51 protein-coding genes and 1 pseudogene (2 of these 52 only partly in view) are annotated in these 57671 nt (G+C 45.5%); 11 read left to right on the forward strand and 41 right to left on the reverse strand.

Annotated elements, in window-relative coordinates; translation table 11 throughout:
* The 13 genes from MB380_RS12150 to MB380_RS12210 form a co-directional block, all read right to left on the reverse strand.
* Nucleotides 1-1871 carry the 5' portion of a glutaminase family protein gene (locus MB380_RS12150; RefSeq protein WP_253522691.1) on the reverse strand. It extends 583 nt beyond the left edge of the window, so the window shows 1871 of its 2454 coding nt (coding positions 1-1871); the start codon lies at nt 1869-1871; the stop codon falls past the left edge of the window.
* Nucleotides 1872-2061: 190 nt separating this feature from the next.
* Complete coding sequence (locus MB380_RS12155; protein WP_101726286.1) at nt 2062-3300, reverse strand: MFS transporter; 1239 nt, start codon at nt 3298-3300, stop codon at nt 2062-2064.
* A 293-nt stretch (nt 3301-3593) separates the two neighbouring features.
* Complete coding sequence (locus MB380_RS12160) at nt 3594-4892, reverse strand: Gfo/Idh/MocA family protein (RefSeq protein ID WP_253522694.1); 1299 nt, start codon at nt 4890-4892, stop codon at nt 3594-3596.
* Between the two features lie 305 nt (nt 4893-5197).
* Complete coding sequence (locus MB380_RS12165) at nt 5198-5968, reverse strand: 3-ketoacyl-ACP reductase (RefSeq protein ID WP_253522696.1); 771 nt, start codon at nt 5966-5968, stop codon at nt 5198-5200.
* On the reverse strand, nt 5965-7416 hold the full coding sequence (locus MB380_RS12170) for an NADH:flavin oxidoreductase (protein WP_253522699.1): 1452 nt from the start codon (nt 7414-7416) through the stop codon (nt 5965-5967). The genes MB380_RS12165 and MB380_RS12170 overlap by 4 nt, the downstream gene beginning before the upstream one ends.
* Nucleotides 7417-7432: 16 nt before the next feature.
* Complete coding sequence (locus tag MB380_RS12175; protein WP_253522702.1) at nt 7433-8818, reverse strand: glycosyl hydrolase; 1386 nt, start codon at nt 8816-8818, stop codon at nt 7433-7435.
* Nucleotides 8818-9687 carry a sugar phosphate isomerase/epimerase gene (locus MB380_RS12180; protein ID WP_253522705.1) on the reverse strand — a complete coding sequence of 290 codons (870 nt, stop codon included), beginning with the start codon at nt 9685-9687 and terminating at the stop codon, nt 8818-8820. Before MB380_RS12180 ends, MB380_RS12175 begins: the two co-directional genes overlap by 1 nt.
* 16 nt (nt 9688-9703) lie before the next feature.
* Nucleotides 9704-10633, reverse strand: coding sequence for a sugar phosphate isomerase/epimerase (locus MB380_RS12185; protein ID WP_253522708.1), 930 nt, complete (start codon nt 10631-10633; stop codon nt 9704-9706).
* A gap of 257 nt (nt 10634-10890) precedes the next feature.
* The gene (locus MB380_RS12190) at nt 10891-11373 is read right to left on the reverse strand and encodes a CAP domain-containing protein (protein WP_253522711.1); all 483 of its coding nucleotides are present in this window, start codon (nt 11371-11373) and stop codon (nt 10891-10893) included.
* Nucleotides 11374-11539: 166 nt separating this feature from the next.
* The gene (locus MB380_RS12195) at nt 11540-12367 is read right to left on the reverse strand and encodes a DUF4097 family beta strand repeat-containing protein (protein ID WP_253522714.1); all 828 of its coding nucleotides are present in this window, start codon (nt 12365-12367) and stop codon (nt 11540-11542) included.
* 1 nt (nt 12368) lies between these two features.
* Nucleotides 12369-13235, reverse strand: a complete 867-nt coding sequence (locus MB380_RS12200) for a hypothetical protein (protein WP_253522717.1) — start codon at nt 13233-13235, stop codon at nt 12369-12371.
* Between the two features lie 26 nt (nt 13236-13261).
* Complete coding sequence (locus MB380_RS12205; protein WP_253522719.1) at nt 13262-14083, reverse strand: HEAT repeat domain-containing protein; 822 nt, start codon at nt 14081-14083, stop codon at nt 13262-13264.
* Nucleotides 14073-14618, reverse strand: coding sequence for an RNA polymerase sigma factor (locus tag MB380_RS12210; RefSeq protein ID WP_253535574.1), 546 nt, complete (start codon nt 14616-14618; stop codon nt 14073-14075). The genes MB380_RS12205 and MB380_RS12210 overlap by 11 nt, the downstream gene beginning before the upstream one ends.
* A 373-nt stretch (nt 14619-14991) precedes the next feature.
* Between MB380_RS12210 and MB380_RS12215 the strand changes: the two are divergent.
* A pseudogene (locus MB380_RS12215) lies at nt 14992-15912 on the forward strand (aldo/keto reductase).
* Nucleotides 15913-15915: 3 nt separating this feature from the next.
* Here the strand turns inward: MB380_RS12215 and MB380_RS12220 are convergent.
* The 6 genes from MB380_RS12220 to MB380_RS12245 form a co-directional block, all read right to left on the reverse strand.
* Nucleotides 15916-16215: a hypothetical protein gene (locus MB380_RS12220; protein ID WP_253522722.1), complete on the reverse strand. Its 300-nt coding sequence runs from the start codon at nt 16213-16215 to the stop codon at nt 15916-15918.
* Nucleotides 16216-16539: 324 nt separating this feature from the next.
* Nucleotides 16540-17862 (reverse strand): acyclic terpene utilization AtuA family protein, encoded by a 1323-nt coding sequence (locus tag MB380_RS12225; RefSeq protein ID WP_253522725.1) that lies wholly within the window; start codon nt 17860-17862, stop codon nt 16540-16542.
* Between the two features lie 515 nt (nt 17863-18377).
* Complete coding sequence (locus MB380_RS12230) at nt 18378-19673, reverse strand: CitMHS family transporter (RefSeq protein ID WP_253522728.1); 1296 nt, start codon at nt 19671-19673, stop codon at nt 18378-18380.
* Between the two features lie 88 nt (nt 19674-19761).
* Nucleotides 19762-21738 carry an alpha/beta hydrolase domain-containing protein gene (locus MB380_RS12235; protein ID WP_253522731.1) on the reverse strand — a complete coding sequence of 659 codons (1977 nt, stop codon included), beginning with the start codon at nt 21736-21738 and terminating at the stop codon, nt 19762-19764.
* A 303-nt stretch (nt 21739-22041) separates the two neighbouring features.
* On the reverse strand, nt 22042-23643 hold the full coding sequence (locus MB380_RS12240) for a carboxylesterase/lipase family protein (RefSeq protein ID WP_253522734.1): 1602 nt from the start codon (nt 23641-23643) through the stop codon (nt 22042-22044).
* A gap of 337 nt (nt 23644-23980) precedes the next feature.
* Nucleotides 23981-25618, reverse strand: a complete 1638-nt coding sequence (locus tag MB380_RS12245; RefSeq protein WP_253522736.1) for a carboxylesterase/lipase family protein — start codon at nt 25616-25618, stop codon at nt 23981-23983.
* Between the two features lie 118 nt (nt 25619-25736).
* Here MB380_RS12245 and MB380_RS12250 point away from each other — a divergent pair, with 118 nt between their 5' ends.
* Complete coding sequence (locus MB380_RS12250) at nt 25737-26435, forward strand: NrtR DNA-binding winged helix domain-containing protein (RefSeq protein WP_253522739.1); 699 nt, start codon at nt 25737-25739, stop codon at nt 26433-26435.
* A gap of 258 nt (nt 26436-26693) precedes the next feature.
* Here the strand turns inward: MB380_RS12250 and MB380_RS12255 are convergent, their stop codons facing one another.
* The 3 genes from MB380_RS12255 to MB380_RS12265 all read right to left on the reverse strand — a co-directional run bounded on the left by MB380_RS12255 (nt 26694) and on the right by MB380_RS12265 (nt 28666).
* Nucleotides 26694-26990, reverse strand: coding sequence for a hypothetical protein (locus tag MB380_RS12255; RefSeq protein WP_253522741.1), 297 nt, complete (start codon nt 26988-26990; stop codon nt 26694-26696).
* 366 nt (nt 26991-27356) lie between these two features.
* Entirely contained in the window at nt 27357-28226 is an 870-nt protein-coding gene (locus tag MB380_RS12260) for a hypothetical protein (protein ID WP_253522743.1), read from the reverse strand.
* A 74-nt stretch (nt 28227-28300) separates the two neighbouring features.
* The gene (locus MB380_RS12265; RefSeq protein ID WP_253522745.1) at nt 28301-28666 is read right to left on the reverse strand and encodes a hypothetical protein; all 366 of its coding nucleotides are present in this window, start codon (nt 28664-28666) and stop codon (nt 28301-28303) included.
* A gap of 140 nt (nt 28667-28806) precedes the next feature.
* On the opposite strand from MB380_RS12265, the gene MB380_RS12270 reads away from it, so the two are divergent.
* Nucleotides 28807-29274: a VCBS repeat-containing protein gene (locus MB380_RS12270; RefSeq protein WP_253522748.1), complete on the forward strand. Its 468-nt coding sequence runs from the start codon at nt 28807-28809 to the stop codon at nt 29272-29274.
* 287 nt (nt 29275-29561) lie between these two features.
* Here MB380_RS12270 and MB380_RS12275 read toward each other — a convergent pair whose 3' ends face one another.
* From MB380_RS12275 to MB380_RS12290, 4 genes are all read right to left on the reverse strand, one after another.
* Nucleotides 29562-29993 carry a DUF4265 domain-containing protein gene (locus tag MB380_RS12275; protein ID WP_253522751.1) on the reverse strand — a complete coding sequence of 144 codons (432 nt, stop codon included), beginning with the start codon at nt 29991-29993 and terminating at the stop codon, nt 29562-29564.
* A 303-nt stretch (nt 29994-30296) separates the two neighbouring features.
* Complete coding sequence (locus tag MB380_RS12280; protein ID WP_253535575.1) at nt 30297-31283, reverse strand: aldo/keto reductase; 987 nt, start codon at nt 31281-31283, stop codon at nt 30297-30299.
* Nucleotides 31284-31553: 270 nt separating this feature from the next.
* Nucleotides 31554-32546: an aldo/keto reductase gene (locus MB380_RS12285; protein WP_253522753.1), complete on the reverse strand. Its 993-nt coding sequence runs from the start codon at nt 32544-32546 to the stop codon at nt 31554-31556.
* Nucleotides 32547-32633: 87 nt separating this feature from the next.
* Nucleotides 32634-33533, reverse strand: a complete 900-nt coding sequence (locus tag MB380_RS12290; RefSeq protein WP_253522756.1) for an AraC family transcriptional regulator — start codon at nt 33531-33533, stop codon at nt 32634-32636.
* A gap of 363 nt (nt 33534-33896) precedes the next feature.
* Here MB380_RS12290 and MB380_RS12295 point away from each other — a divergent pair, with 363 nt between their 5' ends.
* The 4 genes from MB380_RS12295 to MB380_RS12310 all read left to right on the forward strand — a co-directional run bounded on the left by MB380_RS12295 (nt 33897) and on the right by MB380_RS12310 (nt 39579).
* Nucleotides 33897-34346 carry a hypothetical protein gene (locus tag MB380_RS12295; protein WP_253522757.1) on the forward strand — a complete coding sequence of 150 codons (450 nt, stop codon included), beginning with the start codon at nt 33897-33899 and terminating at the stop codon, nt 34344-34346.
* A gap of 249 nt (nt 34347-34595) precedes the next feature.
* The gene (locus tag MB380_RS12300; RefSeq protein ID WP_253522760.1) at nt 34596-36971 is read left to right on the forward strand and encodes a TonB-dependent receptor; all 2376 of its coding nucleotides are present in this window, start codon (nt 34596-34598) and stop codon (nt 36969-36971) included.
* 23 nt (nt 36972-36994) lie between these two features.
* A complete protein-coding gene (locus tag MB380_RS12305; protein WP_253522762.1) occupies nt 36995-38281 on the forward strand; it encodes a DUF4249 domain-containing protein in 1287 nt (428 codons plus the stop codon).
* A complete protein-coding gene (locus tag MB380_RS12310) occupies nt 38278-39579 on the forward strand; it encodes a DUF4249 domain-containing protein (RefSeq protein ID WP_253522765.1) in 1302 nt (433 codons plus the stop codon). Before MB380_RS12305 ends, MB380_RS12310 begins: the two co-directional genes overlap by 4 nt.
* Nucleotides 39580-39591: 12 nt before the next feature.
* Here the strand turns inward: MB380_RS12310 and lepB are convergent, their stop codons facing one another.
* Entirely contained in the window at nt 39592-40752 is a 1161-nt protein-coding gene (gene lepB / locus MB380_RS12315; protein ID WP_253522768.1) for a signal peptidase I, read from the reverse strand.
* Between the two features lie 216 nt (nt 40753-40968).
* Here lepB and MB380_RS21900 point away from each other — a divergent pair, with 216 nt between their 5' ends.
* The 3 genes from MB380_RS21900 (at nt 40969) to MB380_RS12335 (ending at nt 43466) form a co-directional block, all read left to right on the forward strand.
* The gene (locus MB380_RS21900; RefSeq protein WP_309600834.1) at nt 40969-41871 is read left to right on the forward strand and encodes a redoxin domain-containing protein; all 903 of its coding nucleotides are present in this window, start codon (nt 40969-40971) and stop codon (nt 41869-41871) included.
* Complete coding sequence (locus MB380_RS12330) at nt 41868-42335, forward strand: MarR family winged helix-turn-helix transcriptional regulator (protein WP_253522771.1); 468 nt, start codon at nt 41868-41870, stop codon at nt 42333-42335. The genes MB380_RS21900 and MB380_RS12330 overlap by 4 nt, the downstream gene beginning before the upstream one ends.
* Before the next feature lie 267 nt (nt 42336-42602).
* The gene (locus tag MB380_RS12335; protein WP_253522774.1) at nt 42603-43466 is read left to right on the forward strand and encodes a DUF5780 domain-containing protein; all 864 of its coding nucleotides are present in this window, start codon (nt 42603-42605) and stop codon (nt 43464-43466) included.
* 246 nt (nt 43467-43712) lie between these two features.
* Here MB380_RS12335 and MB380_RS12340 read toward each other — a convergent pair whose 3' ends face one another.
* The 13 genes from MB380_RS12340 to MB380_RS12400 form a co-directional block, all read right to left on the reverse strand.
* The gene (locus MB380_RS12340) at nt 43713-45062 is read right to left on the reverse strand and encodes a TolC family protein (protein ID WP_253522777.1); all 1350 of its coding nucleotides are present in this window, start codon (nt 45060-45062) and stop codon (nt 43713-43715) included.
* Between the two features lie 11 nt (nt 45063-45073).
* A complete protein-coding gene (locus MB380_RS12345) occupies nt 45074-48145 on the reverse strand; it encodes an efflux RND transporter permease subunit (protein WP_253522780.1) in 3072 nt (1023 codons plus the stop codon).
* 2 nt (nt 48146-48147) lie between these two features.
* Complete coding sequence (locus MB380_RS12350) at nt 48148-49179, reverse strand: efflux RND transporter periplasmic adaptor subunit (RefSeq protein WP_253522783.1); 1032 nt, start codon at nt 49177-49179, stop codon at nt 48148-48150.
* Between the two features lie 92 nt (nt 49180-49271).
* Nucleotides 49272-49865 carry a TetR/AcrR family transcriptional regulator gene (locus MB380_RS12355; protein ID WP_253522786.1) on the reverse strand — a complete coding sequence of 198 codons (594 nt, stop codon included), beginning with the start codon at nt 49863-49865 and terminating at the stop codon, nt 49272-49274.
* A 91-nt stretch (nt 49866-49956) separates the two neighbouring features.
* Nucleotides 49957-50445: a DinB family protein gene (locus tag MB380_RS12360; RefSeq protein WP_253522789.1), complete on the reverse strand. Its 489-nt coding sequence runs from the start codon at nt 50443-50445 to the stop codon at nt 49957-49959.
* A 190-nt stretch (nt 50446-50635) separates the two neighbouring features.
* Nucleotides 50636-51187, reverse strand: coding sequence for a DNA-3-methyladenine glycosylase I (locus MB380_RS12365; RefSeq protein WP_253522792.1), 552 nt, complete (start codon nt 51185-51187; stop codon nt 50636-50638).
* Between the two features lie 139 nt (nt 51188-51326).
* A complete protein-coding gene (locus MB380_RS12370; RefSeq protein ID WP_253522795.1) occupies nt 51327-51890 on the reverse strand; it encodes a DUF4256 domain-containing protein in 564 nt (187 codons plus the stop codon).
* 31 nt (nt 51891-51921) lie between these two features.
* Nucleotides 51922-52380: an RES family NAD+ phosphorylase gene (locus MB380_RS12375; protein ID WP_253522798.1), complete on the reverse strand. Its 459-nt coding sequence runs from the start codon at nt 52378-52380 to the stop codon at nt 51922-51924.
* Between the two features lies 1 nt (nt 52381).
* Nucleotides 52382-52867, reverse strand: coding sequence for an antitoxin Xre/MbcA/ParS toxin-binding domain-containing protein (locus MB380_RS12380; RefSeq protein ID WP_253522801.1), 486 nt, complete (start codon nt 52865-52867; stop codon nt 52382-52384).
* 65 nt (nt 52868-52932) lie between these two features.
* The gene (locus MB380_RS12385) at nt 52933-53337 is read right to left on the reverse strand and encodes a DoxX family protein (RefSeq protein WP_253522803.1); all 405 of its coding nucleotides are present in this window, start codon (nt 53335-53337) and stop codon (nt 52933-52935) included.
* A 139-nt stretch (nt 53338-53476) separates the two neighbouring features.
* A complete protein-coding gene (locus MB380_RS12390; protein WP_253522806.1) occupies nt 53477-54070 on the reverse strand; it encodes a YdeI family protein in 594 nt (197 codons plus the stop codon).
* Nucleotides 54057-54539, reverse strand: a complete 483-nt coding sequence (locus tag MB380_RS12395) for an SRPBCC domain-containing protein (RefSeq protein ID WP_253522809.1) — start codon at nt 54537-54539, stop codon at nt 54057-54059. The genes MB380_RS12390 and MB380_RS12395 overlap by 14 nt, the downstream gene beginning before the upstream one ends.
* Nucleotides 54539-54868: a helix-turn-helix transcriptional regulator gene (locus MB380_RS12400; protein WP_253522812.1), complete on the reverse strand. Its 330-nt coding sequence runs from the start codon at nt 54866-54868 to the stop codon at nt 54539-54541. The genes MB380_RS12395 and MB380_RS12400 overlap by 1 nt, the downstream gene beginning before the upstream one ends.
* A gap of 393 nt (nt 54869-55261) precedes the next feature.
* On the opposite strand from MB380_RS12400, the gene katG reads away from it, so the two are divergent.
* Nucleotides 55262-57529, forward strand: a complete 2268-nt coding sequence (gene katG / locus MB380_RS12405) for a catalase/peroxidase HPI (RefSeq protein WP_253522815.1) — start codon at nt 55262-55264, stop codon at nt 57527-57529.
* A gap of 115 nt (nt 57530-57644) precedes the next feature.
* Here the strand turns inward: katG and MB380_RS12410 are convergent, their stop codons facing one another.
* Nucleotides 57645-57671: the end of a hypothetical protein gene (locus MB380_RS12410; RefSeq protein WP_253522818.1), read on the reverse strand. The gene runs 2394 nt beyond the window's last position; 27 of the gene's 2421 nt are visible here — the last part of the coding sequence; its start codon lies beyond the right edge, outside the window; it ends in the stop codon at nt 57645-57647.

Below are 57671 nucleotides of genomic sequence, written 5' to 3' on the forward strand. Positions count from 1 at the left end.
AGTTGCAAAGCGGGGTCAAGGCCTTCTTTGCTCAGGTATTCGGCCCAAATTGACAGGGTTTTCCAGTGTTTTTTGGCATATAAGGCGTTGCCTTCCACACGGGCAATGGCGGCCGTCAGTATTATCATATTACCGCACTCTTCCACAGGCATATCTTCTCCGTAGGTTTGTCCGTTAGCCAGTGGGTATGTGCCGAGGTCGTGGGCTGCAAAAGGTTTGGCCCACTTGCCGCTTTCGCTGTAATAAAAAATGCCGTTCAGCATACCTTTCATCAAATCGGGGTTATAGGCCAGAAACAAAGGCGCCGACGGGTAGGTAACATCCACTGTATTAATAGACCCGTTACTGAAATTTTCTTTCGATAAGAAAAGAATATCGCCTGTCGGGCTTTTTACCAGCTTATGAGCCGCAATACTCTGCCGATAAGCCAGTTCACACAGGCGGGCGTATTGTTCGCCACCTGCTTTCAGGGCATCGTTATAAATTTTATTATTTAATGCTTTACATTTACCTATAACTGCCGAATAGCTGCTCCATGCCTGTTGCAATTGGCCTTCAATGGTTGCACCTTTGGTTAATCGCCACCAGGGAGAAAGGTTGGTTTGAAAATATTGGATTGACTGGATGTCGTCATAACCAATCATAAAAACCTGCTCTTTGGCAGTGCTGCCTACTTTACCTACGTTTAATACTGTGTTGAGCATCAGGTTTTTGCCGCCCAGGTTATTGTTAGGCGTAGCGCTGAAAACGTTGCCCATATCGGTGTTTTTGGTGATAGACTGCACCACATTGCCCGTTCTAGGAACAGCAACATACAGGTATCCCCAGTCGATGCGTACATCGTCGCCTTTCAGTTTCAGTACCTGCTGGCTGGTGGTACCGGCTTTCAGAATGGCCAGACCATTGGCACTGTATTGCTGGGCCTGCACTGCCTGTGCCGGAGTATTAACGGCAATATCAGTTGATGCCCCCAGATACAGGCGCACGTCGTGCAGCAGGTTATCGGTAGCTTTTACGCTGGCCGAAATATAAGAAACCGGACGCGCCAGCAGATTTAAATCGTTTATTAATAACGGAGAAGTAAAAGTAAGTGTAAGATTTACCTTACCGCAGCTAAATTCATAAATGGTTTGTGTGGCATTTACGGTTACCTTTTTTTGTTCGGCAGTAAAAACTTTTGGGTCTGGCGTTTCTACTATTTTTTCAACAATGCCGGCATCCAGCATAGAGCCGCCTCTGTTGTTGGTTACATGCACAGCCAGCAGGTTTTTGCCCACTTGCAGCCTGCTTTTAACGGTTTCGCTCAACGGAATATAAATGTATTTGTGTGTCCAGCCTTTAACGCTGTAAACTGCCTCGCCGTTGATGAACACCTCTACATCGTCATCATGGTTCAGTTTCAGGTAAAGAGCATCAGAGTTACGGTCTTTCAGGGTAAATGTACGCCTTGCCCAGATATCGCGGGTTTTCCATTCGGTTTTACAAATGCCCGGATTATCGCCAAACGGAGCCAGTCCTTTCTTCCAATCGGTATCGTTAAAAGACGCGTTCATCCAGTTGGCACCGGGGTCTTTTTCTGTATACAGGGCTTCATAATTCTGCTCGTCTCCGGCAGGCACAAGGGTTTCGTAAGCGTCTCCCTTTTTACCCAGAAAACGGTATTGGTTGCCATCTACCTCTATTATACCCAGCAAAGAGTGGTTGGCGCCTGTCCAGTGTCTGGTAGTAGAAGCCGTGAGGTCGTCGGTGTTTGACCAGATGCTAAAGTTGGGGTCATGTGTGATAAGCGGAAAAGCCGGGGCTTTGGTGCTTTGCGCCTGTATAAACTGCCAATTGTAAAACAGCAACAGGCTTAGAAGTAATGTTCTCATGCTAAGATTTTAAATATCAGGTGAATAGGAATAGAAAAAGCCTATAGTATTAAACAACGCAAAGGTATTGGAGGTAGAGCCGGAATGCATTCCGGCTCATCTGCGAATCTGTTTTTACGGCCATACAATAACCGTTTTAACGACTGATTATAATTTTACCGATAAACCAATGCCCGGAGCCTGAATTACATTATTCAATGTAATCTAGATCTCTGTTAAAAGTTTCATCTATGTTCCAGAGTGCAAAGAGCGCAATGGCCGAGGTGCTAACGCCTATAATGAGTGCGGCTGTCATAATGCCCATGTCGGGTTTCAGCCATTTAAAAACTGCCAGTAGCGGAATGGTGGCTCCGCGCACAAAATTAGGCACAGTGGTGGCCACGGTGGCACGCAGGTTGGTACCAAAAAGCTCGGCAGCAATGGTGATGAAGAGTGTCCAGTAACCATTGCAGAAACCCAGAAACGCACAGGTTATGTAAAACACTGAGGCACTGCCGGCAGGAATAAGTAAATAAACCAGCACAAAGGCCAGCGACATAAGAATAAAAAGTAATATCACTTTTTTGCGGCTTTGCATAAACTGGCTCAGGAAACCACTTACAATGTCTCCGAACACCTGCCCTGTAAAGGTAAGCATTACGGCTTTGCCTGCATTGACAGGCTCGGTGATTCCGGCTGCTTTGGCAAATTCTGGCGAGAAAGTAATTAGAATACCCACCACAAACCAGATTGGCAAGCCTACCAGAATAGACATCAGGTATTTTACAAATCGGGTGCGGTTATTGAACAGCATGAGCAGGTTACCCCGTTTGATGTGCTTGTTTTTGGCTTCGGTAAATATCTTCGACTCAAAAATATTGATACGCAATAAAAGTAAAAGCAGGCCCATGCCGCCCCCTACATAATAAGATATGCGCCACTCAAAAAGCTCGGCTACAAAATAGGCACCTATGGCGCCCACCAGCCCCAGCGTTGCCACAATGGTGGTACCATAGCCCCGTATTTTTTTAGGCAGAATTTCGGTTACCAGTGTTACCCCGGCGCCCAGCTCTCCGGCCAGCCCTACACCGGCAATAAACCGACAGGCAGCGTATTGAGGCACTGTAGTTACCAGCCCGTTGGCAATATTAGCCAGTGAATAAATGATGATAGACCCAAACAACACCGACAAGCGGCCGCGTTTGTCGCCCATTACTCCCCACACAATACCACCAATGAGCATTCCGGCCATCTGATAGTTAAGCAGCGAGGCGCCGTGTTCAAACAATTGGTCGCCCTCAAAGCCCAGTTCTTTCAGGCTGGGTACACGCACCACATTGAACAGGAAGAGGTCGTACATATCAACCAGATAGCCCAGCGCGGCCACCAGTACAGGTAATTGCAGCAATTGCCTCAGTGTATTTTGGTTGTCAGTATCTGAATGTGTCATGAAACAGTTTTTAAGGGTTGAATCAGGTTTGTGCAATCTCAGCAAACCCCAATATTCTGAAGTTCGTGATAGAGGGATTTTAAGTATTAAATATATCATCCCTACGGGATATCAGAGCTTTGGAAAAGCTGAGCACTCTACTGATACATCGTCCCTCCGGGACTTCAATATTAGCACATAGACTGCACCAGAGATTTTAAATCCCTTAGGGATGATATATCTTTAGCAGAATAATCCAAAACCTGTGAAAAGTCCCATCTGGACGATATATTAAATCATTTTTTCAATATTAATTAAACCTTGGCCGGTACGGTAAATGGCGCGCGGTATTTACGGGTAAGCATGGCATTGGCCTCTTTGTCACCCGGGAAAGTTTCTGTTTTAGGGTCAAACTTCAGGGTTCTGCCCAGGCGATAGGCAATATTGCCCAGATGCGCAATGCTGGCCGAAAGGTGGCCGGTTTCAATAGGGCCGTTCAGCAAGGCTTTGTTTTTGGCTCTTACGGCATCTACAAAGTTTTTGTAGTGGTCGCCGCCTGCGTTTCGGGCTGGGCCCGGCTCACGGTTACGGCCCAGATAGGTTTTGTAATCGTTATAACCGTTGATAACCATATAGCCTTTGTCTCCATAAAAAATATTGCCTACCTCAACGCCGTCTTCTTTGTTGGTCATCCAGGGGCGCACTTCAAATTCTATGATTTTCCCCTCTTTGGGGTACTGATAGGTTGAAGTAAGCACTTCGGGGGTTTCTTTGCAGTCGTTCCAGAGGTATTTACCACCTGCCGAGGTTATTACTTCGGGCAAGCCGACATCCAGCCCCCACATGGCCAGGTCGGTTTCATGCACGCCCTGATTCCCGATGTCGCCATTGCCGTAGTCCCAGAACCAGTGCCAGTTATAATGCACATAGTTTTTGCTGAAATCACGTGCCTGAGCCGGGCCCTGCCATAAGTCCCAGTCGAGACCTTCCGGCACCGGCGATTTACCCAGATTACCAATATCAGGTCTCCATTTATAGACAGTTCCGCGTGCCATGTACACTTTGCCAATCAGCCCATCTCTGAGGTGCTGAATAGCCTCCTGAATAGCTGCCGAGCTACGCAACTGCACCCCATGCTGCACAATGCGGTTGTATTTTTTGGCTGCCTCTACCAATTGCCGACCTTCAAACAGGTTGTGGCAGGCGGGTTTTTCAACATATACATCTTTACCTGCCTGGCAGGCCCATATAGCCGCCAGCGCATGCCAGTGGTTAGGGGTGGCAATGCTTACGGCATCAATAGATTTGTCTTCATACACCCGGCGTAAGTCTTGCTCGATGTGTACTTTTTTTGCGTATTTTTTTTCAAAATCTGCCGCTCGTTCATTCAGCACCACTTTGTCGACATCACAAAGGGTGGCTACTTCAACGTTATCTAGCTTTGAGAAGCCCGAAATGTGGTCTTTCCCACGGCCATTTACGCCTATTACTGCCACCCGCAGCCTGTCGTTGGCTCCGAAAGCAGTAGACGGAATAAGAGTAGGAATAGACATAACAGCCAAAGAGCCGGGAACGGCCGTTTTAAGCATGTCTCGTCTGGTAAATTTCTTCATTGTTTTTTTTATAGTTAAAAGGTTGAAAGACGTTAAAAAATTAGTGAATGGTGAATGGTGAATTAGTGAATGAGTGGTTGAGTGATTTAGTGGTTGAGTGAATGAGTGATTTAGTGGTTGAGTGATTGGTAATCGAATGGTTTGAATTAGTGATTAACCATTGTCGATTGCAGATTAACAAATCTGGGAGAGTTTCAACCCAAATAACCACTAATCCCCCGCAACGCCGCACGCTAATTCACTAATTCGCTCAATCACTCAATCGCTAATTCACTAAATCACTAATTCACTAAATCACTAATTGATTAAAGCCTCCCCAAAGTCAGGCCGCCGTCTACCATCAGTACCTGGCCAGTTGAGTAGGGAAAATCTCCTTTGGCAAGGGCGGCAACGGCTTTGCCGATGTCGTCGGGGAAGCCCCAGCGTTTTTGTACGCAAAGGCCGTTTTCTATCAGTTCATCATATTTGGCGGTAACTCCGGCCGTCATGTCTGTTTTGATAATGCCCGGCCTTACCTCATAAACAGGTATGTTATATTCGCCCAATCTGACGGCAAATAATTGCGTTGCCATGCTCAGCCCTGCTTTTGATACACAGTATTCGCCTCTGTTGACAGAAGCAATAGTGGCCGAAATTGACGACACATTGATGATACAACTGCTGAAACCTTCGGTACTGGTTTTTTGCGCTATCATCCAGTTGGCAACTGCCTGCGTCAAAAAAAAGGTACCTTTCAGATTAGTTGATAGCACGTAGTCGAAACTTTCTTCGGTTGCCTGCAAAATATCGTTTCGCTCTTTGGGCGCTACTCCGGCGTTGTTGACCAGCACATGCAGGCAGCCGAAATGCTCTTTTATATGGGCCAGCATCAATTGCCTGTGCTGAGCAGAGGCAATGTCTCCGCGGCAGTAAATAACCTCTGCCCCCAGCCCGGTTAATTCATCAAGCACCTCCTGCACGGCTGCTTCCGGCCGCATACCATTAATGGCCAGATTAAAACCAGCCTTTGCCAGATGCACGGCAATACCCAAACCTATACCCCGGCTTCCGCCTGTTATGAATGCTACCTTTTTCACTTTTCTCCTTTTAATTGTTTCAGTTGGTTGGCAATGTCCATGCTTTTATAGTAAGGGTCAAGCGGGAAACAACCCGAAATAAGCCCGTTACGTGGTGCGGTGGTGCAGTCGGAGAACGTGCGGCAAATCAGCTTGCGTTGCAGCGGCTGGTTGCTCAGGATGTCGGCAGGCATGGTTGGATACGACAACACCATCCGACCCAGCCCTACAAAATCGGCCATGTTGTGGCGCAACACATATTGCCCGAAATTAGGCAGCCAGTCTTGCAGGTAAGAATACCCCGACCCCACAATCACCATATCCGGAAAGGCCTCTTTCAGCTCCTGCGTAACGGCCAGATGCCGGGCTACACCTAATAATGGCTCCTCTGGCGGCTGATAACCATCGGAAGGCGGAAAAATAGCAGGCCTGGTAAGATGCGGGTTATAATAAGGGCTACCGGCAGTAATGCATATCAACTGAATACCCAGCGACTGCGCCAATGCCAGAAAAGCCTTGGGTTCGTCGAGGTCAATGGTGGTTCCATTGCCAGCACCGCCAAAAGCATATCCGTAGCTTTCAGCAGACAGGTAATCCGGTTCGCCCTGGCCATCCTCTCCTTTTTTGAACGGCACGAAATCAAAAGCGCTGAGGCGGATGCCCATTTCAAGGCCGGGGGCCTCGCGTTTAATGCCTTCTACAATATTGCGGAGGAAACGCGTGCGGTTTTCGAAACTGCCACCGTATTTGCCCTCACGGTTAAAAGAACTCAGAAACTCATGCCCCAGATACCCGTGGCAGTGTTTTAAATCAACAAAATGATAGCCCGCCTTTTGTGCCATTACGGCCGCTTTTACGAAATCGCCTACCAGTGCATCAATATCTTCGTCGGTCATTAACGGGTAATCTTCTCCGATGCCGAATTTTTTATCAAGTAATGGATGATGATATAATATTTTAGACTCAAATTTTTTATGGCTATGAGGTTTGCAGAAACGGCCGGAATGTGTAAGCTGCAGCCCTACCATCAGATCATCGGTATTGCCAAATTTTTCGGCGTGCTTGTTCATTACCAGATTAAACAAGTCAACAAAATCCTGAAAGTTGGCTTCGTTCATACAAAGCTGGTTGGGGTTTGCCCTGCCTTCATGCCTTACGGCTACGGCCTCGCAGCCCCACAAAAGTTTGGCGCCGCTTATGGCAAAGTTCTCCCAGCGACGTTTGGTAAATTCGGTAGGCCGGCCGTCTTCGGTGCCGTCCCAGCCTTCCATGGGTAAGATGCAGAATCGGTTGCCGATATACCTGCCCGACTGCAAAGAAATTCCCTGAGCAAAGGGCGATTCGGCCGCATCTACCAGTTCATCATCAAAATCAAGATCAACCTGGTTGTCTGCCAGATACTTACGTAAATCGGCGGTGGTTTTTAACTGGGCAACTCTTGAATATTTCGGTTTACTTTTGGTACTCATAATGGGGTGGTCGGGTTTAGCTGTTCAGACAGTTATAAAAAGTGTAGTAAGTGCCATTATCAATCAGCTTCTGCACATACAAAGCCACTTCTCTGATATGATAATCGCCCCACATACTTGATTCGCCGCAGGCAATTTTGCTTCCTTCCGGCACGTAGTCCCAGCCATTAGGTTGGTGATAAATTGAATGCAACAAAATGCCCTGATGCGCGTGGCTGGTGCTCAGGTAGGGTTCTTCCAGCAAACGGTTCAGTACAGTCAGGCCTGTCTGCCAGTATTTTTCCCCGGCGTCGGTTTCTCCTTTGTTGCTCAGGTATTTACCCAAACGTAATAAACCCTGAGCCGCAATGGCCGCCGCCGAGCTGTCGACAGGCTCGTAATCATTAAACGGATTAGCGGGCTGGTCAAGGTAATTGCCCAGTTTATGCAGGTTGGGTGCGCCGGTATCCCAGTAAGGTATGCCGTCAACGGGGGTATGTTCTATGTAAAAATCGCAGGTAGCGCGGGCGGCTCTCAGCATATAATTTTCTATTACGTGGCGCCCACCGAAAGGGTCCAGCTCGGCATCGTGCAGGGTACTGATAAACTCAAGCTCTTCGGCAAAGCCGCAGATAGCCCAGGCGAGTCCGCGGGTCCAGGTTGTGAAGCCTGTATAGCCCTGTTGAGAATTAGGACAGCGGAAATTGCCGTCGGTAGTATTAAAAACACTTTCGTGCGCTGTGCGCCCCCAGATATCGTAGGTATCGCGGCCTTCGCCGTAAAACACCGAGTAATCGGCGGTGGCTTTTATATGAGATAAGGCCCTGCCCAGTAAACTTATTTTTATATCGTTTTCTGCCTGAAAAACATGTCCCAGCTTGTAGCTGAGCATGAGCGCACGGCACGAGCGGATGGTATCTACAAACAAAGAATGAGGCCCGTTGAATGAGTGAATAAAGCCCCCGTTTTTAATGGGTGTCCAGCGGCTGGCCTGCACGGCGCCTGATATTTTAAGTGCCAGTTCGTAAAAGTTTTTCTCCCAGGGGTTGTGCTCAATTTTGCCTTCCTGCATCAGCCGTAACAGGTTGCCGTAGGTACTTACGTTATTGAAGCCGTGGTCGTGCACACCAATATGGCTGATGTGCGGCGCCATTAAATCAATGGTTTTCTGGCGGCCCATTTCCAGAAAACGGGTGTCGCCCGTTGCATCAAACTGTAAAATGGCCGAACCGAACTGAAAGCCCTGTGTCCACTCTGTCCAGCCACGGGTGGTGTATTTACCGGCGGCAGTAAAAACAGGCGAACCCTTTGAAACATCATAATTATACTCAATAGAAGAGATTTTTTCGCCTGAGAGCTCCCAGAACTTTTTTAGTTTATTGCTTAAATCAGTTGGTTGAAGATGGTAATCAATGCGAATCATTAGCGGTGGGTTTTATTTTTTTTCAGATTTTTTAAATAGGTTATGGTTTGTGGTACCTGTATGGCAATGTTTGCGCTTTCGTCTTCTATATAATAATGTTCTACACCGGCTTTGCGGGCGGCAGTTAACACGGCCGGAATGTCTATCTGGCCTGTGCCCAGCGCCACATCGTTTTCAGGAGAAGTACCGCCCGACAGATTACCCGCCACGCCTTTTTTCAGGTCTTTGAGGTGCATCAGTTTAAAACGGTTGCCGTATTTGTTAAGCAATGCGGCCGGGTCCTGACCGGGGAAGAATGTCCAGAGGATATCCATTTCAAAACTTACGTATTTTGGGTCAGTGTTTTGCATGATGTAGTCGAACAAGGTTCCGTTTTCATGCGGTTGAAATTCGTAGCCATGATTATGGTAGCAGAAGCTTAGCCCGTACTTATCTTTCAGAATTTTGCCGAAACGGTTGAAATCCTCTACCGTTTTTTGGGCAGTTGCCAAGGTAAAAGGCGCCTGATGTGGTATCCAGGCTACGCGTACAAAACTGGCGCCGAGGGTTTGTGCATTTTTGGCTACTTCGTCAATTTTATTGGTCAGGTCGGGGTAGCCTACACCGAATGACGAGCATTTTATACCACGGGCATCCAACAAGTTGCGTAGTTCCTGCGCTGTTTTACCAAACAGGCTCGAAAACTCCATATCGGTTATGCCCAGAGCCTTGATGGTGTCCAGCGTTGCGGCCACATCTTTACCCAGACTTTTGCGATAAGTATAAGACACCATGCCCGGTTTGTCAGGAAAAAGCGCTTTGCCTTTCTGCGCCATCAGCGGCGCAATGCCTGCCAGTAATAATACTAAAGGGTAGAATAGTTTCTTCATTTTTGATTTTGGGGTTTTACAAACCATTATCTTTCATCCAGCCTTTCAAAACCATCAGGTCTTTTTTCATGGCTGAGGTAACAACGCCAGGTTCTACAGTGATGGTTTTAGCGCCGTTTTCTGCACCACCGAGCTTGTACTCAAAGTGCATGGTAACAGGTACAGAAACATTGTATTGTTTCAGTAAAGACAGGTATTTGCCGTAGTTGACAACTCCCTGCCCCAGCGGACAGCCCTCTTTTACTATCTTGTCGGCATTAGGCACACGTCTGAAATCTTTGATGGCTATTGACTTGATATAGGGCCGGATGATTCTGAAACCTACCTCCCACGATGTCTCGCTTTCGTGCGTGGCATGATGCACATCATATTGGCAGCCCAGAAAAGGCGAGTTGATTTTTTTGAGTATCGGTTCAAAGTCCCATACGGCAGCGCCCAGAAAAAGCCCGGCGTGGTTCTGGTATTCGGCAGAGATATTATACTTTTTGCTCATTTGTGCCACGCCCCTCATTTTTTCTTCAAAGGTTGCCACTTGCGCCAGGATATCCTTTTTCATATCGAACTGATACCAGCCCATACGGAAGTGCTTAATACCCAGTGCCGATGCCGTGCGCAATACATGCTCGGTAAGGGGGGTGGCTTCCAGAATATTGGTAACAATCATGGGCATACCAATACCGGCCTTTTTGCAGGCTTCAACTGCTTTGGGCAGGTCTTCTTCCACGCGTTCGGGTATTACGTGGCCATCGGGGCGAACGGTTAAGTCAATGCCATCAAAACCAATGGCAGCCACGGTTTCGGCTAATTTGTTGTAGTCGGGTATCCAGTGGAGCGTCTTTGAAAACACGTTGATTTTCGGCTCGGGTGTGGGCTGTGCAAAAACTATATTACTTTTTGCAAAAATACTACCAGTAATGGCAGTGCCTATAAAATGTCGTCTGTCCATGCTTAAAATTAGTAAAATAATTCTAACAGAAGTACAATTTATGAGGTGAAAAATTATGATTAGGAAGATAAAATTTTGGTAGACCCGCAAGCAGTGCACCTAAGCGAAGAATTGGGATATCGATGAACTTCGAATATCAACGATAGGTAGAAATTTATTATATTGAGAGGCAATCCAAACTTTAAATCAATCATTTCACTTTTCGGATACGCCTCTGAAGCCGCTCTGCTTGCGGCTCTGCGAGAAAATATAAGACATTACCCACCCCGCTGATTAATAAATATTTGGGTAAAATACAGATTGCCGTTTCTGGCCCGTGCTATGCCAACACCTGTGAGGTTATAATTACCTTCAATATTGGTGCGATGACCAGGGCTTTTTATCCATTCTTTTACCACTTCTTTGGCTGAAAGCTGCCCGTAGGCTACGTTTTCGGCGCTGGCATTGGCATTACTGATAGTTTTCATGAGCCTGGCTACGCGTTTATCGAATCCGCCATGCCCAAACCTTACCTTGCCCATTGCCATATTGAGGCTGTGTGTGGTGGCTTCATCGGTTATCTGCGGCATAAGGCGAAGGGGTTTCAGGTGCCGGGTGGCTCGGTAAGTATTTACTTCGTTATTGATGGCAAGCTGCATACTTTCAAGGTCATTTGCTGTATGGCTGTTTTGCGCGGGTACATTTGTGCGGCAGCTGAGCCAGAGCATGGCGGCCACACCAATCAAGAGCATCCGTTTCATTTTGTATTTTTTCAAACATTAACGTATGCAACCGGGTAGTATATTGTTCTGGTGCCTGATGTAGAAAAAGAAGTTGTGCAGAAATAAACCAATAAAAGCTTTTAAAAGAGTGGCCTCCGGCAAGTGCCGGAGGAACATCTAATTTATAATTCTGTATGGGAACAATTTATTTGGCGCGACGGATATAAATATTGCCGTGCATGTTTTTCATCATTATTTCGCTGCCTCCGGCGTTTACTTTACCCTGAATCCAGTCATCAATGTTTACTTTATACATTCCGTTCTGAGCAGTTTTATTAGACTTAGGAGCCGTTTTATCTACGTCGATATCAAAATCGCTGTACACTTCTCCCCGGTCTGACTTCACCTTTACGTTGAACTTGGCCGTTGCCGGAAACGTAACATCCACATTGCCATTAAGGGTAGTGAAGGCCATCGGTGAATTAGCCACCGATTTAAAATTGGCTTTTATGGCTCCGTTTGTTGTATTGGCCACGGCAGAGCCGGATATATTGCTTAGCACTATGCCTCCGTTTACGTTATTCACTTCCATATCGCCCGCTACGTTTTCAATGCTGATTTCGCCATTGTTGATGGTACTGACTTTCAGAGAAAAGTTATGAGGTACTTTTATGGTAAGGTTAACCGGCTGACGGGCACTTTGGGCTGATACCTCTACGCGGTTATTTTTTTCTTCGGCTGATATTTCAAGCCCGCCGCGAGGGGTAATCCGCTTCATGCCCTGGCTGCTTTCTTCTGTTCTTTCTTTTCTTGTATTAGCCACCGACTCTGCGTCAATAACAATATCTTTACCTGCATAACCCACCACCTTAATAGAGCCATGAATTAACCCTACTTTTAAAGAACCCGGTTTGGCGGGGTCTGTCAATGGTACTACCAGTTGTTCTTTGACTTCGTTTTGTGCAGCTACTGTATGGATAGTAATGGCTGATACCAGCAGCATCATTCCTAAAATTGATTGGTAATTTTTCATTTTACGATTGCTTTTTAATATAAATGTTTCCGTTGAACGTTTCGAATCTGAATAATCTGCCACCTTTTCCGATTCGGATGGATGACCGTTTGTCGAGCTTATAGACTGTTTTTTCGCCATTATGCTCCGTATTTTTTATTACTTCCGGGGCCAGCAGTTCGGCATCAGGGAAATCGGTATAAAACCCGCCATTGAAACTCTTGAACTGCAAGTCGGCCGAAAATGAAGCCGGATATGTTACCCTGATGTTACCATTAAGTGTGTAATAAGACGATTTCTCGGGCGGGCTGCTGAGGTAATTGATGGTTACGTCGCCGTTAATGGTGTGCACATCTGTTGTTCCTCTGGCATTTTCAAGCGCAATACCGCCATTAATATTACGGGCCTTAATATTGCCGCTCACATCTTTTACATGCACTTCGCCATTATTAATGGTTGAAACATCAAGATTAATATTTGCGGGTACCCTGATAATAAAGTTAAGATTGCTCCGGTATTCAATCCGGCGTTCCCGGTTGTTGTTTCTTCTTTCTTCATGAGGGCGGGTGTAATAAGGCGCATTAATGTAAACCAGAATGCTGTCGCCGGTTTCTTCAATTTCTAGTTTAAACTCTTCTTTGCCTTCGTCAACAATGGCCTGGGTTTTGCCCGAAATGGTTTTGTCAATTTCTACCAGAACCTTTGTGCCTGTGTAGCTCTCAACCTTAATTGAGCCGTCGATATTATAGACACCGACGACTGTCTGGGCGGCAGGCTTTTTTAACTCAAATTGCTTGCTGATATGCTCTTTAAATTCGAGCTTCTGCGCTGCAGCAGGGGTACAGCCAAGCACCACACCTGCTAAAAGTAGGATAACCAATTGTTTCATAATTTTGTATGTTTATGCTGAAAACGCTACGATAAAGCCTTTATGGTTTCTTTGATTTTGGTTTTTACGATAATGTCTACATTATCCTGTTCCAGCAACCGTTGCAGCGGTTTAATAGAACGTTTCTCTTCCAGTTTCACCATTACATCGGCCAGGGCGGCCTGAACCAGCGGGGTGTCCTGCTTCAGTATAGAATGCACCAGCCCTTCTCTTACTTTGGGGTGGTCGGCCAGTTGCACCAGGGCTTCCAGCGTTACCAGCCGCACGTTTACGTTAGAGTCGTTATTGAGGGTGCTAAACAGGGCATCTACCACTTTTTCGTCAACATCGCCTATTTCTTTGGTATAGCTGACGGCACGCAGGCGTTCGTTAGCTGATGAATTTTGCAGCAGCGAAAGCACTACTTTCTGGTTCATGTCCTGCACCTGAGCCGAAAGCACCTCAATCTGTTCTTTGTAATCTGGCGTGCGGCGGTCGTTGAGCCAGTATCCGCCCACCAGGCCCACAAACAGCACACATAAGCTATATGCCAGCCTTACTACATTGCGCGGAGCAAAAATTACTTCTATGCCTTTGCGCAGGGTTTCCCATACGGTTGGTTTATGTTCCTTCTTCCGGGCATCGGCCTTGAAGGTTTCCAGCATGGTGTAAAACTGTATCGGCAGGTTGTGGCTGGGGTTGGGTACATTTACGTTTCCCATAGCTTCCCACAGTTTACGTGTAGCCTGTAATTCTGCCTGGCAGTCGGGGCACTGATTCAGGTGTATTTCAAAAGCTGCCCTTTCATCTGCCTGCAACTGGTTATTCAGCCAGTCCAGCATATTATCTCCTGCTTGTTCACAATTCATGAGCTTTGCCTCCATTTTCAATTTTTAAATAATGTTTCTTCAGTTCATTCATGGCACGGTGCACACGCACTTTAATGGCGCCTTCGGTGGTATTCAGTATGGATGCGATTTCATCATATTTCAGTTCCTGATACCTACTCATAACCAGCACTTCTTTGTGCTCGGGGCTTAATTTATCTAAAGCTATTTGCAGCGCCTCGGTTTGCTGTTTTTTCTCCAGTTCGCCATCGGCGGTGGCATCTCCGCTTATCCTTTCGGCATAGGCTTCCACATCATAATGCTGCTGCGACCGCTTGTTTTGCCTGTACGCATCTTTGATTACATTTCGGGCCAGGTGATACATCCAGGTATGAAACTCGCCCTCTGCGGTAAACGTGTGCCTGTATTTCAGCATCCGATAAAACACATTCTGCACCAGGTCTTCGCTCGTTTGTGAGTCGCCTGTCATGTGATACAGGAACCCATACAGTGGGCGATGGTAACGCTCAAAGAGCAGTCCCATTTTATCGAGGTCGCCCGCTTTTACCTGGAGCATCAGTAGGTTATCTTGTGTATTCACACGTTTATAAATGTAATGTTGTTATCAAATTCGTAGTGGAAACCGCGCTGTATCTGAAAGGTTACAGGTAAATTAGAAAAAAAATGAAATATTTTACAATAGAACAAACAAAGCATTGAAAATCAACAATATACACTCATCATAATCATATTTTTTCGTAAAGCTCCAATGCTTTCGGCTACTATGGCCCGTAAAAGCCACGAATTTTCAAATTCATAATCTTCCAAAAACCAGTTGCTGCAATTAGCCGCGTAAAACGAGGCACAACCGAAAAATTTGTCTATTTTCGCAACTATACCATCAACAGGGTTTATTCATGAAATATCTTACATTTAGCAATGGTGATTTAATGCCTGCGCTGGGGCTTGGCACCTGGAAATCGGCCAAGGGCGAAATCTATAACACCATCAGAACCGCGCTGGAAATTGGCTACAGGCATTTTGATTGCGCTTTTATTTATGACAACGAACGCGAAATCGGGCAGGCTTTTGCCGACGCTATGAAAAATAATGAGGTAAAGCGTGAAGACCTCTGGATAACGTCTAAGCTTTGGAACAACCGCCACCGCACAGAAGATGTGCAACCGGCCATTGAAAAATCATTGCGGCTTTTGCAGGTTGAATACCTTGATTTGTACCTGATTCACTGGCCGATAGCGCTGGTTCGTTCGGTGAATTATCCGCAAAAGGCAGAAGATATGATAAGCCTGAATGACTTACCATTAAGCCAGACCTGGCAGGCCATGATTGACATATAGACAAAAGGACTGACGCGGCACATTGGACTTTCTAATTTCAGTATTAAGAAAATAAGCGCTTTAAGAGACGAAACAGGTGTAATGCCCGAAGCCCTTCAGATAGAACTGCAACCTTTTCTGCAACAAAAAACCCTGCTAGACTTTGCCCAGCAAAATAATATAGCCTTAACGGGCTTTTGTCCGCTGGGATCGGCCGACCGACCGGCCAGCAGGGTCTCGGCCAATGAACCCAGGTTATTTGAAAACGAAACGATTCTGGCTATTGCGCAGGAAAAAAACTGCACTGCTGCACAGGTTATGCTGGCATGGGCTGTAAACCGTGGCACATCAGTAATACCTAAGTCGGTGCAGGAGCATCGGTTGAGGGAGAATCTGGCGGCAGCCGATATTGTGCTTTCTGCCGAACAAATGAACAAAATGGCACAACTAGACCAGCATTACCGATACATTAAAGGTGATTTCTGGTGCCTGGAAGGAACCAATTATACCGTCGAGAATTTGTGGGATGAGTAAGGGCTACACCTCCATCTCAAGCAATGCATAACTTAAGGCCTTGCCGTGAGGGTCAATCGCTAATGATGTGGTTACACCTCCCAGCAGGGCGTTCTGGCATACAAACAGTAGGGAATGTATATTGGGCATTTCGTACCGGATGATTTCTCCGGATACTACGTCTTTCAGATGAGTTTTTACTTTTTCGGCAGTAATGGTTTTGCAAAGCATTTCGTAGTCTGATTCCTGGTACGGTATCAATGACAGCGTAAGTGTGTTGCCTTTATCTCCGGCACGGCTATGGGCTATGTTGTAGAGTTTCATGGGTTGTTTTTGATTGAGCAGCCGCCGGAGCGGGGCGGGGATTGAGTGAATGGTGAATGAGTGAATTAGTGAATTAGTGAATTAGTGAATTAGTGAATTAGCGAATTAGCGGGCGGCGTTCCGCTGAATTCGTGAATGAGTGATTGAGCGAATTAGTGAATTAGTGAATGAATGAGTGATTGAGTGAATTTTGTCTTGAACTTTGATTCAGTGGTTCTTAGCCGTGGCTTTAAATTACATTTTACTGGTTGCATTTGTTAAACTCCATCAGTATTTGGTAAAGTCAGTTAAATAAGTGTTCATTACAATCAAAGTTCAAGACATTTAAACTTCAAAATACTCAATCACCGGCTTTATTTTTTTTCTATCAATCAAAGTTGAGACGATACCTACTACTTCGGTTACGGATTTTCTTACACCTCCCCCACCGGCTGGGCCATTGGTATAAAGTGCTTCTACTTCTTCGCCAATCAGGGCGGCATCAGTAGGGTTTGTGGCTTTTGCTGCTGCACGCAGACGGATTTCGTAAGGCTCTGCCAGATTACCAAAACTGGTTCTATGAACAGCGCTGCTGCCGATGTAATCTATTCTAAGTTCAGGAAATTGGTTTTCCAAGCGCTTCCTGAGTATTTCGCCTGCCAATTCGGCACGAGCCAAAGCAGAGGCTCCGGCATAGGCAATTTCTCCTTCACCCATATAAAATGCTTTGTAGCCTACACTTACCTTATAGGTATCGGGGCGAGCCTTGCCTGTTCCTCCGGTTACCAGTACCTGATTAGCGCCAATTTCTTTCAGATAAACAGTTGTGAAATCTGCTACTACATCGGGCGTGTAATATTCATACGGATTAATTACTTCATATAACAACTGCTCTTTGGCTGTTTGCAGGTTTACTACACCGCCTGTGCCTTCTACTTTACTGATAATGGCAGTCCCATCGGCATCAATGTCGGCAAAAGGATGTCCGAGCTTGTCCATATCAGGCACAGGCTTTTTGATGGGGTCTGCAAAGTATCCTCCGGTAATATGGCCTGCGCATTCAAGCAGGTGGCCAATTACAGTGCCTTTGCCCATTAATTCATAATTATCTGTTGCCCAACCGAACTCGTGAATCATAGGCGCAAGAAACAGCGAAGGGTCTGCTACCCTGCCTGTAATGATAATCTGCGTGTCGGCCTGCAAGGCTTCCAGTATTCCTTCTACACCCAGATAGGCATTGGCAGAAATCAGCTCTCCACTTTTTTGAAGTGGTTCGCCTGTTTCAAGAGTCGGGGTATCCGACGATATTTCTGCAAATACATCGTCACCCAACACAGCGGCTACTTTTACTGATAAGCCGAGTTTTTGGGCTATTTCAACAATTTTCTTCGCCCCGGCAACCGGATTTGCTGCCCCCATATTGGTAATTAGGCGGATGTTATTCTTTACCAGCAGTGGCAACAAGCTTTCAATGCGGCGTTCCAGCAGTGGGTCGTAGCCTTTGGTGGGGTCTTGCAGTTTGCGTTTTTGCGCCAGGGCGATTGTTCGTTCGGCGAGGCATTCTAAAACCAGATAATCCAGATTGCCTTTTTCGGCCAGTATGATGGCTGGCTCTAGCCTATCGCCGGAAAATCCTGCTCCGCACCCTATTCTTATTTTTTGTTTCATTGCTTAATGGATTTATAGGCAGTATGTGCTCAAATAAGACCTATCGACATTTCTTATTCCATGGTTGTTACTTTTTTTAGCTGAAAAAAAGTAACCAAAAAAGCAGCCATCATTTAACTCGTACAATTAAAAATCCGGTAATCGCATTCATATTTACGTAACCTTTCGCCCGATTTTTAATCGTACTCAGACAAAAAATGATGCTATAAGGTCTGTTATTTTTTTTTATTTTTCCTTTGCACTCAATTAAAATGGATTTTGCTGACTGTACTTTACCACTGAGTTACGCTGAGTTTTGCACGGAGTTTCACTGTTAACTTTGGCTTTAACTCAGTGTACCTCCGTGTTGAACTTCGTGTCACTCTGTGGTTTTAAGCTTTCGGAGTTAATTACCACTAAGTTACGCTGAGTTTTGCACGGAGTTTCACTGTTAACTTTGGCTTTAACTCAGTGTACCTCCGTGTTGAACTTCGTATCACTCTGTGGTTTAAAGCTCTCATAGCTAGTTTTTCTCCTTAAATATGCAAAGACCCCGTCAGTAATGCCACTATTGTCATTACTATGGTGGTACCCCAGGCCCATTTGAAGACGAATTTCTGGTGTTCGCCCAGCTCAACTTCTGATAAACCAATCAGTAGAAAGGTTGATGCCGTAAGCGGGCTGAGCGGGAAACCAACCGTCATTTGTCCGAGCAGGGCAGCCCTGCCGATTTCCAATGGGTCGATACCAAACTGCGTGGCTGTCTGGCTCAGAATAGGTACTACGCCAAAATAGTAGGCATCGGGCGTAAAAAGCATGCTGGCAGGCATACTGGTAATGGCCGTAAGTGTAGGTAACCACCCGGCGTGTTGCTGAGGGATGAGTGACACCAAACTGGTGGCCATGGCCTCAATCATTTTTGAACCTGTGAGAATACCCGAAAAAATGCCTGCGGCGAATATCATACCCGACACCAGAAAGATATTGGTGCCGTGGCTCTTCAGCACTTTCTGCTGGTCGGCCAGTTTGGTGTAATTTAACAGCAGCGCAATCATGGCGGCCACCACAAACAACACAGGTGCCGGAACCCAACCCATCATAAGGGTAATAATCAGCCCGACGGTCATCAAAGCATTTAATACTATCAGTTTGGGTCTTCTCAATTCACGTTGTGCGTCTGTCAGGTTGGCGTGGTGATCGTACTGAAATTCAAGCACACCCAGCCGTTTGCGCTCTTTTTTGCCGAAAATGTAAGCCACAAACAACACCCAGGCAATACCACCCAGAATTGCCGGTATGTTAGGGTTAAATATATGCACGGCATCTGACTTAAGTGTTGAAATGGCTCTGGCTGACGTACCCGACCACGGCACCAGATGCAAAGGCCCTACGCTAAGGGCTACAATACCCGAGAGCATGAGGCGATTGATTTTCAATTGCTTGTAAATAGGCAGAAAGGCCGACAGCACAATCATAAATGTAGCGGTGCCGTCGCCATCAAGATGCACAATCATGGTAAGAATGGCCGTGCCTACAATTACTTTAAGGGGGTCTCCTTTTACAGAACGGACAATAAACGCAATAACGGGGTCAAAAAGGCCGGCATCCAGCATGGTGGCAAAGTACAGCACGGCAAACATCAGCAAGATACCCGTTGGGGCTACCTGTTTGATTCCGGCCAACATCATATCGCCCAGTTCTTTGGGTTTAAAACCCGCCAGCAGCCCGAAAACAACGGGTACCAGAACCAAAGCCGTAATAACCGACAGCCGTTTGGTAATTATCAGCACAAGAAAAACCACAATGGTGGCAAAGCCTAACAGAGCAAGCATAGTTCAGGTGTTAGTAGATTATTTTGTTCAGAAATGCTATTATCTTGATGTATGCCGGAATGCCCCCTTGCAGGCCTTTGCAACGCTGTTAATAATTAAATATTGTTAGTTGCTCAGCCTTTTTTATTTCGCGTTCGGCGTCTTCGGGCAGCATCAGGCGTTGTTTTACCAGCCCGGCTGCTGCTGCTTTTACTTTGTTCACATAGTCGGTGTGGTTGGGGTAACGCTCTTCTAACGACAAACGGCTGTCGCCCGATGCAATGCGTTCGGCTTTAGTTTTGGCAAACGGAATATACATCCCTTCCAGAACGGCCAGATCGCCTTCGCCATAACCTGCTTTTCGCAGGCTCCAACCTGTATAAGTGCCCAGCGGCACCTGATGCGTGAGGGTTTCAAGGCCTCCGAGTTCGTTGTTATCGGCATTTACTTTGGGTACCAGCACCACATAACGTTTATCTTTTTTGCTTACGGGGGTTTCTGCCAGTACACCGCTCATCATTTTTTCATCAAACTGTGAGCCGAAGTCACGCACATACATTTCGTTCAGCAAACCCCTGAAAGGTATATGCGCTACCGGTTGCCAGCCAATATCGGCACCTTTGGCAAGGGTTTTGTTTTTCAATTTCGGGTAGATACCTGGTGGTGGCAGGGTGCCATCTAATACCCATTGCTCCAACGCTACCTGCAAGGCCCGCCAGCTGTCGAGATATGAATTAGGATTAGCCATAAACCCGGTCAGGTTATTAATATTGCTATTAAAGGCTGGCGTATGTTGCGTACCTGAGAACAGGTAAATGCGCACGTTGTCTGGTATTTCAAGGTCTTTGGTACCGTAAACGTCTGTGGTACGGAGCGACATCCGCGACTGCCAGTATTCGGTAGAACTAAGCGTATGCATTATTTTAGGCATAAAGCCCTGCTTCTGGCAGGCGTCCAGTATTCCACCGTCGGTTCCGGAAAGCGGGTCATACGTTTTTGACCACGTAAACGGTGCTTCATTACCCGGAAAAACCACTTCTTCGTGCTGCATTCCTCCCCCACCCGGCCTGCCAAAACGAACATTCAGGGTGATTCGTCTGGCGCCAATATGTACATTCAGCCCTTCAAAAACAGGTTGATTGTCTTCGTCGGCATTGAAACCAAGATGCAGGAAACTCCTCAAAAAATTACCACACTGCGACACCCCAACGCCTATGGCTGCCTTTACCTGATTGGCCAATGGGTTATCAGCACTTTCAGAATGCCTCATAAATGCCACAATGTCTCGCGTGGCAGCAAAGCCCAGCCCCAGCACCAACGGATTTTTAGCCGTGTAGTTCAGCTCATAAATATAGTTAGGGTCGAAACCGCCCTTTACTGAAATGCGGGTAGTGCTGGGCTGACCCGGAAAAGCCACTTTTGAGCAATCGGCAAAGGCCCAGTCGGTATGTGGCACCACTTCAGGTTCGTCGGAGGCGTGGATGCGTCTGGTTAATGTGGCTGTTTTGTTATCTGAAGATACGGTTTCATAGGGTGTATGGAACTGCGCACTGAAAGCCCCCGCGCTCAGGTTTTGGGTAGGCACGTTTTCAGACACTATAAATTCGGTATGCAGGCGGCCTATAATTTCTTTGCCGTTTTCGGTGGCAACAGGTACTTTTATTTTCAGCTTGTTGTCGCCGTAAATATCTCCCTGCCAGCCTCCCCACAGGTAAATGTAGCCTCTTTTCAGCAAGGTGGTATCGGCCGGAAAAGCGTTGCCACGGTTGGGTACATTATAGAATAACAGGTGGTTACTTTTGTTGATATCGACAGGTTTCAGCAGAATAAACTCCATCTCGTATTCAACCATCCCGCGTGCATTGCGTGGTGCCAGTGCGATATCCTGGATGATATTATTGTGGGTATCGGCGGGGTTTACTTCGCCGAAAGCCCTGCCTGTGAGGCGTTGGTATGGCCCGGCTGCTCCGAAAACCCTGCCATTGGCATAAGTTTCGGCCTTGTCTATTACAACCCTGACAATTCTGGCCTCAGTAACCGACACACACAAGCAAAAAAATAAGAGTAATGCTGTTAGTTTTTTCATGTTAAGTTGGGTATTAATTAGCAAGCCGGTTGTGTACCTGAATAACCAGCCTTATTACTGATTGTTTTAGGTGGTAATCTACAAAAATAACTCTCTGGCAAAAAACCTGCAGAGAGTTATTGTGTAGATTTAAGCTGATTTATGAGCCGCAAACTGAATAAAAAATAATTGTTGACGGAATACACCGCCAACATTATTTATATCTATTCAACCAAGCGTATAAGTTACAATTAATAATGGTGAATTAGTGAATGAGTGAATAATAACTATTCGCTCATTCGACATTCACTCATTCATCATTGTTTAAGGCTGCGCGGTTAATTCCAGCAACTCTTTATCGTGGTGATAACTGATGGTGCTGGTATTGTTGAACATCATGGTGGCGCCTTTTTCTACCGTATAAGGTTCCCATTTGGGTAATCCAGGGGCATTAGGGTTTCCGGTTCTGGCAAAGTTGATCCATGCCTGGCTCATTTTGGCAGCCAATACGTGTGCATCTTTTCCGCCGCCGGTCATTTCTTCGCAACGGGCTATATTATTAAACACAAACGGGATTTCCATACAATGCAGGGCTTTGTATTTACCGTCTAACACCGGCGACTGCCAAGTAAACAGGTACATATATACCGGTGCGCCGCCTGCAGCCGCTTTGGCTTTGGCCTGAACCACTGCACCCGGGCGGAACATCAAATCAATATCCATCAGGTCTGATGGTTTGGTATCTGCCGGATACGCTTTTTTCACGGCTGCTATATAAGCATCTGCTTTATCTTTATATCTGTTTTTGATGTATCCATTCACTTTTTCGGCATCGGCATTAGACATACCGCTGAACAACGAGGCCATGAACTCATTTTTAACTGTACCTATCATTAAAGGTATGTGTTTAGATAATTCAACGGCTGAAGGGTCTGTAAACTGATGCGGCAGAAACTCGCCGTCGCGGCTTGGGCCCCAGCTTAGTCCGAAACCACCAGGGCTGCGGCCTTCTGCTTTCATTTTGTCGGCAACTACTTTCAGGGCTTTGTTTCCGGCGTCAACCAGGGTGGCGTACGGTATCGTTTGTAGTTTATCTACTTCGCCGGGTTGCAGGTTCAGGGCTTTCAGTACCTCGGCGCCTATCAGCTGGGTATCTGCTTTTTCAAGCAGAGTGGTACGGAATGCGCCACTCTGGTTAACTGCTTTATGGAATAAACCTTTGGCCGACGGAGCCGCCATGAGTGTATTTACCTTAGCGCCACCACCCGACTGGCCAAAGATGGTAACATTGCCGGCGTCTCCGCCAAAGTTACCGATATTGGTTTTTACCCACTCAAGCGCTGCTACCATGTCTATAATACTCAGGTTAGCCGATTGCTTGTATTTTTCGCCAAAGGCTGACACGTCAAGATACCCCAGAATATTGAGGCGGTGGTTGATAGATACTACTACCACATCGCCTTTTTTGGCCAGGTTTTCGCCGTCATAAGAGGGTAGCTCCTGCGATGAACCGGCTGCAAAGCCCCCACCGTGAATCCAGAACAAAACCGGGCGTTTTTTGCCGTCGTTGATGCCGGGAGTCCAGATATTAATGCGCATACAGTCTTCGTTGGTATAGCCCCAGTCGTGATGGAAAACGAACTCGCTTTCATCTTGTACGGTTGTGGTTGGCACCATTAACGGCGATACCGGGCCATAAGTTAATGAGCTGCGCACCCCCGACCAAGGCTTGGGTTTATGCGGGGCTTCAAAACGTTTGGCTTCGGCATACGGTATACCCTTGTAGGTATATACGCCGTTGTGCACATACCCGCGCACCTTGCCCGACTCCGTGCTGGCAACAGCTACGTTTTCGCCGGTTACTAATTGTGCCGAAGCACCTACTGCCATGCCTAAAGCCAGCAGCGATAAGAAGATTTTTTTCATAGATATAGATATAGATAATCGTGAATTAGTGAATGAGTGATTTAGTGAATGAGTGATTTAGTGAATGAGTGATTGAGTGAATGAGTGATTGAGTGAATGAGCGGGCGGCGTTCCGCCGAGTTAGTGAATGAGTGATTGAGTTGGTGATTAATTAATTGAAACTTTCGATAATATGGTACTTTGATACAGCATAACAATTAATGTTTCTATGCCAATTACTACCAATTCAATTAATCGTTGAAGTAAAAATCAAAATCACAAAATCCCCGCAACGGTGGCCGCTCAATCAGCGGACCGCCGCCCACTCATTCACTAAATCACACAATCACTCAATGATTTATTTGTTATTCCCATAAGCTTTGTCTAAAAACAGATAGCGGGCGTCGTCTTTTGCTTTTTCGGCCTTCGATTCTGTGTTTAGTATCATCACCGGTGGGGTTCCATCACCTGCCTTGGCCGCTGGCCAGTCAGGTAATTTAGCCCCGTTTGGATTCCCGGTTTTGATAAAATTAGCAAAATAGTTCATCATAGTTTCTGATACTTTGTAGTCGTCGGCCGTCCAGGCATACTCTTTTATAAGGTGCAGGTTACCCATGCAATATTCAATCTCGCAGGCATGAGGTGCGCCAACAGCCTCGGGCATTTTTGGTGTGTTGCCTTCCTTTTTAACAGTGCCTCCAGCCAGACCCGAAGCCAGCGACTGGTCGATCAATGCCGGGCGTAATTTACTGTACAAATAACGGTAAACCGGTTGTGCACTGTTGTTACGGTGGAGGTCGAACCACTTCCAGGTGCTGTAAGCAATGAAGCGGTCTGATGCCAGTGCCGTGGCCGATAATTCGATTTCTTTTTCTGAACCGTGCGGGTAGAGTTTCAATACTTCTTCGTAATCGTTCGGGTATTCTTTTTTCACACGTGCAAGGTAGGCTTCCTCTTTATAAGACGGACCGAACATAAAGGCCTGGCCGGGGATTTCGGCTGAGTTCCAACCCAAAAGCAAAGGCACCTGCGCCTGCGCTTTGGCATTGAAAATCTCGGTAATGGTTTTAGGGTAAAAATAGCCATCAATAACGGTTGGGAAGCCAAAGCGTTTCGATTCGTTGTAAATCTCGTAGATTTCGCGCGTGCTTAGCGCTCTTAGTTGTGCCAGCGTTTTATAACCTGCTTTTGTGGCAAATTCTACTCCGGTTTTTTCGGCCTCTGCCAAAGGCACTGGTGATAGCGTTGGGTTGATACCCGCGCCGCTTTCACCAATGGCACCGGCTATCAGGTTTCTTGCCAATGGTGATGCCATCTGCGCACTTACAGAAATTGAACCTGCCGACTCGCCGGCTATGGTTACTTTCTTAGGGTCTCCGCCAAAGGCTGCAATATTTTTTTGTACCCATTTCAGGGCAGCGGCCTGGTCTAGCAAGCCGTAATTGCCCGACGCCTTGTAAGGTGCCTCGGCGCTAAGTTCAGGGTGAGCAAAGAAGCCGAAGATATTAAGGCGGTAATTAACGGTAACTACTACAATGCCTTTTTTGGCCATTGCCTCGCCGTCATAGCGGGGTTCAGAGGCATCGCCGGCTACAAAACCGCCACCGTAAAAATAAACCAGCACGGGCAGGTTTTTGGTGTTGCGCATGGCGGGTGTCCAAACGTTCAGGTACAGGCAATCTTCGCTGACACCGTTTGAACGGGAGTTCATATCGCCGAACACTACCGTTTGCATGGGGCGTGCCGAAAATTGTTTGGTTTCTTTTACGCCTTTCCAGTTATCAACGGGTTGCGGGGCTTTCCAGCGCAGGTTACCCACCGGCGGCTTGGCAAATGGAATGCCAAAGTAGGTCTGAATACCCGTTTTTGTATCGTAATTTCCTTCTATTATACCGTTGGCAATAGTAGTTTGCACGGCAAAGGCATTGTTGCCCTGTGCCTGAACCGCCGGAGATGCCAACAGCAACAGACTAAGAAAATAGCATATTTTTCTCATTTTTTTAGGTAATATTAAGTTATTGTCTCATTTTGTGACAATAATAATTGGTTTTTAGAAATAATCATACTTATTTTTAAAAAATTTATATTTGCAGCCGAATAAAATACCTGACCCTATGGAAAACAAAGAATATTTACCACACATAGCCTATGACTCAGTGATTTTCGGATTTTCGGGCGACAAACTGAAGATTCTGATTATGGAATACCACAACACGGGCTTTTTTGCACTGCCCGGTGGGTTTGTAGGTGTAAAAGAAGACCTGAACGCGGCTGTAAGAAGAGGTTTGAAAGAAAGAACCGGCCTTGATAACATTTATCTGGAGCAGTTTTATACTTTTGGCGATGTGGCGCGTTATCAACCGCATTTTATGAAGACCATCATGGAAGCGAACGGACATAACCTGCCCGAAAACCACTGGATGCTCGACAGGTTTATATCTGTGGCCTATTATGCGCTGATTGATTACTCTAAGGTAGTGCCGACACCCGATGCGTTGTCGGACTCGTGTGAGTGGTATCCGCTTGATGAGTTGCCCCCCCTGATGCAGGATCACCGCCAGATAGTAGACAAAGCCCTGCAAACCCTGCGCGATAACCTGGAACGCAAACTGGTGAGCGTAAACCTGCTGCCGCCGTTGTTTACCATGAACGAATTACAGAAAGTATATGAAGCCATATTGGGTGAAAAGCTTCGCCGGACGACCTTCCAACGCAAAATGTTAAGCCTCAATATTCTGCAACGCCACGACAAGCAATATAGCGGTAAAGCCCACAAGGCACCGTTTTTGTATAGCTTTATGAGAATTGAGTGATTTAGTGATTTAGTGATTTAGTGAATTAGCGGCCGGCGTTCCGGGGAATGAGCGGGCGGCGTTCCGCTGAATTAGTGAATATGGGGAACAATTTGTGGAGGGAATCTACTGCTTTTGATAGGTTGTTTTTTATTGAAAGTATTTTGGATATAAAAGTATTGGTTGGCAGGGGTTCAAAATTTTGAACCCCTACTACGGCTATAAATTTAGAGATGATTTTATTTGCAACGGCATAGAATCATTGGGGTAATCCTGATATCACTTCGGTGCCATAATCCTAATTGATTTAAACATTTCCAATATAGCTTTTTGTGTATCTTCATCCACATCTTCGGCGAACATGCTAAGTCCGTATCCTTTATAGTTTATATTGTGTATGTGCAAAAGGCACCTGCCGTCTCCTATAATCTTAGGAAAACCTAATTTTGCTTTTTTCCCGTCTATAGTTTCATAATAAAAATACTCTTTTAAGTATAAGCCCTGTTCTTGGTCTATTTCCGGAGTTTCAGAAAAAACTATGCTCTTAGAATATTTAAAACCTAAAGAATCGTACATTTTTTTCTTTCAAAACTTCTGACTTGTATTACTTCACTAAAGGGATTTGAATATAGTCCGTAATCCATTATGACCGTATCTTTCTTAGAAGTAACTATACCTGAAATATTAGAATCTATCGCCGGCAATATTATCAAAGTCCAATCTGAGGGTATCTCAATTTGAACAATTCCTATTAATACTTTTTTCTTTTTTTCAAGATTACAGGAATAACTTAGAAAGGCTATTGATAAAATAGCTAGAAGTTGTTTTGCTGTCAAACTCATATACTTTAAAATCATAAACGTTTTTATTCGTATTTACTACTCTTGTGATTCACATAATTATCCTGAATTAGGATTTACAAAGCTATTAATTTCAAATAACTCAAGTTGAAGAATTTACTCTTCCAAAAGGATGAAACATTTGTTTGATAATATCTGTCCTCATTAATTCTTTACTGTATTCCCTAATGAGTTTGTTAGCCTTGTTCAGGACTTTTATTTTATCAGGATAAGTCAGGAACTTCAACTCTTCCTTTCTTTGATAATCTTTCAAAATTATAGCATCCTTTTGCCTGATTATCTCGTAGGTAAGTTTCTTTGTTTTATTCTTTGAAAAACTATAGTATTTGTGCAATTGTCCATTATTAAATTCTATAAAATTTTCTTTATTGCCCTCCAAATCAAAAATTGTCCAGTTTACTACCAATCCGTTTTTGAAATTTACTACATGCCGGCCCTTATATCTATACTTAAAGATATAATTCCATTTTCCTTCTTCTTTGCCATAAACAAGTCGGCCATTTATTGATATATCACTATTATTGTATTGGTAATTTTCTACTGGCTTTTGAGCAAATGACGAAATTAAGTTCAGACTAGCTATTTCTACTTCACCATAAACTACTTTTCTGCTATAACCACAAAGTGACGCGTAGTAGCCATTTAAAGTTTTATTGGCTACTATCAGCCATCTCTCTGACACTGTTATATCCAATCCGCAGTCACCACCATTTTGGGTGGTATACAAATCAACTTTTTTATCAATCGCTTCTCCTTTATACATTTTTTCTATACTGAAAACAGCATAAATTTTGCCAGTTTTGATTATTTTGGCTGTGCAGGTACCTACAAAAATCAAATCGTTTTTTTGATAATTAATTATACTGAACGGTGGCTTGTCAATGCATGAACAAGCATAGGCTTTACTCGCCTCAAAAAAGAAGATTAACCCGACTAAGAAATATCTTTTCATACTAATTCAATTGAGAACCGATAGAAATTGAGTTTTAAACTTTAGAACTAAAACCACTCATTATTAAATATAATCTATAAGCCTTTGTTCTTTAATAAATCTGAATTCTCTTTTAGTGTGACCATAATGTCAACATCTCTATTTGGTGTTAATTTTTTAAGATCATAATCCGGAGAGTCTTTTAGGGCTAAATCCCAAAAATCTTTTATGTTTGTAAAATCTACACCATTCATAATAATCGTTTCAATTCCACGAATAATATAGAAAAAGAAAAGGTATTCTTTGTAGTCAAATGCCAATTGTATCTTATAATTATCATTAGAATACTCAACGACTGTCCCCATAATATCGTCTCTTATTTCAATTATCTGAAACCCTGCCCCTATTAAAAAGCTGATTTCTTTTATTAGTACGTCTGATTTGAAATAGGGAATGTTCATGTTTTAGTGTGATAAAATACAAAATGGAACCTTTAAATAAAGAATGTTACCATTAAATAAAGTAAAAAAAGTAACAAAAAAAAGCAGATTAATTTAGAGACAGATTTTAAAATATCTTACCACTCTTTAATTAATGTCCTATGAAAACTCTAATGGTCGCTATTGTTATGCTTAGTGCTACTACCGTAAAAAAATGCTGTAAGTCTATTAACCCATTTATGTATTCTGCTTGGTATAGAGGCGTTACCCCAAGCGGTATAATTGACGCCGGATATCCAACTTTTCCTAGATTCTATTGTGACATAAACAAAGACGGTATTCCGGATTATGGAAGAGTTGTTGGTAATTTCCCAAGTGACAGATACCTTTCCTTCGCTCTCGGAAAATCGGACGGAAGATGGCAAGAGTACGGTTATAGCACACCCAAAGGATTTGATATGGGCTATTTAAGCCCTGAACCATTTTTAGCTGATGTCAATAATGATGGGTATTTGGATTATGTACGTGGCGTTGGTAATCCGGGCACTTATAAGCTATTAGCGCTTCCAGGAACGAAAGATGGTTTTGGAGGCCCTCAAATAGAAGTTGGTTCCTTTGCTCCACATTGACATTAATTTTTCCTTTTCAGAGTCTCCTGTGGGCGTTGAGCAAGGGGATTCTGAAAGGGCTGAATTCACTCCTGTAACTATGCCATTATAGGTGATTCTAATTGGAAATGAAGCAATTTCAACCCTATCCTTTAAAATAACCAAGCCAATATCTCATCTCCTTCGCAGATTTCAAAATCTTTCTTTCAATAGAGTCTTTTGCCCTGCAATTTTTCTGTCTTTTCAGAGTCTCCCGTGTGAGTTGGAGTGAGTGCGAGGGAGGGGACTCTGAAAAGTGGTGCAAATCTCTAAGAACTATGAGCTAAACAGGCTTCTTCAAAACTCCACTTTTTTTCGGCTTCACCTTTCTTTAAATATTCTTTGATTGGTGAATACTCAATGTCAGCCGGAATATCTATTGCAATATAATATCTTAAATGACTGCCTTCCCATGAACATCCGAATGCTTCTAACTTTAATGTAAGATTTTTCATTGCTTCTGATTCAAGCATAATAACGCGAAGCGTGCTATGACCAGACGCTTCAATGAATTCGTCAAAATGCCATTCTTCTTCCTCATAAATAACACTCACAATGTCGTTGTAAGCAAGATTGTATGCAAAAAATGGGATATTCTTAATTCTGTAGAAGTTTCCTTCCTTATCTGCCCAAACATTTTCTATTGCCAGATTACCCTCCAAATCCGTATATGTTAGTTTAACTTTTATACTTTCTATCATTTTCTATTTTTTGACTATTGCAATTCCAATTCTATCTTGCAAGTAATGTACACACAGGAAGGTAAAAGAGATTGGTTGATAATCTCTAAGGCCGCTGCCTCAGAGTCCCCTCCGTTCCTGCGGGAGACTCTGAGAGAACATTATAGCGTTACAGTAAATTAAATGTTAAGGAAGAACCAATTGCAAATCGGAATAAACAAATCTAACAAAATCAAATATAATAAATGTTACTTAAAAAAAGGTACAAAGGCTAAGGCTTTAGACGGAGCAAAATACTTAATTATGCTTTTGCATGGCTAAAGCTCATCGTCTTACCTGCTCGGCTGACTGGCCTGTATATCGCTCACCTACTATTTTTATCTCGTTAATCCGGGCTGTTAATTGTGCCAGTTCATCAGGGGCAAAATTATAACTGGCTGCCCATACGTTTTCTTGCAGATGCGCTTGCTTGGTGGTGCCGGGTATGGGTACTATAAACTGCTTTTGTGCCAGCAACCAGGCCAGAGCCACCTGCGCTACTGTAATCCCTCGCTGGTCGCCAAAGTCTTTCAACAGGTCAATCAAAGGCCAGTTGGTAATAATGGCTTCGGGCTGATAACGGGGTAAAGTTTGGCGGTTGTCGTTGGCAGCGTTGTATTTTGTACGCTCGTTTATATACCCTGTCAATAAGCCCCTGCTAAGTGGGCTGTAGGGTACAAATCCTATGCCCAGTTCTTCGCAAACTTTAATCACATCTGTTTCGGGCTGCCTTGTAAACAATGAATACTCACTTTGTAAAGCCGTAACAGGCTGCACTGCATGTGCGCGGCGGATGTTTTCAGGGCCTGCTTCGCTCAATCCAAAATGCTTTACTTTTCCGGCAGTAATAAGGTCTTTAACTGTGCCTGCCACATCTTCAATAGGTACGTTGGGGTCTACGCGGTGCTGGTAAAGCAGGTCGATATAGTCTGTTTTGAGACTTTTCAGCGAGTGTTCTACAACCTGTTTTATCCGTTCAGGGCGGCTGTCGAGTCCGAGACCCGGTTTACCCTCTTTAAAGCCGAATTTGGTTGCCACAATTACCTGCTTTCTGATAGGATACAGGGCTTCGCCTACCAGTTCTTCGTTTACCAATGGGCCATACGCTTCTGCGGTATCAAAGAAATTGATGCCCAATTCAGGGGCTTTACGAATCAGCGCAATCATAGCTTTTCTGTCTGGCACAAAACTTCTGTGGTAACTCATGCCCATGCAGCCCAGGCCCATTGCCGATACCTGCATACTATGTTTGCCGGTTCCTAAAATACGCATTCTCAAACCAGCGGCATTGATGCGCTGAGAAGCCACCTCTGAATTTCCGTAAGCCTGCCAACCCAGCATTGTACCGCCCATAATTATTCCATTTTTTAAAAAGTTTCTTCTGTTCTGATTTTCCATTTTTTTATTGTTAAAAATCCAATCGTTTTAAGTATGGGGTAATTTGTTAATGCCATAAACGCAAACACAAGGCAATACCACCAGATGTACAGGGTACGTCTGTCATTCAGGAATGATTTATTTGTTGAGAAAACAGTTTACCTGTTATAAGCCTGTAGATTTTTCCATGGCTTCGGTGTAACGCGCTCCGGTTACTTTTATTTGTGCCGATGCAGCCTCAATCTCAGCCAGCTCGCTTTCAGTTAATAAAATGGCTGCTGCGCCATTATTCTCTGTCAGCCGGTGAATTTTGGTGGTGCCGGGTATGGGTACTATCCAGGGTTTTTGCGCCAGCACCCAGGCCAGCGCTATTTGTGCCTGTGTAGCATTTCTTTTTTCAGCAAACTGATGCAGCAGGTCTAGCAGTGCTTTATTGGCCACGCGGGCTTCTTCGGTGTAGCGGGGCAAAACATTGCGGATATCTCCATCGGCAAACCGGGTGGTTTCGTCTATTTTACCAGCCAGAAAACCTTTACCCAAAGGGCTGAAGGCCACAAGCCCGATACCAAGCTCTTCTATTGTGGGTATAATCTCTGTTTCATGCTGGCGTGTCCAGAGCGAGTACTCACTTTGCAGCGCTGCAACCGGTTGCACGGCATGCGCTTTTCTGATAGTGGCGGCTCCGGCTTCTGACAAGCCGAAATACTTCACTTTACCTTCGGCAATTAAATCTTTTACGGTTCCGGCCACGTCTTCAATTGGCACTGAGGGGTCAACCCTGTGCTGATACAGCAAATCTATTGCTTCAACCCGAAGTCTTTTCAATGACTCCTCAGCCACTTTTCTGATGTTTTCAGGGCGGCTGTTAAGACCTGTATGTTTAAGCTGTACACGGTCTATATTAAAACCAAACTTGGTAGCAATTACTACTTTACCTTTAAATGGCTCAAGCGCTTCGCCAACCAGTTCTTCGTTTGCAAAAGGGCCATATACCTCGGCGGTATCAAAAAAGGTTACCCCCTGCTCTGCTGCACTTCTGATAACCTTTATCATTTCGCTTTTTTCGCCGGCAGGGCCATAACCGAAGCTCATTCCCATACAACCAAGGCCCATTGCTGATACTTCAAGACCTCCCTTGCCTAATTTACGTGTTTTCATGGCTATATTGTTTTATTATATACTGATGCAAAATTAACCTGGCAGGAGTTGTTAAGATAACGAAAATCAAAGGATAGCTTACGAAAATCAAACATTTCTGAATTTACCCGGACTCTGCCCCGTGTGTTTCCTGAAGAAATTATTGAAGTGCGTTACCTCAGTAAAACCGAGGGCATCGGCAATTTCAGAAACATTCCAGTTACTGTGCCTCAGCAACACTTTGGCTTCGCGCAGTACTCGCTCGGCAATCAGCTGAGAGGTGGTTTTTTGTGTTATTTCTTTAACTGCCCTGTTCAGGTGATTGACGTGCACATTTAACTGACTGGCGAAGTCTGACGCTGAACGGAAGTTGATTCTTGGATGCGCTTCTTCTATGGGGAACTGCCGTTCAAGAAGCTCAACAAACATGGCTGAGATACGCTGAGCTGCTTTTGCAGGTTGCCGTGCTGAAAGATTGTCTGATTGCATTTTCATGGCAAAGTGCATCAGTTCAAAAACCAGGTTTCTCAGTACATCGTATTTGTGTATATATTCAGAATTGAGTTCTTCAAACATACGTTCAAAAATGCCTTGCAGTTTAAGTACCTCTTCATCAGTAAGTTCAAAAACATGGGTGCCATCGGGCTGAAATACCCTGTAGTGGTCTGGATTACCGAATTGATTGAAGAAGTGCTTGTTAAAAATGCAATAGGCGCCATCGCGTATGTTGTCGAGATGTTCCCATTTATAAGGTATCTGCGGATTCGAAAACGCAAGCGCCTGCTTTTTTACTTCAATTATTTTGTCGGCATAATGAACCTTGCTGTTACCCACAACCAGCATTATTTTATAGAAATCTCTTCTTCTGTAAGGAATCTCCCTTGGTTCATTATCCGAAAGTGGTTCCAATCTGAAAATATTGAAATGCCCTATTTCATTCCGGATATTTTCGGGCATCCAATTAAACTTTCGTTTGTAAAGTTCTTCAATGGTCTCGCTGGTATCCATCGTATTCTATTTTTGGCTGATATAAAGCAAAATTAACTGGTGCGGGCTGTTCCCGATAAACAAAAATCAAATGTAAACTTACGAATTTCAAACAAAGCCTGAAAGAGCAGGCACCATGAGGTCTGTTATTTTCAATCTTATTTTGGCGTTTAAGCCTTATGCTTCATTATATCTAATGCCTTTTATGGCCATATTACAATGGTTTTAAAATTGCCTGGCTTATTAATTAAATAGATGCCCGCCTGCAATCAGTTAATATTATGGTATTTATTAATTTCTACTTATCTTTGAACTATGCAAAAGAAACTTCTGATAATTCAACTTATTTTTTGCTTATCGTGTACTAAGAAAGAACCGGAACCAATGGTTTATAGTATTGACGCTGTTTTGCAGCCCTATGTGACGAAGTTTCTGGAAGAAGCCATGATACGCAACGTTAATGTGCCGGCTATGAATCTGGATATGCGGTTTGACAACCTGAGTTTTGAAGAATGCGGGCATTTTGTACAGAAAAAAAACGGCCAGCGTGTGGTGGTAATTAACCCCGGCTGTTGGCAGAATGTGCCTGCGCAAAACCGCGAGGCACTGGTGTTTCATGAGTTGGGGCATTGTTTTCTGACCCGCGCGCACCGAGACGATGTGCTACCTAATGGGGCTCCGGCTAGTATCATGAACTCCGTTGGTAATGGCGCCTACCAACCTTGTATTTACCCCATCGACGGCGACACCACCTGCAATAAAACAGCAAGAAGAAGCTATTACGTAGACGAACTCTTCAACCATAAAACACCTGTTCCGGCGTGGGGCAAATAGTATAGTATCTTTAATTATTGCGCCCGCGTGTTATTAGTTCATCAGGTAAGGTCGAATCTCTTTAATCCTGTACCTGAAAACCTGGCCTGAAAAACCGGAACACCAGATATTTGTGTCTTATTTACACCATTCAATCAAATAGTTGCCTTCTTTATTGCCTGCCCAGAGAAATAACCCCGGTAATTGGCAGCATTCGCACAGCAGGCAACGTCATCAAATAAAGCATACAAAATTCAGGTTCTAACCCTTATGAAGCCATTACCTTTACTTTTTCTGATAATCCTAAGTCTGCCATTAAAAGCCCAGATACTTTCCGGAACCGTACGCGACTCGGTTGATAATGCTCCGCTACAAAAAGCCGCCGTGGTGCTTGACTACGAAAAGATTTTAAGAGGCACTTATACCGACACAGAAGGGAAATTCAGTTTGCTTCTTCCGCCGGGGCAGCACGTGCTTATTGTGCGCCATGTAGGTTATTTACCGTACCGGGTGAACATTTCAGGAGGGCAGAATGTCAATCTTGACATCAGGCTGCAAAGTGTGTCGGCGCAACTGGAAGAAGTGGTGGTGTCTGACAAAGGCTACGACCGCACCGTGCGCGAGCCTCTGCTGGGTGTAAGCCGCATTAATATTAAAACCATAGAACGGATGCCCGCAGCGCTGGGCGAGGTTGATATTCTCAGAAGCCTGCAACTGCTGCCCGGTGTTACCAGTGTGGGCGAGGCCGCCAACGGTATCAACATCAGAGGGGGTAATACAGACCAGAGCCTGATACTGATGGACGAAATGCCCATCTTTAACCCCACACACATGTTCGGGTTGTTTTCGGTGTTTCCGGCTGATGCCGTGCGGGGGCTGGATTTATACAAAGGCAACGTTCCGGCGCGTTATGGCGGGCGGGCGGCGTCAGTACTGGATATTTCATTAAAAAACCCCAACCTTACGCAGTTTTCTATATCGGGGGGTATCAGCCTGGTGTCTAACAAATTAACGGCCGATATTCCGCTGATAAAAGGCAAACTCGGACTGATAGTTTCGGCAAGGGGGTCGTTCAATTCTTCTGTTCTGCCCATTATCTCAAAAAAACTGGATAGCATCAAGGCCAATTTCGGCGACCTGGTAGGCAAGCTATTCTGGCGGATAGACCAGAAAAATACCATGACAGCCAGTGCCTATTTCAGCAAAGACATTTTTCAGACCAATCTCATTGGGGGGCTGGCCGACATCAATTCTGTAAACACCCAATACCGGCACCAGACCCTGAACGGCATGGTGCAGTGGTTCAGTGCACTTACGCCTAAACTCAATTTACAAACCACCGCCGTTTCGGCCGGTTACAGGCCGGATATCCTGTCGGTTGAATCAGGCACCGGTAGTGAAGTAACCTTGCGGCAGGAAATCAGGTACAAACAACTGAAGTCTAACCTGAATTACCAGACAGATAACGCCAAAACAGAAATCGGTGTCAGCGCCATACATTATGGCCTAAACCCCGGAGAACTGATGCCGGGCGGCAGCGTGAACATAGCGTATGTGAAAACTCCGGACGAAAACGCGCTGGAAACCGCCATTTATGCCGACCACGAGAGGAGTTTCTCTGATAAACTGGCGGTATCGGCTGGCTTGCGTTATTCTTACTTTATGAATCTGGGGCCGCGTGTGGTAAGGCAATATGCGGCCGGAGAAACCATGAGCGAGAGCAGCATTATAGATTCGGTAAGTTATGGCGCATGGAAAGTAAGCAAAGCCTATGGCGGGTTTGAGCCACGGCTGGGTATCAGGTATGCCATCAGCCCCGATATGTCAATCAAAATAGGGTATAATATGATGCGCCAGTATATGCAGGCCATTACCAATACCACTACGCCTTTGCCAACCGCACGCTGGAAAACCAGCGACGCCAACATTAAACCGCAGATAAGCCAGTTGTTTACCATTGGCTGGCTACGTAACCTGAAAGGAAACACATTTGAGGTGTCGGCAGAAGCCTACTGGAGAACCACCAGCCATACACTGGATTACAAATCAGGGGCCGATTTTATGCTGCAGCCGTATCCGGAAACCCAGTTGCTGCCCGGCAAAAGCAAAGCATACGGTTTAGAAATGATGCTGAGCAAGAAAAAAGGAGAACTGACGGGCTGGCTCAATTACACCTATGCGCGCACGCTGAACCGGGTAGATGGCAGCGTTGATTTCAGCCAGCAGATTAATAACGGCGAATGGTACAGGGCTAATTATGACCGCCCCCATAGCCTGAATCTGAGCATCAATATCAACCAGGGTAAATACCACAGTTTTTCTTTTAATTTTGTTTACAGCACCGGCAGGCCATTTACTGCTCCGGAAGGGCAGGTGTATTACCGCGACCGCCTCTACCCATATTATGGCGAACGGAACCAGGCCCGCCTGCCCGACTACCACCGGCTTGATTTTGCCTGGAACATCTACAACCCAAGCATGAAAAACAGACGCTGGCAGGGGCATTGGGCATTTACGGTTTATAACCTGTATGGGCGCAAAAATGCCTATTCTATTTATTTCAGCGGCTCTGAGCCTAACCCTTACAGGCTGGCTATTTTTGCCACGCCAATTCCGTCGTTATCATACAATTTTCAGTTTAAGTAAACTTTCAAAACCATCAGATTCAGGTGCGGGGTATCAGGAAAATATTTTGTTTTATAGTGTTAATGCTGGCAGGGCTGAGCTGCATAGACCAGATTGAATATGATGCCGCCTATAAAGTGGATGTGCTTTCGGTAGAAGGCAGGGTAACCAACGGCCCGGGCGAGCAAATGGTAAAGATTCATCGGTCTAAAGTGCAAAACGGGCGCGCTGGTATTATAGTAGTAGAAAAAGCCAGGGTTGAACTGGTGGTGAATAACACAGAAGTAATACCCATGACCGAAAAAGAAGCCGGCGCCTATTATTTACCAGCCAGTTTTAAGGCCAGAACCGGAGCTGCTTATCAGCTAAAATTTGAGCTGGCCGACGGAGGCAGGTATGAGTCGACCATAGAAATAATGCCCGCAGTGCCAGACATTGCCGAACTACATATTAAGTATAATGCCTATGAGCCTTTTGACAAGCCCGAAGGCTATAAGGGAGTGCATTCTATATACGTGGATGTGCAGGACCCCGCCGACCAGGAAAACTTTTATAGCTGGGAATACACCATCTATGAAAAGAAACAATGGTGCCGCACCTGCGAAAACGGCATTTATGCCGTAAATGAAGTTATACCTGGGCAATACCCGTTTAACAGGTTTTATCAGTCCGGCAGTAAACCTTATGAAAACTGTTTTACCCAGCCTGCCGAACGCAAGCCCGGAGCGCCTGCCTTTGTAAGCAAGCCCTGGATATATGATTACGAATGCCGCGAGGGCTGCTGGGAAATTTTTAACAGCGAAACCATGAATCTGTTTGAAGACCGCCTCACCAACGGCGGCCGGATTATAGAACGCAAAATTGCCCGGATGCCCTATTACCAATGCACGGGGGCATTGATAGAAATCAGGCAGTTTTCTTTAACCAAAGAGGCGTTCAGGTATTTTAAGCACTTTCAGGAACAAACCGAAAACGCTGGCGGCATTGCCAGCACGCCACCTACGGCACTGAAAGGCAACATCAGAAATATTGCCAACGACCGTGAGGTGGTAGTAGGGTATTTTGCGGCGTCGGCAGCCATACATTTACGGCACTTTGTAGACCGGAAAGATACCGGCGACCTGGTGCCGCCAGGTTTGTTTGAGATTTTAAACCAGCGGAAACCTAATGCAGAACCCGAACCGCCTGAAGTAGCCCTTATGCTTATTTGGGATGGCCCACCCAGAGTACCCAGGGCCACCTGTCTGGAAACCAGACATAGTACCGGAAAAAGACCCCTCGGGTGGATAGACGAACCAGAACCAACTAAATGCACACCAACAAAAAAATGAAACCTCAAAAACAAGGTTTATTCTTACCATCAGCTTTAATACTGGTAGTTTTACTGGTGGCGGCAGGCTGTGTAGAGCAGATAGCGTTTAATGTAAACAATAATCTGAATGCCATTATTGTTGAAGGCCGCCTGACCACCGCCGACGAGTCGCAAACATTGAAGCTATTCCGTGCCAAAACCGATGCACTGTCAGGTTTGGTATCTTTGCCGCTTACCGGTGCAACAGTGCAACTGCTGGTTGATGGCTCAGAAACGGTAACCTATACAGAAGATAAAAACCGGCCGGGCTATTATGCGCTGCCGGAGTATTTCAGGGGGCAGACCGGAAAGACTTATCAGTTAAAATTCAGACTTACTGACGGTGCCGAGTATGCGTCGGAGCCGGAAAAACTGGAAGCTGTTGCACCAATGAAAAACGTGAATGCCACATTTAACCCTACTGCCGCCGCCATAAACGGTATAGGTTTTAACGGTTTTCATGAACTGTATGTGGATACCCAAGACCCTGCCAACCAACGCAATTTTTATAGCTGGGAGTGGGTGCTTTATGAAAAACAGGAATGGTGCAAAAGCTGTGTGAGAGGCGTTTATGCGGTTAATAAAATATTGTCGGGGGTTTACCTCAACAAACAGTACTTTGTGTCGGGCAACGAACCGTTTGAAGATTGTTTCAGTCCAAAATACACCTGGGATAGCGACTGGGAAATGCCACCCATTCCGACTACCGAATGGACCTACGACTACCAGTGCCGCACCCAATGCTGGCAGATATTTTATAGCCCCACCCTAAATCTGTTTGAAGACCGGCTTACCAATGGCGGACAGATTTTGCAAAGAAAAGTTGCTAAAATACCGTATTACCAGTATCAGGGGGCATTGGTTGAATTGCGCCAGTTATCGCACACCAAAGATGCGTATGCGTATTTCAGACTTTTTCAGCAGCAGACAGAAAACAATGGCGGCATAACAGACACCCCGCCTACGGCTCTGCGCGGCAACATCAGCAATGTACGTGATAAAAAAGAAACAGTAGTGGGCTATTTTGCGGTATCTGATGTTTCGATAATCAGATACTGGCTCGACCGACGTGATACAGGCAATGCGGTTCCTCCCGGACTTTTTAAAGCCCTGATGGCCCGTGCCCCAAGCCCAGAACCCTCACCGTCAAGCTCGGGGCCGGGTGGTGCGGCCAAGATACTCATCTCTGGCGGCCCACCGCGAGTACCAACGGCTTTGTGTATCAAGAACGACTCGCGCACGCCCGAAAAACCCCTGGGCTGGGTAGATAACCCATAGGCTGCTGCTGCCTTAATGAATTATACTGAACAAGCGTTTCCAGCGTACTTTGTTGAAGAAAGTACCGTTTTTATCGAACGACATCCAAACAAATACAGCTTTGCCCACAATGTGGTCTTCCGGCACAAAGCCCCAGAAACGCGAGTCGTCAGAACTATGGCGGTTATCGCCCATCATAAAATAATAGTTCTGTTTAAAAGTATAAGTGCTAATGGGCTTGCCGTTTATTAATATTTGTCCGTTTTCGTAGCGGGCATCATCGTTACCATCAAAAGTGGTAATAATACCCTTATAGAAAGCCAGGTTTTTTTCAGTAAGCGCAATCGTCATACCCTTTTTGGGTACTGTAAATGCCTCCATGTTATCCTGATTATTCGGAAAAAGCCGCGTATTATGCGGAAACGTAACATAATTCCGGTTGCTGGTATCGCCTTTAGCCAGTAATACCTGTTGGGTACGCTTCACAAAATCCTGGCTCTGCAAATCTTTAATGGCTTTTTCGGTGGCTCTTACATCGTACACAATGGTGTTTTCGGGGCTTACCAACTGGTTGAATTCAGTAATGCCGTATTTCCTGAAAACCTTGTCGTTCACCAAATCACTGGTTTCAACTTCATATTCCATCTGTACCGTTGCCGGGCTTATAAAAGGCTTGCCGTTAATGGTTATTTGTCCGGCATTCAAGGCCACCACGTCTCCTGCCACGCCAATACAGCGTTTAATATAATTGGTGCGTAAATCAACCGGGTACTTGTCATAACCGCCAAACTCATCGGGACGCTCGGGGCAGCCGGGGTAATTAAAAACTACCACATCGCCATTTTTTACATGCGTAAAACCGGGCAAACGGAATTGCGGAAGCTGAATCCAGTCGAGAAACGAGGGGATTTCGGTACCCCATATTTTCTGATGCGTTAGCGGTACCTGTAGAATCGTTTTGGGTGTTCGGGTGCCATAATGAAATTTGCTTACAAAAATAAAATCGTCTGTCAGCAGGCTGGCTTCCATAGAGCCACTGGGAATGGTGTAAGGCTCAAACATCAGCCAGCGTATTAATGAGGCCGCCACAACGGCAAACAAAATGGAATCGAACCATTCGCGCAGGGCAGATTTCTTTTTTTGGGCTTTAGGGGCAGAATCAGGCGTTTTTGTAGGGGTAGTTTTATCGGTCATTCGCTTTTAAATAAGATTGCCCTGCTTTGACCTGAAAACCTCGCGGTGGTTTATTTGCCATCTTTATTTTTTTACCTACCCCCTACACAGCCTATTGGCAGCATTGATTTTTTAGCTCTGCCACATTAAATTTTCAAAAAGTTGGTGCCGGGTAAACTTTATTTACTAAATTTACATCGCAAGCGATTTAATTTTAAACGACTAAATTTTAAATAAATGAAAACTTCACGCATACAAAACCTGTTCAGAATTCTGTTGGGTGCATTGATGACCCTGGCAGGTATTGGCCATCTTACTTTTCAAAGGCAGGAGTTTCTGGCACAGGTGCCCCGCTGGTTGCCCACTAACCCCGCATTTATGGACTTCGTGGTGCTTTCTTCCGGTTTGGTTGAAATAGCCCTGGGGCTTTCTATGATATTTCTGGTTAAGCACCGTGCCAAAGTGGGTATCGCACTGGCCATTTTTTACATCCTTATTTTTCCGGGTAATATATCTCAATACACCAACGGAATTGATGCCTTTGGCCTTGATACCGACCAGAAACGGTTAATCCGCTTATTTTTTCAGCCGGTTTTGGTACTTTGGGCCTTGTGGTCAACAGGCGGTTTAAAACTTTTGTTCAGCAAAAAAGCAGACAGAGCAGCTAAGAGTTTTTATGATTTTGAAGCCAAAGCGCTTTCGGGCAAGCCCGTTTCTATGAGCCAGTTTAAGGGCAAAACCGTAGTGGTGGTGAATACAGCCAGCAAATGCGGCCTTACCCCGCAATACGAAGGCCTTGAAAAACTATACCAGGCCAATAAAGACAAGGGGCTGGTAGTGCTGGGTTTTCCGTGTAACCAGTTTGCCAATCAGGAGGCTGGCAGCTCAAAAGATATTGAAGAGTTTTGCCAGTTAAACTACGGTGTGAGCTTTCCGATGTTCGAAAAAATTGATGTAAACGGCCCGAACGCCCACCCGATATTTGATTACCTGAAAGCCGAGCAAGGTGGTTTGCTGGTTGATGACATCAAATGGAACTTTACCAAATTTGTGGTTGACAAAAACGGTAAGGCTGTAAAAAGATATGCGCCCACCACCAAGCCTGAAGACATGGAAGCCTACATACAGCAAATGTTATGAAAACCGAACAAGATTTTACGGCGCTTTATCTGGACAAACAGCTTTGTTTTCCGCTGTATGCGGCTTCAAGGCTCACCACCCAATTGTATGAGCCGGTTTTGAGCGAACTTGATATAACCTACCCCCAATACCTGGTTTTACTGGTGCTATGGCAACACAATAACCTGACAGTAACCGAAATTGGAGCCAGGCTGTATCTGGAATCTAACACCTTAACGCCTTTGCTTAAACGGCTGCAACAAAAAGAACTGGTGGTAAGAAAACGCTCAAGCGAAGACGAACGCAAAGTGGTGGTTTCACTCACCGAAAAAGGCGAACAGCTTAAAGAAAAAGCGGTGCTGATACCTGAAAAAATACTGAGTAGTTTCTCTGACGATGCTGTTGCACTTGAAGAAATTGCGGGTTTTCATAAAACGCTCAATAAGCTATTGGGGCAGCTGAATACTAAGTTAACCTCTGCCTGATTTTAGCGGAAGGCCCGATTACCAGTTCTGCAATATTTAGTATTAATTGAATCGCTAAAAGGTACATAATGTTTTGATATTAGTTTGGGTAAGGTTTAAAAGCGCTCTTGTTTAAGGGCGCTTTTTTTGGTGCTGAGCGTTGGGCAACAGTAATATAATGTATCAATTGGCGCATAATGCCAGTTATTATGGGTAGATTGGAGTAAAACCTGTACACAAAACATTTTTCTTTGTTTTATTTAATAAAAGCCAGGTAAATGAATATATATGCAAAAATTGCTGTTTTTTTTATTGTTGAGTTTGAGTGGGTTTGCTCAAAGTGGCGTAGTACTTAAGAAAAGGCTGGACAGCCTGAAACAGTTGCGGCAGAATCAGGAACAAAGTCTGAAAGCGCTCCAGAGCCAGATATCGGCCACCGAGCAAAGGCTTGGTTTGGTAAGGGCATTGGAACCGCCCGTGCGTTTCGGGAAAATAACTATTACTAACCGCGACGAAATTGTTTTCTGGAACGACCGCTTCAATAAGCCCATGGAAATGATGTATAAAATTCCGCCGAACTCTGAAATTTCGGTAGTTGGCTATAAAAAAGATTTTAATGATGGCAACGACTACGTGCAGGCCATACATAAAGGCAAAACCGGCTATATTGACGCCTATTTTTTGCGGACCAATGAAGAACTGGCCAAACGGATTGAAGCCATAAAAGCGCAGAATGCCCAAATTGCAAACGGCCGGAAAGAAGAAAAAAATACTAAGCAAAACGCAAAGCAAAAAGTAAATGACCCGCCGCTGGCCATTAATTCAGTTGACCTCAAGTATAATTCAGTAAGCACGCCCGAAGCCAGTGTGGTGGTTTCAAACTTAAGCACTGAAACCATAGACCGCTACGAAGTAACCATTGCCTGTTATGATGGCTACAACCGGCCGGTAAATCACCCGGTTCGCAAAAACAACCGTTTCAGAGGAGTTTACCAAGTAAAGCTGGCGCCGGGCCAGGCTAATGTTTTAGGTAACTGGATTTTAGAAGGCCACGACAACGCCACAAGAATAGTGGTGTCGCTGGTTTCGGTTCGTTTTACAGACGGAAAAACCTGGAAACCCACTAAGGCTATAACGGTGAAAAGTTATTAACCCAAGGCTTCAGCAACCGCCTTACCACCACCAAATGCGCTTTCAGAAATGAAGGAGTTTTTTTGTTTATCAGATTAGTTCGCTTCCATTATCATTCCGGCAATTAAAAATCAGGCTTGTTCCATCGGCAAGAAAACAAACCATTTGTGCCATACATTTACCACCTGAATGGCGGCCGCCTCACTATTCTTTGCTCTATCCTTGCGGCCGCCCTCATGTGGCAGTTTTTTTGGGTTATTCCCTATTTTATTTCCGGCCGGTTACCTGAAGGTAAGTTGTAACGGCCAGTTTGTACTGTGTTTGTGCTTCTGTCAGTTTATTGGCGGTTTCTGTTACCAGTGCCTGTGCTTCCAGCAGGTCAGACAGTGTTACCAAACCACTGGCATAACCCGACTGGCTCACTTTCAGGTTTTCTTCCGCCTGAATGGCCGTTTGTTTAATAATGGCTATCTGCTTCCATGCTTCGTTCAGGTCTGTCCAGGCCTTTTCCATTTGTAGTGTCAGCAGGCCCTTGGTATCCTCAAAGCTGTTGGCGGTTATCTCCTCTTTTATTTTAGACTCTTTGATACTGTGAGACCCACCCCACCAGTCAGATATCGGAACAGATACCGAGACATACGCCAGCCCGTTGGTAAAATTCTTGGTGCCACTTTCCAGAAAATTAAGATGGTAACCCGCCAGCCCCAGTGCGGCAGTTGGCATATACTCTCCTTTTTTCATTTTGGTTTGCAGTTGCGCCGCTTCTACCGATTTCTCCAGTAGTTTATATTCAGTGCGGTTGGTTAAAGCCCCGCCATGATTCACATAATAGGCCATCGGGTTCCGGCTTATGTCGGGGGTTTCCTGCAATGCCAGGGTGCTGTCATATTCAATGCCGATGGTCTGGCAAAACTGCATGGTTGCCAGTTTTTTGCCGTTTTGCAGTTTGTTTTTGTTGGCCGCCAGCTCACTTTGTTTAATCTGCACTTTCAGCACATCGTTTTTAATAATTAACCCGGCTTTGTGGGCATCGTCTACCTGCCTGCGCACATCATTCAGCAACACCTCATATTTTTCGAGCGTTTTTTGTTTTTCCTGTAACGATATTAACTGCCAGTATTGCTGTTCAACTTTCAACAGCACATCGTTTTCGCTTAGCTGTTGTTGTTTTTCTTTTACATCTACATTAAGCGCAGCCAGCTGGTTGCCGGTTGTAAGCCGCCCGCCGGTATACAATGGCTGGGCAATATTCAGCACTCCGGCTGCTGTGCGCTGCATCATGCGCAGGTCCATACCCGGAAAATACGCAAACTGTGTGGCACTGGCCAGGTTGGCCGGGTTGCCGTCATACACAGGCAGGTTGCCGCCATCCATCTTGAATTTTACGAGCGGGTCTATGGCCTGCATGCCAAATACGTTGGCGCTTACCTTCGGAAAATAATTGGTGTAAGCATTCTGCTGTATTTCTCTGGCTGCTTCAATTTCAAGTGCTGTGTTTTTATACGCCTTGTTGTTTTTCAGGGCAAGCGCCTGGCTTTGCTCAAGGGTAAGCGTGGTTTGGCTAAAGGCTGCTGCCGATACACACACAGCAGCCAATAAGAGGGTTATATGTCTCATGTTTCAGATTTTTAAGCGTAGTTCTTTTTAAATAATTGCTGATACAACACCGGCACCATAAACAGGGTGAGTATCATAGACACCAGTAACCCGAAACATACCACCGCACCCAAAGGCCCCCACAGGGTAGAGCCGCTCAGTATCATGGGTACCACGCCTACGGCTGCCGCAAACGAGGTCAGGAATATAGGGCGCATTCTGCGTTTTCCGGCGGCTACGGCGGCGTTCAGGAGTGTCATGCCGTGGTGGGTTCGCAGTTCTTCGGCATAATCAATCAGGATAATCCCGTTACGTACCACAATTCCCATCAGGCTCATAATACCCAGAAACGATGTTAAACCAAAAGGATAACCCGTAATAACAATACCTAAGGCCGCACCCAGAAAACTCAGCGGCATGGTGGTCATTACCAACAGAGCCAGTTTAGGTTTTTTGAACTGAAACAGCAGTATAAAGAAGATAAGCAGGATACCAGCCACCAATGCCTTGGCCATTGGAATATAGTTTTCAACTTCGCTTTCTTCTTCTCCGCCATAAGACAGGGTTGTCTGTTTTGGCAAAGGAATGGTTTTTATAGCGGCCTTAATATCAGCCAGTACTTTGTAGGCAAGGGCGCCGTGTTTTACGTCAGCCCTTACGGTGATGGTTCTGGTACCGTTGCGGCGGATAATCTGTCCTTCGCTCCAATCGTTGGTGATGCCGCTGGCTATCTGCCTTACAGGAACAGTTGCGCCCGTAATTGGCGAGGTTACGTTCTGATTGGCGATGTCGTCAAAGCTGTTTTTTTGGCCCGGGGCGTTCATCAGTTTGATGTTAACGGGGTAGTCGCCCTCCCAGATGGTACCCACAGGCATGCCAGACATACCGGCAGCCAGCGACGCCGCCACCGTACCTTTGGTTAAACCAAGCCGGTTGGCAATCTCATCATTGATTTCAACGCTTATACCCTGCCGTGGATTAAGGTAGTCGGTTCTGGCCCAAATAACGTTTTCGTTTTTATTCATGGCAGCTTTTACCTGCATGGCAACGGTCTTGATGCTGTCGAGGTTATCGCCGCTGATACGCACCTCAATAGGTGCAGTGGTGCTGAGCATATCCAGCTGTTTCATACGCACATACGCATTCGGGAAATGATTGCGGTACCTGGCTTCATATTCTGTCAGCAGGGCAATGGCATCATTGGCTGTCTGGGTATTTACCACCAGCTGCGCATAATTTCGGGACGGAAAATTGGGCGCATACGTGGTATGAAAACGCGGTGAGCTGGTACCTACAAAGGCGGCCACATTGGCAACGCGTTTGTCTTTTATCAGCATTTTTTCGAGGCTGTCAGAAACAAAGGCGGTTTGCTCAAGCGTGCTGCCTTCAGGCAGATAAATTTCTACTGCAAACTGGTTACGGTCTACTTTCGGGAACAACTGGCGTGGCACCGTTGCAAATATGGCTATACCTGCTACAACAGAGCCAATGCCGGCCAGAATAGTGGTTTTAGGGAATTTGAAAGCCAGCTCAAGGGTTTTGTCATATAGATTCTGAATCACATCCAGCAGCGACTTCCTTCCAGGTTTGGCGATTTCTTTCTTGATTCCTTTTTTAATAAACACATAGCTTAAGTACGGAACCAGAAAACAGGCAATAAGCAAAGAGGTAATAAGGGCTACCCCAATGGTTATGGGCAATGCGCCCACGAAATCGCCCACCATGCCGTCAAGAAAAAACATCATAGGCACATAAGTGGCAATAATAGCCATCGTAGCCGAAAACACCGGTATAAACAGTTCTCTGGCGCTTTTCCAGGCGGCGTTCCAGGGGGTTTCGCCGTGGTCTAGTTTTTCAATGTGTCCGTCAAGCACTACAATGGCGTTGTCTACCACCATACCCAGCACCACAATTAAACCCGCCAGCGACACCGTGTGCAGCTCAATGCCTAAGGCATATAAAATACCGAGGGTAATAAAAATTGAAATAGGAATGGTTGCCCCTGCTACCGCAGCTACCCTGAAAGGCAACAGCAGCATGGTTACAATAATAACGGCTACAATGGCAATGGCAAATTCTTTCAGAAAGTGCGTTATGGAATGCTCTACGGCCTGTGGCATATCGGCGATTTTGGCAATCTGCACATCGGGCGATATTTTGCCTTTCAGCGATTCAAGCGTTTCGTCTACCGTTTTACCAAAAGAAACAATGTTGTTTCCGGGTTGCATTTCCAGCGATATCAGCAGGCTGTTTGTGCCGTTGTTTTTGATGATGGCGTCTGGCTTAGGATATTCTCTTACCACGCGCGCTACGTCTTTTACCCTGATTACATTACCGTTGGGGTCGGTATAAACTATCTGGTTTTTGATGTCTTCTTCCGATTGATAGGTTGACGGAATGTGTATCGGGGTTATCAGCTGGCCGTTGTCCAGCTCGCCACCATAATAAATAGAGCCTTCCAGTTGTGCAGCGGCCAGTACATTAACTGGTTTTACACCGTAGTAAGCCAGTTTGTCGTTGTCAGGATAAATGGTTATCTGCTCCTGAACCAAACCAAAGTGTTTCACTTTAGAGACCGACTTTATTTTTCTGAATTCAGTTTCAATTACTTTCAGTTCGCGGTCAAGTTCTTTGTAGCTCTTGCTGTCTGACTGCACCGTAAGTAATATGGCCGACGTATTTCCGAAATCATTATTGGCAACCAAAGCCAGCACCTGCGGCGGCAGCTCAGATTTAAGATTGTTTAAGCCAAACTTTATTTTGTCCCAGAAGGCATCCGGGTCTTTCACGTTATTATTTACCTCAACAAAAACAATCAGCATTCCTTCTTTAGAGATAGAATAGGTTTTTTCGCGGTTTACTTCCTGAAACCCATACAAAAAGCTTTCTACTTTGGTGGCTAGCTTTTCTTCTACCTGCGCTGAATTGGCACCGGGATACACCCCGATGATTAAACCCTGGCGAATGGTAAACTCAGGAAACTCGTTCCGGGGCATTATCATCAGCGACACAAGCCCTGCAATAGAGAGTATCACTGTAATAATGATGGCTATCTGCTTATGCTTCATAGCCAGTTCTATAATATTCAGTTTCTGTTTTTTCATGATTAACGCGCAATTTGAACTGTTGAACCATTACTTAATTTTTGCTGCCCGGCTACAATAACGTTGGCAGCCGGCGGCACTTCGCCCTGCACCAGCACCTGGTTATCTATCAGCTTCAGGGTTTTTACGTTTACTCTCAGGGCTTTACCGCCTTGTTCGATGTAAATAAACTGCTGGCCGTCTGCATCTTTCTGCAAGGCTTTGTTTGAAACCAAAACGCCGGTGCGTTGGTCATGAGCCGTGGTCTGTACCGAGCAAATCATGCCGGGTTTAATTTCGGCTGCCGAATTCTGTACTTCTATTTTTACAGGATAAGAGTGCGACAGGATGTCGGCCGTTACGCCAATTTCTTTTACCGTGCCGGTAATGGTTTTACCTATGGCATTGATGGTTATTTCGGCGGTTTCGCCTTTTTTGAACATGCTGATTTCGTCTTCCGGAACCGGTATTTTTACATAAACCGTCTGGATGCCCAGTAGCTCAAGCACCGACATTGACGGAGCCACGTTCATGCCGGGCTGTACATTTTTTTTGCCGATTACCCCGCTTACAGGCGCATACAGGTTGCAGTCGCTGATGCCTTTCTGAGCAATTGCCACTGCCGACTTTGCCTGTTGCAAGCCGGTTTCTATGTCTACCCATTTTATTTCTGGCAGGGTGCCGTTTTCTTTCATGGGTTTCATTCTTTTGTAGGCGTCTTCGGCCTGTTTCTGGCTTGCCAACGCTGCCTGATACGTGTTTTGTGCAGTAGAGGCGTCTAGCCTGGCCAGCAACTGTCCTTTCTTTACGTTCTGGCCTTCGGCCACCAATATATCGGTTACAGTGCCCAGAGTGGCAAAGCTCAAAACGGTTGTTTTCTGGGCTTCTACCACGCCCGAGTATTTGGCCTGCACAACGCCGCTGTAAGGCATTGGCTTTTCTACCTGCACGTTATAATCTTTTTTGGTTTCTACGGTTTTGGCTGGCTCGTGTGATGCACAACCTGCTAAAACCAACAGGCTTGATGCCGCTAATAAATTTAATCTGCTTGTCATTGGTTTGTTTTGTTTACTGTTTGACTAAAATCGTTTTTTGGTCGAATTTGGGTGCTAAAAAAATGCTCCGAGAAGCATTGTGTTGGTGTGCTTTACCTGCCCATTCCTTTAATTATCATATCCACCAGCAGGTCTGCCTTGTCGGCCAGTGCGGTGTTTTTCTTGCGGGCTATTATATCCAGTTCAATTCCTCTGATACAACTCACCATCAAATCGCTGAGCAAATCAAGGTTTTCCAGAATCTCTTCTTTCAATTGCCCGGTTTCTACGCCTTTGGCCAGAATAGACTCCAGCAAATGTTTTTCTTCGTGGTCATACCTGTTTCGCAGGTTAGAATATTCTTCATTTAATCTTCCGTTCAGGTCGTTTTCAACTACCAGGCTGTATAGGTTTACCTTCTCTTTAATGGCTTTTACCTTTGTTACAATGTAGGCTTTCAGCATACAAATGGAGTCGGGTTGTTCATTAACAGCGGTTTTAACGCTATAAAAAAACTCGTCGATTTCAAGGTTGATGACCCTGTCGAATATCTCTTCTTTATCTTTAAAATAATAATACAAGGTACTTTTGCTTTTGCCGGCAGCTTTGGCTATGTCTTCCATGGTGGTTTTTTTTAAACCATATTGCTGCATTAATTTTTTGGCTCCTTTTATTATATCCTGAATAACCAGTTCGTCCTTTTCCATAGTTTTAAACTTTTCGACTAAAAATGTATTTTGGTCGACAAATGTAAAATCGATTTTTGAATTCGCCAAATATTTTCTTAAAAATTTATGATTAACCCTTTATTACCCAGTCGAAACCGCTGATGCCTGCCGATTTGAGCCGCTCTATGATTTGGGCTGTATGGTGCTGAATATGCCTGATGTTAACCAGGTGCAGCTCAAGCCTGCTTACAGGATACCACTCAAAGCCCGAAGGCGCATGGAGGGGCAGTTGAGAAAGGTCATGTGCCAGGCTGGCTTGTATATCGTCTATAAAGCTGAGTATTTCTGAGGGCGTATGAGCGGTAGTGGTGGGTTTATTGCTGAGGTTTTCGGCGCCGCGATGGGCATTTTGCCACGGAGTAAATGACCACGGGTTAGCCGAAAGATACATTTTTGCTGCCCAGAGGGTATGAAAAGTGAGCTGCCAGACAGGGTGCTGGCTGGTGTGGGTATGCCACAAATTGGTGGGTACTTTTACAATAGCAGCGCTCAGCATGGCAAACGCAGCTCTGTATTGCGACTCCAGCACTGCAATTATGAGGTCATTATCGGCTGCCATCAATACATTTTTATACAATACTCGTGCAATTTTTGGTGCTTTGCAAAAGAAAAAGGCAGAAAAAGGCTTGAAACTCAATAAAGCAGGCTGAGTGGTACTGCAATGAGGCGGCCCGTAAGGCCGCCCGTGCAGATCGCGTAAAGGTTGCTGCAATGCAGCGGCGGACTCAATCAAAAAATCGTGAAGGTTATTAAACAGCCTTGTGCCAGAGTGGTTGGTGGGCTAAAACTTTATGGTATATGTGGCAGTTGGTATCGTGCGCGCCGGGCAGATAGCCAATGCTCATCAGAAATTCGTTTACAATTTCTCCGCCTGTAAAGCGGAAAGTTTTCTTAAACAATTTCACCCATTCGTCTTTGGTACGTGGGTGGTGGGCTTCCAGCCATTTTTCAAACGACCCATGCGACGCCTGCAAACCTTGTATGGTACGGGCGTTTTCAATGGCGGCGTTAATTTTCAGTCGGTTTCTGATAATGCCCGCATCGGCCATCAGGCGTTCGCGGTCGGCCTCGGTATAATTGGCTACTTTACTGATATTGAAGTTATCGTAGGCCGCTCGGAACGACTCTTCCTTGCGAAGGATGGTTTCCCAACTTAAGCCAGCCTGGTTGATTTCCATCAGCAATCGCCCGAAAAGCTCGTTATCGTCATGTATCGGAAAACCATAATGGTTATCATGATAGTTTTTATGAAGCGCCTGTTGCGCGCCCGTCATGCGGTCAATGTAAAAGCAATACGACATCAGGCTGATTGTTTGATACAGCAAAGATAAAATGCAAACTACACAGGGTAGCTACACAAAATGAAGAGTTTCAATTGAAAGCGGTTTTCAGGAGGAATTAATCTGGTTTTGTTACTGATGCAGCGCAATTTAAATGGCCTCATACTTTTAACAAGCCGCGGAAACCTCTGGCAGCGTAGTAAGAGTCAGCGCCGTTATGGTAGGTCCAGACATGATTATACCGGCTGTCGCCAAAGATAGCCCCGCCGTGCTTTCTAACCGCATCGGGGGTAAGCAGCCAGCTTGAAGTTTTGGTATCAAATTTACCAAGGGTTTGCAAATGGCGATACTGTTCTTCATTCAATAATTCAATGCCCATTTCCTCAGCCATATTTATGGCACTGTTGGCGGGTTTATACTCCTTTCTGGCATTTAATGCCTGGTGGTCGTAGCAGATACTCCGGCGGCCTTTCGGGCTTTCAGCCGAACAATCGCAGAAAATATATGCGTCGGTATTGGCGTCGTAACCAATAACATCAGGCTCGCCTCCGGTTATTTCCATTTCGTTTAACGACCACAATTTGTCAGCATCAACCTCCAGCTTCGCCCTTACAAGCTCCCACCCTATTGCTTCATGCCGATTCTTATTTTTTTCAAAACGGGTTTGCAGAGTTTTGAGCAGTTCGGTGCGTACTTCGGTGGGGAGTTCCTTTTTATTGCTCATGGGTTTTGTTGATTAAAGGTTGGATGGTAGTTTACTTCAAAAGCCTCCTATCAAATGGAAATTTCTCAATTTTGCTTATCTCAATTCGATTAAAATCTTTATGATTAGGATTGATGAGCAGGTTAAAATCTCCTTGTGTAACGGCAGAGGGGATTCGTAAAACACAATACTGGTTGTCAAATACAAACTCATCGCCGAATTTCTGAGTAGATACCGGATGCGGAAAGTCTTTCCAGTTAGCCGGTAGTGCTGCCTCTGCCATATCTTTTATGGCTATATCATCCGGAATGTCGATACTTATCATCACATAATCGTCCGGCAGCGTAGCCCATGTAAAATGCACTGCCACTTCGGCCATTGCCAACGAACGGTTGGCTGCGGTGTAAATCAACTCTACTCCTGCTGAATTCCACCTCGCCCCTTTCATGGCTGCCCCTTTGCCCGACAACGGACTGGCATATTTCTCGCGTGAAAGTCGGTAAACTTCCATGTTACACCAAAATACCGTAATTAATACGCACCAGCTCACTTATCACCAATTCTTTGCCATAAGAATCGCGCAGTAATTCAATCGGCTTCTGGCTTCCAAGGGCATAATTGGGGGTATTGAGCCATAGACGCAACTTATCCATATTACCGAAAACATCCAGCCCTACCTTTGTAACTTCAGCCAGTTCAATGATTTTCTCAGAATGTATTGGCTTGAAATGGTGATTGGTAGATGTTTTGTATCTCTGCAAAGACTTGGTAGAAATATCAAGAAAACCTGCCCAGTCAGTTTCTGAAAAAGGTGTATAGTCCTGAATCAATCCGAAAAGTGAATAAGGAATACCTGCCCTTATGACCGCAATGATAAGCATTTTGTTGGCAAGGAAATCCTCATAGGTAACTGATTTAGTATCAATACGAGCGTGTTTCAGAAATGAAGTAATTTCTTTGCTGAGCTTAATTTCTATATTTGATTTTGCGGTTGTCATGGTTTTACATTCAGACATTTGTCTGTAAATATACGACAAATGTCTGAACACGCAAATTATATACACTATTTCTGCAAATCAATTACTTTTCTGCTGGCAGGTCTGAAATACCATGAGGTTACCGTAAGCACAACCAGTAGTATTGGCCCAAAGAAAGCCTCAAAGGTGGTGTCGCCCACGGCCAGGTGCGAAAACAGCGCGCCTGACATGGTTACAAAGAATCCGGCATAGGCCCATTCTTTCACTACCGGGAATTTCGGCACGAGTACTGCCAACACACCGAGCAATTTCCAGACACCAATAATGGTAAGGAAGTACTCAGGGTACCCCAGATGGTTGAAAAGGTCTACCTCTTCTTTCAGGTGTATGAGCTGCACCACGCCGCTTGATACCATACCCAGTGATAGCCAGATGGTGGCTATCCAATAGATAATTTTGTTTCTTTTGGCTGCTTTTACGGTTGTTTCCATTGTTCTAGCGTTTATATAAGTAATGAATGCTAGGTAAATTAGGATGTCTTTTTAGTAACAGCGAATGAATTCGCTGGCTATCAAAACAAAGGAGCATTTGTTATGTATTGTCGACTAAAGTCGGCAGTTCTAACTACAATCAATCCTCCAACCCCTTCCCTTCCAGTATCTTCGGTATGAATTTTTCTACCCTTGCCAGGCGGGTTGATGCCTGCTTGGCCTGCCCGAAATGAAACAGATAGGCCTTTTGTCGGCCGGGTGTCAGGGCTTCAAAGGCGGTTTTCAGGGCAGGGTTTGTATTCAGTTTTTTCTGAAACTCATCGGGTATGGTATAATCAGCTGTTTTTTTCAGGCTAACTTTCAATCCTGCCTTTTCAATTTCAATGGCCTCAAAAATATGCGCTCTGATAACCACCTTGTACGCTGTTATTTCGCCTACATTAACAAACCGCATTTGCCGTGCCGACTGCACGTTTGCTGTCTGCTGAATCAACAGGCCGTCGGCATTGCCCATCAGAGCGCCTTTAAAAAACAGTAGTGCGCAATAGTCTTTAAAGCCGTGTATCAGCACCACATTATTGCCCTGATGCGTGTAACAGGGGCAGCCCCATTTCAATTCTTCTGCCAGCCCGCAGCCAAGGGCAAGACTACGCAGTTGCGCATACGCTGCCTTCCATTGGGTGGCTTTGCTGAAGAAAAAATCAACTTTCGGGTTTAGGTTACCTGCTTCCATCGGTTTTTTGTTGATTCATGATTTCCTGCAAGCGGCCGTGCGCCATATTCAGCCCGAACTCAAACGGCATTTTCAGTTGCAGGTCGCGCAATTCAACCGACCTGTAAATGATGTGCATGCTAAAAAGGCTGGTGGTATCGGTCAGTTTTTTAAAATCCAGAAACTCAAGCGTTACATCAAAGGCGGCGTTATCCATCTGGAACGTGCGCACTATCCGTTGGTTGGGTTCAAAGGCATGAATAGTGCCATGCGCCTGAAACAGAATATTACCGGCGGCATCGGTAGTTCTGAAATGCCAGCCGCCATACTTGTGGTTATCCAGTTTCAGAACTTTATTGCCCATCCATTGTTCCACAATTTCGGGTTCGGTATAGGCCTTAAATAGCAGGTCTACCGGCAAATCAAATTCCCGGGTGATCACAATCTCCTGCCTGCCTGCTTCGGCACTCACTTTGGTTTTACGTTCCATCAGGTATTATTTTTAGCTTGATACTGTTTCAGAATGGCCTCCAGTTTATTAAACCTTTCGTCCCATATCTGGCGGAAAGGTTCTATAAAGTCGGCAATCTCTTTCATTTTCTCCAGGTTAATTGAGTAATAAATCTCCCGTCCGCTTTGTTCCTGCGCCAGTAGCTCGCATTCAGTCAGTATCTGCAAGTGCTTCGAAACGGTTGGTCTGGCGGTATCAAAATTAGAGGCAATGGCCCCGGCTGTCATGGCTTGTGTGGCTACCAGAAGCAGTATGGTACGTCTGGTGGGGTCGGCTATGGCCTGAAAAACATCTCTTCTTAAATTCATTGCGTAGCTATTTGGCTACAAATATATGCGTAGCTATTTGGCTACACAAATTTTGGCGGCTTTATTTTTTATTCACCGAATTATTCGGTTCCGGTTACATTATCCTATGTTTTATTAGCCTCCAAATACCTCAAAGGCATTACCACGCAACGAATCTGCTCTTCTGATAAACAAAATTTAATACATTATTGTATTGACTTAACTCCCTGACGCTTAACTTTATAACAGCAACTCAGAACATAACGGTACATCAATTCAATTAATCAACATAGACAAAATCTATAAAACCATAGATTTATTCGATTTTGATTATTATACACAACCCCATACCTTTACAGCATCAAAAATTGATTTCAACATTATTCATTCAATCATAAAAACTTTTTAGATTCCATGGAAAAAGAAACAGGAGATATCAGCAAATGCCCGTTCCATAACGGCACCCTGAAAAGCAACACAGGCGGTGGCGGCACCAGAAACCGCGACTGGTGGCCCAATCAGTTAAAGATGAATATTTTGCGCCAGCACTCGCAGTTGTCGAACCCGATGGACCAAGATTTTAATTATGCCGAGGCTTTTAAAAGTCTTGATCTGGCAGCGGTGAAACAAGACCTGCACGCCCTGATGACGGACTCTCAAGACTGGTGGCCGGCAGATTTTGGTCATTACGGCCCTTTGTTTATCCGTATGGCGTGGCACAGCGCGGGTACCTACCGTGTTACAGACGGCCGCGGTGGCGGTGGCTCTGGCCAGCAACGTTTTGCGCCGCTAAACAGCTGGCCAGATAACGTGAGCCTTGATAAAGCCCGCCGTTTGTTGTGGCCTATCAAGCAAAAATATGGCAATAAAATTTCATGGGCCGATTTAATGATTCTGACAGGAAACGTGGCGCTGGAATCGATGGGATTTAAAACTTTTGGCTTTGCAGGTGGCCGCGAAGACGTATGGGAACCGGAAGAAGATGTGTATTGGGGCTCTGAAACTACCTGGCTGGGCGGAGACCTGCGCTACGGGCATGGCTCTGAAGGTGTTGCCAAAGCGCATGGGGTGGTGTCGTCTGACGATAACGCCGATGGCAAAATTCATAGCAGAGATCTGGAGAATCCGTTGGCAGCAGTTCAAATGGGTTTGATTTACGTAAACCCTGAAGGCCCCGATGGCAACCCCGACCCGATTGCAGCGGCTAAAGATATACGCGATACTTTTGGACGTATGGCCATGAACGACGAAGAAACCGTGGCACTGATAGCCGGTGGCCACAGCTTTGGTAAAACACATGGTGCCGCCCCTGCCACCCACGTTGGCAAGGAGCCGGAAGCGGCCGACCTTGAACTGCAAGGCCTGGGCTGGAAAAGCAGCTACGGCAGCGGCGCAGGCCCAGATGCCATTACCAGCGGACTGGAGGTAACCTGGACAACCACCCCTACACAATGGAGCAATAATTTCTTTGAAAACCTCTTTGCCTTTGAATGGGAACTAACCAAAAGCCCGGCAGGTGCGCACCAATGGGTGGCCAAAAATGCCGATAACATTATACCGGATGCATTTGACGGCAGCAAAAAACACCGCCCTACCATGCTGACAACCGACCTTGCGCTAAGGTTTGACCCTGCTTATGAGAAGATATCACGCCGTTTTCTTGAAAACCCGGATGCCTTTGCTGATGCTTTTGCCCGTGCCTGGTTTAAATTAACCCACCGCGACATGGGGCCACGTGCCCGTTATCTGGGCCCGGAAGTGCCGGAAGAGATACTTACCTGGCAAGACCCGATTCCGGCAGTAGACCATGAGCTGGTAAATGAAAGCGATGTGGCTGCGCTGAAAGCAACCATTCTGGCATCTGGCCTGAGTGTTTCTGAGCTGGTTTCAACGGCCTGGGCTTCTGCTTCTACGTTCCGTGGGTCTGACAAACGCGGCGGTGCCAATGGCGCCCGTATCCGTCTGGCTCCGCAAAGATACTGGCAGGTAAACAACCCTGCGCAACTGCAAAAAGTGCTGGGCGCGCTGGAAGGCATCCAGAAGGATTTTCAGGCCGGTGGCAAGAAGATTTCAATGGCCGACCTGATTGTGCTGGCCGGTGTGGCTGGTGTTGAGAAAGCGGCTAAAGATGCCGGACACGACGTAACCGTGCCATTTACTCCGGGACGCATGGATGCCACACAAGAGCAGACAGATGTAGAATCGGTAGGTTTCCTTGAGCCACTGGCTGACGGTTTCCGCAACTACCGTAAGGCGAATTTCAGGGTTTCAACTGAAGAATTACTGATTGATAAAGCCCAATTGCTGACACTCACAGCCCCTGAATTAACCGTTTTGGTTGGTGGTATGCGTGTGCTGGGTACTAACTACGACGGCTCTAAACATGGCGTATTTACGCACCGCGTGGGTGAGTTAACGAACGATTTCTTTGTAAATCTGCTGGATATGAGCACGGCCTGGAAGGCGGCATCGGCAGATAAAGAGTTGTATGAAGGCACCGACCGCGCCACCGGCGACTGGAAATGGACAGCCACCCGCGCCGACCTGGTGTTTGGCTCGAACTCAGAACTAAGAGCCATAGCCGAAGTTTACGGCAGCTCAGACGGACAAGCCAAGTTTGTAAAAGACTTTGTAGCCGCCTGGACAAAAGTAATGAATCTGGACAGATTTGATTTGGTTTGATAATAGTGGTTTTTGGAGAAACGAAAAGCAGCCTGATGGGCTGCTTTTTTTTGTGGGGGGGGGGGAATCAAATATTCCAAGCACAATATCTATAAATCGCTTTTTCCATAACACATTAAGAAAATGATTTTTCAATATCAAA

The sequence above is a fragment of the Emticicia sp. 21SJ11W-3 genome (assembly GCF_024138715.1).
Classification (GTDB): domain Bacteria; phylum Bacteroidota; class Bacteroidia; order Cytophagales; family Spirosomataceae; genus Emticicia; species Emticicia fluvialis.

Coding starts and splice junctions, on each gene's coding strand:
- MB380_RS12155 (WP_101726286.1), bottom strand. CDS start 3,300: ATGACACATTCAGATACTGACAACCAAAATACACTGAGGCAATTGCTG.
- MB380_RS12160 (WP_253522694.1), bottom strand. CDS start 4,892: ATGAAGAAATTTACCAGACGAGACATGCTTAAAACGGCCGTTCCCGGC.
- MB380_RS12170 (WP_253522699.1), bottom strand. CDS start 7,416: ATGAGTACCAAAAGTAAACCGAAATATTCAAGAGTTGCCCAGTTAAAA.
- MB380_RS12175 (WP_253522702.1), bottom strand. CDS start 8,818: ATGATTCGCATTGATTACCATCTTCAACCAACTGATTTAAGCAATAAA.
- MB380_RS12180 (WP_253522705.1), bottom strand. CDS start 9,687: ATGAAGAAACTATTCTACCCTTTAGTATTATTACTGGCAGGCATTGCG.
- MB380_RS12185 (WP_253522708.1), bottom strand. CDS start 10,633: ATGGACAGACGACATTTTATAGGCACTGCCATTACTGGTAGTATTTTT.
- MB380_RS12190 (WP_253522711.1), bottom strand. CDS start 11,373: ATGAAACGGATGCTCTTGATTGGTGTGGCCGCCATGCTCTGGCTCAGC.
- MB380_RS12195 (WP_253522714.1), bottom strand. CDS start 12,367: ATGAAAAATTACCAATCAATTTTAGGAATGATGCTGCTGGTATCAGCC.
- MB380_RS12200 (WP_253522717.1), bottom strand. CDS start 13,235: ATGAAACAATTGGTTATCCTACTTTTAGCAGGTGTGGTGCTTGGCTGT.
- MB380_RS12205 (WP_253522719.1), bottom strand. CDS start 14,083: ATGAATTGTGAACAAGCAGGAGATAATATGCTGGACTGGCTGAATAAC.
- MB380_RS12210 (WP_253535574.1), bottom strand. CDS start 14,618: ATGCTCCAGGTAAAAGCGGGCGACCTCGATAAAATGGGACTGCTCTTT.
- MB380_RS12220 (WP_253522722.1), bottom strand. CDS start 16,215: ATGAAACTCTACAACATAGCCCATAGCCGTGCCGGAGATAAAGGCAAC.
- MB380_RS12225 (WP_253522725.1), bottom strand. CDS start 17,862: ATGAAACAAAAAATAAGAATAGGGTGCGGAGCAGGATTTTCCGGCGAT.
- MB380_RS12230 (WP_253522728.1), bottom strand. CDS start 19,673: ATGCTTGCTCTGTTAGGCTTTGCCACCATTGTGGTTTTTCTTGTGCTG.
- MB380_RS12235 (WP_253522731.1), bottom strand. CDS start 21,738: ATGAAAAAACTAACAGCATTACTCTTATTTTTTTGCTTGTGTGTGTCG.
- MB380_RS12240 (WP_253522734.1), bottom strand. CDS start 23,643: ATGAAAAAAATCTTCTTATCGCTGCTGGCTTTAGGCATGGCAGTAGGT.
- MB380_RS12245 (WP_253522736.1), bottom strand. CDS start 25,618: ATGAGAAAAATATGCTATTTTCTTAGTCTGTTGCTGTTGGCATCTCCG.
- MB380_RS12250 (WP_253522739.1), top strand. CDS start 25,737: ATGGAAAACAAAGAATATTTACCACACATAGCCTATGACTCAGTGATT.
- MB380_RS12255 (WP_253522741.1), bottom strand. CDS start 26,990: ATGTACGATTCTTTAGGTTTTAAATATTCTAAGAGCATAGTTTTTTCT.
- MB380_RS12260 (WP_253522743.1), bottom strand. CDS start 28,226: ATGAAAAGATATTTCTTAGTCGGGTTAATCTTCTTTTTTGAGGCGAGT.
- MB380_RS12265 (WP_253522745.1), bottom strand. CDS start 28,666: ATGAACATTCCCTATTTCAAATCAGACGTACTAATAAAAGAAATCAGC.
- MB380_RS12270 (WP_253522748.1), top strand. CDS start 28,807: ATGAAAACTCTAATGGTCGCTATTGTTATGCTTAGTGCTACTACCGTA.
- MB380_RS12275 (WP_253522751.1), bottom strand. CDS start 29,993: ATGATAGAAAGTATAAAAGTTAAACTAACATATACGGATTTGGAGGGT.
- MB380_RS12280 (WP_253535575.1), bottom strand. CDS start 31,283: ATGCGTATTTTAGGAACCGGCAAACATAGTATGCAGGTATCGGCAATG.
- MB380_RS12285 (WP_253522753.1), bottom strand. CDS start 32,546: ATGAAAACACGTAAATTAGGCAAGGGAGGTCTTGAAGTATCAGCAATG.
- MB380_RS12290 (WP_253522756.1), bottom strand. CDS start 33,533: ATGGATACCAGCGAGACCATTGAAGAACTTTACAAACGAAAGTTTAAT.
- MB380_RS12295 (WP_253522757.1), top strand. CDS start 33,897: ATGGTTTATAGTATTGACGCTGTTTTGCAGCCCTATGTGACGAAGTTT.
- MB380_RS12300 (WP_253522760.1), top strand. CDS start 34,596: ATGAAGCCATTACCTTTACTTTTTCTGATAATCCTAAGTCTGCCATTA.
- MB380_RS12310 (WP_253522765.1), top strand. CDS start 38,278: ATGAAACCTCAAAAACAAGGTTTATTCTTACCATCAGCTTTAATACTG.
- lepB (WP_253522768.1), bottom strand. CDS start 40,752: ATGACCGATAAAACTACCCCTACAAAAACGCCTGATTCTGCCCCTAAA.
- MB380_RS21900 (WP_309600834.1), top strand. CDS start 40,969: ATGAAAACTTCACGCATACAAAACCTGTTCAGAATTCTGTTGGGTGCA.
- MB380_RS12330 (WP_253522771.1), top strand. CDS start 41,868: ATGAAAACCGAACAAGATTTTACGGCGCTTTATCTGGACAAACAGCTT.
- MB380_RS12335 (WP_253522774.1), top strand. CDS start 42,603: ATGCAAAAATTGCTGTTTTTTTTATTGTTGAGTTTGAGTGGGTTTGCT.
- MB380_RS12340 (WP_253522777.1), bottom strand. CDS start 45,062: ATGAGACATATAACCCTCTTATTGGCTGCTGTGTGTGTATCGGCAGCA.
- MB380_RS12345 (WP_253522780.1), bottom strand. CDS start 48,145: ATGAAAAAACAGAAACTGAATATTATAGAACTGGCTATGAAGCATAAG.
- MB380_RS12350 (WP_253522783.1), bottom strand. CDS start 49,179: ATGACAAGCAGATTAAATTTATTAGCGGCATCAAGCCTGTTGGTTTTA.
- MB380_RS12355 (WP_253522786.1), bottom strand. CDS start 49,865: ATGGAAAAGGACGAACTGGTTATTCAGGATATAATAAAAGGAGCCAAA.
- MB380_RS12360 (WP_253522789.1), bottom strand. CDS start 50,445: ATGGCAGCCGATAATGACCTCATAATTGCAGTGCTGGAGTCGCAATAC.
- MB380_RS12365 (WP_253522792.1), bottom strand. CDS start 51,187: ATGTCGTATTGCTTTTACATTGACCGCATGACGGGCGCGCAACAGGCG.
- MB380_RS12370 (WP_253522795.1), bottom strand. CDS start 51,890: ATGAGCAATAAAAAGGAACTCCCCACCGAAGTACGCACCGAACTGCTC.
- MB380_RS12375 (WP_253522798.1), bottom strand. CDS start 52,380: ATGGAAGTTTACCGACTTTCACGCGAGAAATATGCCAGTCCGTTGTCG.
- MB380_RS12380 (WP_253522801.1), bottom strand. CDS start 52,867: ATGACAACCGCAAAATCAAATATAGAAATTAAGCTCAGCAAAGAAATT.
- MB380_RS12385 (WP_253522803.1), bottom strand. CDS start 53,337: ATGGAAACAACCGTAAAAGCAGCCAAAAGAAACAAAATTATCTATTGG.
- MB380_RS12390 (WP_253522806.1), bottom strand. CDS start 54,070: ATGGAAGCAGGTAACCTAAACCCGAAAGTTGATTTTTTCTTCAGCAAA.
- MB380_RS12395 (WP_253522809.1), bottom strand. CDS start 54,539: ATGGAACGTAAAACCAAAGTGAGTGCCGAAGCAGGCAGGCAGGAGATT.
- MB380_RS12400 (WP_253522812.1), bottom strand. CDS start 54,868: ATGAATTTAAGAAGAGATGTTTTTCAGGCCATAGCCGACCCCACCAGA.
- katG (WP_253522815.1), top strand. CDS start 55,262: ATGGAAAAAGAAACAGGAGATATCAGCAAATGCCCGTTCCATAACGGC.